General features: G+C 65.3%; 53 protein-coding genes (2 of these 53 cut by a window edge). 27 read left to right on the forward strand and 26 right to left on the reverse strand.

Annotated elements, in window-relative coordinates; genetic code table 11:
• On the reverse strand, positions 1-62 hold the start of the coding sequence (locus IC762_RS06085) for an HlyD family secretion protein (RefSeq protein ID WP_195787717.1). Its footprint begins 1,087 nt before the window's first position; the window shows 62 of its 1,149 coding nt (coding positions 1-62); it begins with the start codon at positions 60-62; the stop codon falls past the left edge of the window.
• Between the two features lie 159 nt (positions 63-221).
• Here IC762_RS06085 and IC762_RS06090 point away from each other — a divergent pair, with 159 nt between their 5' ends.
• On the forward strand, positions 222-1,133 hold the full coding sequence (locus IC762_RS06090) for a LysR family transcriptional regulator (protein WP_195787718.1): 912 nt from the start codon (positions 222-224) through the stop codon (positions 1,131-1,133).
• A 250-nt stretch (positions 1,134-1,383) separates the two neighbouring features.
• Here IC762_RS06090 and IC762_RS06095 read toward each other — a convergent pair whose 3' ends face one another.
• On the reverse strand, positions 1,384-2,454 hold the full coding sequence (locus IC762_RS06095) for a peptidyl-alpha-hydroxyglycine alpha-amidating lyase family protein (protein ID WP_195787719.1): 1,071 nt from the start codon (positions 2,452-2,454) through the stop codon (positions 1,384-1,386).
• A gap of 143 nt (positions 2,455-2,597) precedes the next feature.
• Here IC762_RS06095 and IC762_RS06100 point away from each other — a divergent pair, with 143 nt between their 5' ends.
• The 3 genes from IC762_RS06100 to mctP all read left to right on the forward strand — a co-directional run bounded on the left by IC762_RS06100 (position 2,598) and on the right by mctP (position 5,389).
• Complete coding sequence (locus IC762_RS06100; protein ID WP_195787720.1) at positions 2,598-3,566, forward strand: Bug family tripartite tricarboxylate transporter substrate binding protein; 969 nt, start codon at positions 2,598-2,600, stop codon at positions 3,564-3,566.
• A gap of 137 nt (positions 3,567-3,703) precedes the next feature.
• Complete coding sequence (locus IC762_RS06105) at positions 3,704-3,889, forward strand: DUF3311 domain-containing protein (protein WP_195787721.1); 186 nt, start codon at positions 3,704-3,706, stop codon at positions 3,887-3,889.
• Positions 3,890-3,898: 9 nt separating this feature from the next.
• Complete coding sequence (mctP, locus tag IC762_RS06110; protein ID WP_195787722.1) at positions 3,899-5,389, forward strand: monocarboxylate uptake permease MctP; 1,491 nt, start codon at positions 3,899-3,901, stop codon at positions 5,387-5,389.
• On the opposite strand, the gene IC762_RS06115 is transcribed toward mctP, so the two are convergent.
• The gene (locus tag IC762_RS06115; protein ID WP_195787723.1) at positions 5,360-8,836 is read right to left on the reverse strand and encodes an indolepyruvate ferredoxin oxidoreductase family protein; all 3,477 of its coding nucleotides are present in this window, start codon (positions 8,834-8,836) and stop codon (positions 5,360-5,362) included. The two genes, mctP and IC762_RS06115, sit on opposite strands and share 30 nt — an antisense overlap.
• 155 nt (positions 8,837-8,991) lie before the next feature.
• Between IC762_RS06115 and IC762_RS06120 the strand changes: the two genes are divergently transcribed.
• Positions 8,992-9,447, forward strand: coding sequence for an Lrp/AsnC family transcriptional regulator (locus IC762_RS06120; protein ID WP_195787724.1), 456 nt, complete (start codon positions 8,992-8,994; stop codon positions 9,445-9,447).
• A gap of 113 nt (positions 9,448-9,560) precedes the next feature.
• On the opposite strand, the gene IC762_RS06125 is transcribed toward IC762_RS06120, so the two are convergent.
• On the reverse strand, positions 9,561-10,067 hold the full coding sequence (locus IC762_RS06125) for a hypothetical protein (protein WP_195787725.1): 507 nt from the start codon (positions 10,065-10,067) through the stop codon (positions 9,561-9,563).
• A 20-nt stretch (positions 10,068-10,087) separates the two neighbouring features.
• Positions 10,088-10,531, reverse strand: a complete 444-nt coding sequence (locus IC762_RS06130; protein WP_246801449.1) for a hypothetical protein — start codon at positions 10,529-10,531, stop codon at positions 10,088-10,090.
• Positions 10,532-10,663: 132 nt separating this feature from the next.
• On the opposite strand from IC762_RS06130, the gene IC762_RS06135 reads away from it, so the two are divergent.
• Positions 10,664-11,584 (forward strand): LysR substrate-binding domain-containing protein, encoded by a 921-nt coding sequence (locus tag IC762_RS06135; protein ID WP_195787726.1) that lies wholly within the window; start codon positions 10,664-10,666, stop codon positions 11,582-11,584.
• A 170-nt stretch (positions 11,585-11,754) separates the two neighbouring features.
• Here the strand turns inward: IC762_RS06135 and IC762_RS06140 are convergent, their stop codons facing one another.
• From IC762_RS06140 to IC762_RS06150, 3 genes are read right to left on the reverse strand one after another with little or no spacing between them, the layout of a single operon-like run.
• Positions 11,755-12,540 (reverse strand): fumarylacetoacetate hydrolase family protein, encoded by a 786-nt coding sequence (locus tag IC762_RS06140; protein ID WP_195787727.1) that lies wholly within the window; start codon positions 12,538-12,540, stop codon positions 11,755-11,757.
• A gap of 12 nt (positions 12,541-12,552) precedes the next feature.
• Positions 12,553-13,920, reverse strand: coding sequence for an LLM class flavin-dependent oxidoreductase (locus tag IC762_RS06145; protein ID WP_195787728.1), 1,368 nt, complete (start codon positions 13,918-13,920; stop codon positions 12,553-12,555).
• A 14-nt stretch (positions 13,921-13,934) separates the two neighbouring features.
• Positions 13,935-14,981 carry an Ldh family oxidoreductase gene (locus IC762_RS06150; protein WP_195787729.1) on the reverse strand — a complete coding sequence of 349 codons (1,047 nt, stop codon included), beginning with the start codon at positions 14,979-14,981 and terminating at the stop codon, positions 13,935-13,937.
• 402 nt (positions 14,982-15,383) lie between these two features.
• On the opposite strand from IC762_RS06150, the gene IC762_RS06155 reads away from it, so the two are divergent.
• On the forward strand, positions 15,384-19,484 hold the full coding sequence (locus tag IC762_RS06155; RefSeq protein ID WP_195787730.1) for a bifunctional diguanylate cyclase/phosphodiesterase: 4,101 nt from the start codon (positions 15,384-15,386) through the stop codon (positions 19,482-19,484).
• Here the strand turns inward: IC762_RS06155 and IC762_RS06160 are convergent.
• The 3 genes from IC762_RS06160 to IC762_RS06170 all read right to left on the reverse strand — a co-directional run bounded on the left by IC762_RS06160 (position 19,458) and on the right by IC762_RS06170 (position 20,672).
• Positions 19,458-19,799 carry a hypothetical protein gene (locus IC762_RS06160; RefSeq protein WP_195787731.1) on the reverse strand — a complete coding sequence of 114 codons (342 nt, stop codon included), beginning with the start codon at positions 19,797-19,799 and terminating at the stop codon, positions 19,458-19,460. The two genes, IC762_RS06155 and IC762_RS06160, sit on opposite strands and share 27 nt — an antisense overlap.
• A 56-nt stretch (positions 19,800-19,855) precedes the next feature.
• Complete coding sequence (locus IC762_RS06165; protein ID WP_195787732.1) at positions 19,856-20,095, reverse strand: DUF2171 domain-containing protein; 240 nt, start codon at positions 20,093-20,095, stop codon at positions 19,856-19,858.
• A 106-nt stretch (positions 20,096-20,201) separates the two neighbouring features.
• The gene (locus IC762_RS06170) at positions 20,202-20,672 is read right to left on the reverse strand and encodes a cupin domain-containing protein (RefSeq protein ID WP_246801451.1); all 471 of its coding nucleotides are present in this window, start codon (positions 20,670-20,672) and stop codon (positions 20,202-20,204) included.
• Positions 20,673-20,892: 220 nt separating this feature from the next.
• Here IC762_RS06170 and IC762_RS06175 point away from each other — a divergent pair, with 220 nt between their 5' ends.
• Positions 20,893-21,489 (forward strand): 3-keto-disaccharide hydrolase, encoded by a 597-nt coding sequence (locus IC762_RS06175; RefSeq protein ID WP_195787733.1) that lies wholly within the window; start codon positions 20,893-20,895, stop codon positions 21,487-21,489.
• Here the strand turns inward: IC762_RS06175 and IC762_RS06180 are convergent.
• The 5 genes from IC762_RS06180 to IC762_RS06200 all read right to left on the reverse strand — a co-directional run bounded on the left by IC762_RS06180 (position 21,476) and on the right by IC762_RS06200 (position 27,888).
• The gene (locus IC762_RS06180) at positions 21,476-23,812 is read right to left on the reverse strand and encodes an exopolysaccharide transport family protein (RefSeq protein ID WP_195787735.1); all 2,337 of its coding nucleotides are present in this window, start codon (positions 23,810-23,812) and stop codon (positions 21,476-21,478) included. The genes IC762_RS06175 and IC762_RS06180 overlap by 14 nt on opposite strands.
• Before the next feature lie 150 nt (positions 23,813-23,962).
• Complete coding sequence (locus tag IC762_RS06185; RefSeq protein WP_195787737.1) at positions 23,963-24,715, reverse strand: polysaccharide deacetylase family protein; 753 nt, start codon at positions 24,713-24,715, stop codon at positions 23,963-23,965.
• Positions 24,715-25,521, reverse strand: coding sequence for a class I SAM-dependent methyltransferase (locus IC762_RS06190; RefSeq protein ID WP_195787739.1), 807 nt, complete (start codon positions 25,519-25,521; stop codon positions 24,715-24,717). The genes IC762_RS06185 and IC762_RS06190 overlap by 1 nt, the downstream gene beginning before the upstream one ends.
• Positions 25,522-25,525: 4 nt before the next feature.
• Positions 25,526-26,968 carry a lipopolysaccharide biosynthesis protein gene (locus tag IC762_RS06195; RefSeq protein ID WP_195787741.1) on the reverse strand — a complete coding sequence of 481 codons (1,443 nt, stop codon included), beginning with the start codon at positions 26,966-26,968 and terminating at the stop codon, positions 25,526-25,528.
• Complete coding sequence (locus IC762_RS06200) at positions 26,962-27,888, reverse strand: DUF6492 family protein (RefSeq protein WP_195787743.1); 927 nt, start codon at positions 27,886-27,888, stop codon at positions 26,962-26,964. The genes IC762_RS06195 and IC762_RS06200 overlap by 7 nt, the downstream gene beginning before the upstream one ends.
• A 432-nt stretch (positions 27,889-28,320) precedes the next feature.
• Here IC762_RS06200 and IC762_RS06205 point away from each other — a divergent pair, with 432 nt between their 5' ends.
• Together IC762_RS06205 and IC762_RS06210 are read left to right on the forward strand one after the other, a co-directional pair.
• Complete coding sequence (locus tag IC762_RS06205; RefSeq protein WP_195787745.1) at positions 28,321-30,213, forward strand: acyltransferase family protein; 1,893 nt, start codon at positions 28,321-28,323, stop codon at positions 30,211-30,213.
• On the forward strand, positions 30,203-31,171 hold the full coding sequence (locus tag IC762_RS06210; protein ID WP_195787746.1) for a glycosyl hydrolase: 969 nt from the start codon (positions 30,203-30,205) through the stop codon (positions 31,169-31,171). The genes IC762_RS06205 and IC762_RS06210 overlap by 11 nt, the downstream gene beginning before the upstream one ends.
• A gap of 76 nt (positions 31,172-31,247) precedes the next feature.
• On the opposite strand, the gene IC762_RS06215 is transcribed toward IC762_RS06210, so the two are convergent.
• A complete protein-coding gene (locus IC762_RS06215) occupies positions 31,248-32,336 on the reverse strand; it encodes a radical SAM protein (protein WP_195787747.1) in 1,089 nt (362 codons plus the stop codon).
• A 403-nt stretch (positions 32,337-32,739) separates the two neighbouring features.
• Here IC762_RS06215 and IC762_RS06220 point away from each other — a divergent pair, with 403 nt between their 5' ends.
• Together IC762_RS06220 and IC762_RS06225 are read left to right on the forward strand one after the other, a co-directional pair.
• A complete protein-coding gene (locus IC762_RS06220; protein WP_195787749.1) occupies positions 32,740-33,744 on the forward strand; it encodes a glycosyltransferase family 2 protein in 1,005 nt (334 codons plus the stop codon).
• Positions 33,741-35,066, forward strand: a complete 1,326-nt coding sequence (locus IC762_RS06225; protein ID WP_195787751.1) for an O-antigen ligase family protein — start codon at positions 33,741-33,743, stop codon at positions 35,064-35,066. Before IC762_RS06220 ends, IC762_RS06225 begins: the two co-directional genes overlap by 4 nt.
• On the opposite strand, the gene IC762_RS06230 is transcribed toward IC762_RS06225, so the two are convergent.
• Positions 35,063-36,154 (reverse strand): hypothetical protein, encoded by a 1,092-nt coding sequence (locus IC762_RS06230; protein WP_195787753.1) that lies wholly within the window; start codon positions 36,152-36,154, stop codon positions 35,063-35,065. The two genes, IC762_RS06225 and IC762_RS06230, sit on opposite strands and share 4 nt — an antisense overlap.
• Positions 36,155-36,347: 193 nt before the next feature.
• Between IC762_RS06230 and IC762_RS06235 the strand changes: the two genes are divergently transcribed.
• On the forward strand, positions 36,348-37,292 hold the full coding sequence (locus IC762_RS06235; RefSeq protein ID WP_195787755.1) for a cupin-like domain-containing protein: 945 nt from the start codon (positions 36,348-36,350) through the stop codon (positions 37,290-37,292).
• Between the two features lie 14 nt (positions 37,293-37,306).
• Positions 37,307-38,506 carry a GNAT family N-acetyltransferase gene (locus tag IC762_RS06240; RefSeq protein ID WP_195787757.1) on the forward strand — a complete coding sequence of 400 codons (1,200 nt, stop codon included), beginning with the start codon at positions 37,307-37,309 and terminating at the stop codon, positions 38,504-38,506.
• Between the two features lie 100 nt (positions 38,507-38,606).
• On the opposite strand, the gene wrbA is transcribed toward IC762_RS06240, so the two are convergent.
• The 3 genes from wrbA to IC762_RS06255 all read right to left on the reverse strand — a co-directional run bounded on the left by wrbA (position 38,607) and on the right by IC762_RS06255 (position 40,878).
• Entirely contained in the window at positions 38,607-39,206 is a 600-nt protein-coding gene (gene wrbA, locus IC762_RS06245) for an NAD(P)H:quinone oxidoreductase (RefSeq protein ID WP_195787758.1), read from the reverse strand.
• Between the two features lie 147 nt (positions 39,207-39,353).
• Complete coding sequence (locus tag IC762_RS06250; protein ID WP_195787759.1) at positions 39,354-40,052, reverse strand: pirin family protein; 699 nt, start codon at positions 40,050-40,052, stop codon at positions 39,354-39,356.
• A gap of 73 nt (positions 40,053-40,125) precedes the next feature.
• Complete coding sequence (locus IC762_RS06255) at positions 40,126-40,878, reverse strand: SDR family oxidoreductase (protein ID WP_195787761.1); 753 nt, start codon at positions 40,876-40,878, stop codon at positions 40,126-40,128.
• 116 nt (positions 40,879-40,994) lie between these two features.
• Here IC762_RS06255 and IC762_RS06260 point away from each other — a divergent pair, with 116 nt between their 5' ends.
• From IC762_RS06260 to IC762_RS06270, 3 genes are all read left to right on the forward strand, one after another.
• Positions 40,995-41,903: a LysR family transcriptional regulator gene (locus IC762_RS06260; RefSeq protein ID WP_195787763.1), complete on the forward strand. Its 909-nt coding sequence runs from the start codon at positions 40,995-40,997 to the stop codon at positions 41,901-41,903.
• 60 nt (positions 41,904-41,963) lie between these two features.
• Entirely contained in the window at positions 41,964-42,953 is a 990-nt protein-coding gene (locus IC762_RS06265; RefSeq protein WP_195787765.1) for a Bug family tripartite tricarboxylate transporter substrate binding protein, read from the forward strand.
• 123 nt (positions 42,954-43,076) lie between these two features.
• Positions 43,077-43,448 carry a hypothetical protein gene (locus IC762_RS06270; RefSeq protein WP_195787767.1) on the forward strand — a complete coding sequence of 124 codons (372 nt, stop codon included), beginning with the start codon at positions 43,077-43,079 and terminating at the stop codon, positions 43,446-43,448.
• On the opposite strand, the gene IC762_RS06275 is transcribed toward IC762_RS06270, so the two are convergent.
• The 3 genes from IC762_RS06275 to IC762_RS06285 form a co-directional block, all read right to left on the reverse strand.
• On the reverse strand, positions 43,445-43,918 hold the full coding sequence (locus IC762_RS06275; RefSeq protein ID WP_195787769.1) for a YbaK/EbsC family protein: 474 nt from the start codon (positions 43,916-43,918) through the stop codon (positions 43,445-43,447). The two genes, IC762_RS06270 and IC762_RS06275, sit on opposite strands and share 4 nt — an antisense overlap.
• Positions 43,919-43,940: 22 nt before the next feature.
• Positions 43,941-44,684, reverse strand: a complete 744-nt coding sequence (locus tag IC762_RS06280) for a haloacid dehalogenase type II (RefSeq protein ID WP_195787771.1) — start codon at positions 44,682-44,684, stop codon at positions 43,941-43,943.
• Positions 44,685-44,749: 65 nt separating this feature from the next.
• Entirely contained in the window at positions 44,750-45,634 is an 885-nt protein-coding gene (locus tag IC762_RS06285; protein ID WP_195787773.1) for an amidohydrolase family protein, read from the reverse strand.
• Between the two features lie 190 nt (positions 45,635-45,824).
• Here IC762_RS06285 and IC762_RS06290 point away from each other — a divergent pair, with 190 nt between their 5' ends.
• From IC762_RS06290 to IC762_RS06310, 5 genes are all read left to right on the forward strand, one after another.
• Positions 45,825-46,211, forward strand: coding sequence for a hypothetical protein (locus IC762_RS06290; RefSeq protein ID WP_195787775.1), 387 nt, complete (start codon positions 45,825-45,827; stop codon positions 46,209-46,211).
• Positions 46,212-46,334: 123 nt separating this feature from the next.
• Entirely contained in the window at positions 46,335-46,721 is a 387-nt protein-coding gene (locus tag IC762_RS06295) for a hypothetical protein (protein WP_195787777.1), read from the forward strand.
• A 314-nt stretch (positions 46,722-47,035) separates the two neighbouring features.
• Entirely contained in the window at positions 47,036-47,161 is a 126-nt protein-coding gene (ykgO, locus tag IC762_RS06300; RefSeq protein WP_002718645.1) for a type B 50S ribosomal protein L36, read from the forward strand.
• Between the two features lie 105 nt (positions 47,162-47,266).
• Positions 47,267-47,914, forward strand: a complete 648-nt coding sequence (locus IC762_RS06305; RefSeq protein ID WP_195787779.1) for a tetratricopeptide repeat protein — start codon at positions 47,267-47,269, stop codon at positions 47,912-47,914.
• 102 nt (positions 47,915-48,016) lie between these two features.
• A complete protein-coding gene (locus tag IC762_RS06310) occupies positions 48,017-48,283 on the forward strand; it encodes a hypothetical protein (protein WP_195787781.1) in 267 nt (88 codons plus the stop codon).
• Between the two features lie 15 nt (positions 48,284-48,298).
• Here the strand turns inward: IC762_RS06310 and IC762_RS06315 are convergent, their stop codons facing one another.
• On the reverse strand, positions 48,299-48,475 hold the full coding sequence (locus IC762_RS06315) for a hypothetical protein (RefSeq protein ID WP_195787783.1): 177 nt from the start codon (positions 48,473-48,475) through the stop codon (positions 48,299-48,301).
• A 346-nt stretch (positions 48,476-48,821) separates the two neighbouring features.
• Between IC762_RS06315 and IC762_RS06320 the strand changes: the two genes are divergently transcribed.
• From IC762_RS06320 to poxB, 3 genes are all read left to right on the forward strand, one after another.
• Positions 48,822-49,262, forward strand: a complete 441-nt coding sequence (locus IC762_RS06320) for a PEGA domain-containing protein (RefSeq protein ID WP_195787785.1) — start codon at positions 48,822-48,824, stop codon at positions 49,260-49,262.
• 88 nt (positions 49,263-49,350) lie between these two features.
• On the forward strand, positions 49,351-50,310 hold the full coding sequence (locus IC762_RS06325; protein WP_195787787.1) for an alpha/beta fold hydrolase: 960 nt from the start codon (positions 49,351-49,353) through the stop codon (positions 50,308-50,310).
• A gap of 101 nt (positions 50,311-50,411) precedes the next feature.
• Entirely contained in the window at positions 50,412-52,148 is a 1,737-nt protein-coding gene (poxB, locus tag IC762_RS06330; protein ID WP_195787789.1) for a ubiquinone-dependent pyruvate dehydrogenase, read from the forward strand.
• A 79-nt stretch (positions 52,149-52,227) separates the two neighbouring features.
• Here the strand turns inward: poxB and cycA are convergent, their stop codons facing one another.
• On the reverse strand, positions 52,228-52,623 hold the full coding sequence (gene cycA / locus IC762_RS06335; protein ID WP_195787791.1) for a cytochrome c-550 CycA: 396 nt from the start codon (positions 52,621-52,623) through the stop codon (positions 52,228-52,230).
• Between the two features lie 237 nt (positions 52,624-52,860).
• On the opposite strand from cycA, the gene IC762_RS06340 reads away from it, so the two are divergent.
• Together IC762_RS06340 and IC762_RS06345 are read left to right on the forward strand one after the other, a co-directional pair.
• The gene (locus tag IC762_RS06340; RefSeq protein WP_195787793.1) at positions 52,861-54,354 is read left to right on the forward strand and encodes an FAD-linked oxidase C-terminal domain-containing protein; all 1,494 of its coding nucleotides are present in this window, start codon (positions 52,861-52,863) and stop codon (positions 54,352-54,354) included.
• A gap of 257 nt (positions 54,355-54,611) precedes the next feature.
• Positions 54,612-55,739: the 5' portion of an acyltransferase family protein gene (locus IC762_RS06345; RefSeq protein ID WP_195787795.1), read on the forward strand. Its footprint extends 18 nt past the window's final position; 1,128 of the gene's 1,146 nt are visible here — the first part of the coding sequence; its start codon is at positions 54,612-54,614; its stop codon lies off the right edge, out of view.

The following is a 55,739-nucleotide window of genomic DNA, read 5'->3' on the forward strand; positions in this document are numbered from 1 at the left end:
CTGCGGGATGGGCGCAGGCTGGTTTTGGCAGTTTCCTCAGTGACATAGGTTGCCGTCGACATCGCATCCTCCTGGTCGAGCGCTTCGCGTCCTTCCAGAAAGGGCGCCAGTTACGGCCCCTTTGATGCAATATCCTCCCCGCTGTGATAATCCCGGAAAAACTGGAAGCATTATCAAGCCAGCGCCGATAATCCGGAACTTGCCGACCCAAGACTTGCCGCATGGATCGCCTGACCAGCCTGACCGCCTTTGTCCGCGTCGTGGACGCCGGAGGCTTTTCCGCGGCCGGCCGCAAGCTCAACATGTCGACCACCATGGTCAGCAACCATGTCCAGGCGCTGGAGGATCGGCTTGGCGTGCGGCTGCTCAACCGCACCACGCGCAAGGTCAGCCTGACCGAGGTCGGCCAGGTCTATTACGACCGCTCAGTCCAGATCCTGGCCGATATCGAGCAGGCCGACGACATCGCCGGCGCCCTGCAATCGGTGCCGCGCGGCACGCTGCGGATCTACACCAACACCCATATCGTCCAGTTCCTGTCGCCCGCGGTCGCCGAGTTCCTGGCGACCTATCCCGAGGTCAAGGTCGACCTCACCATCGGCGAGCGTAATGTCGATCTGATCGACGAGAATTACGATCTCGCGGTGCGGATGATCCCGCCGCCCGACTCCAGCCTGATCGTGCGCAACATCGCCACCTGGCGCCACGTGCTGTGCTGCTCGCACGGCTATATCGAACAGCACGGCAAACCCGAGCAACTCGCCGATCTGCAGGCGCGCAATTGCGTTCAGCACGTCAATTATCCCTTCCGCGACGAGTGGCGCTTCACCGACCGCAAGGGCATGCCGGCCTCGGTGCGGGTCTCCGGCAATCTGATCTCCAACAGCGGCGAGACGCTGCGGCTCGCAGCGCTGGCCGGCGTCGGTGTCTGGCTGGCCGCAGGGTTCCTCATCCGCGACGATCTGGAATCCGGCGCGCTGGTTCGCCTGCTGCCGGAATACCGGCCGGTCGAGTTGACGATGAACGCGGTCTATCCGCACCGCCATCATCTGTCGGCCAAGGTGCGCACCTTCATCGACCTCCTGGTGCGCCATGCGACCGAGCAGCAGAAGCTGATCAATCCGTATTCGTGATGATGGTTGAGAGAGCCGCGTGCTCAATCCATCACCGTCATCCTGAGGAGCCGCGCAGCGGCGTCTCGAAGGATCGACGGCCACCGCCCGGGCCGTGCATCCTTCGAGGCTCGCAAGAGCTCGCACCTCAGGATGACGGGATTGGCAGCAGCACTGCGTAGGGTGGGCAAAGCGAAGCGTGCCCACCGTCAAGTGACGTGCTCGGGAGGGTGGGCACGCTGCGCTTTGCCCACCCTACGAAGCTACAACATCACGGCTTCAGCAGCAGCTTCTGCACCCGCCAGTTCAAGAGCTCGGCGACGTACAGCACATTCTCCGACGGGCACGCCATCGCGTGGATCCAGCCGAATTGCTTCAACTGCTTGCCGGATTGCCCGAGCATGCCGAGCACCTTGCCGTCGAGCGACAGCTTGTAGATGCGGCCGGGCCAGGCGTCCGACGAGTATAGCACCTGGTGCGGCGGCGGGGTGATGCAGATCGCCCAGGGCGAGCCCGGATGGAAGGTGCCGCCGGCCATCATCGCCTCGTCGGGAATCTTGCCGATCGCGGGCCGGGCATCTGGCGGCACCGGCACGTCGATCGTGAACTGGCGCAGGAATTTGCCGTCCTTGTCGAACACCTGGATGCGGTGATTGCCACGGTCGGCGACATAGACATTGTCGTCGGCGTCGGTCGCGATCGAATGCGGCGTGTTGAACTGGCCGGGCTCCTTGCCGCGGTCGCCCCACGACTTCAGCCAGTTGCCGTCCTTGTCGACCTTGGCGACGCGCGAATTGATGTAGCCGTCGCTGATGAAGGTGTCGCCGGCCTTGTCGCAGGCGACATCGGTGACCTGGCGGAAGCGGCCGTCCTCGGCCGGCAGCGGCGGCTTCGGATGCTTCAGCGGCGCGGTGTCCTCGTCGGAGGCCTCCTGCTTGCGGCCGAACACCATCACGACGCGGCCCTCGGGATCGAACTTGATCACCATGCCCGAACCCTTGTCGGTGACCCAGATATTGTCCTGCGGATCGATCTTCACGGTGTGCCCGAACGACCAGGCATAGAGGTTCTTGCCGATCTCCCTGACATATTTGCCTTGGGCGTCGAACTCGAGCAGTTGCGTCGCCGCGGCGGCATAGGCCGGGCCATTGGTGTTGCCGCGCGACAGCACGAAGACGTGTCCCTTGGAATTGAGCGAGACGCCCGAGGCCTCGCCGAAATACATGTTGGTCGGCAGCTTGAGCGGATTGGGCACGGACTCGAAGGCGATGGTGGGAACCGCCTGCTGCGCGAACGCTTGTGGTGCGATCAGCAGCATCAATCCGGCGAGCCAGTGCCTCATACCATCCTCCCACATGATTTTCGGCGCGGATGCTAGTCGATGGCATCAGGCGGCACATGTCCGCGCCGCGTCATGCCACTCATCGTCCATTGCATGGCGCAGCCGTGTATGAAGGCTGCATCGCTCGCCGCCGGGGGCCTGCCATGCTGCTTCGTCTCGTCACGATGGTCTTCGCGATTGCAGCAAATGCGCTGCTGCACGCGCCGGCTTTTGCCGCCTATCCCGACCACGTCATCAAGATCGTGGTGCCGTTCGCGCCGGGCGGCGGCACCGACGTCGTCGCGCGCACGCTGGCGCAGGAGATGCAGAAGGACCTCGGCGCCACCGTCATCATCGAGAACAAGCCGGGCGCGGGCACCATCATCGGCACGCAGAGCGCTGCGACCAGCCCCGCGGACGGCTACACGCTGCTGATGGGCACGTTTGCCAACGCAGTGAATCCGAGCCTCTACAGTAAATTGCCCTATGACCCGCACAAGGATTTCGCGCCGGTGGCGCTGGTCGCGCGCTCCTTCAATGTCGTCGTGGTCAATCCGGCCTCGCCGATCAAGTCGATCGCCGACCTGACCGCGGCCGCGAAGGCTGATCCGGAGAAATTCTCCTACGGCACCTATGGCACCGGCACCTCGGCGCATCTGGCCGGCGAGCTCTACAAGCATTTGGCCGGCGTCAATCTGACGACCGTGCCCTACAAGGGCGCCGCGCCGGCGATCACCGATCTGCTCGGCGGCCAGATCCAGGTGATGTTCACGACGGTCGCAAGCTGCGCCTCGCTGGTCGCGAGTGGACAGTTGCGCGCGATCGCGGTGACCTCGGCCGAGCGTTCGGCGGCGTTTCCGCAATTGCCGACGGTGGCGGAGGCTGGCGTGCCGGGCTATCTCGCGGAATCCTGGTACGGCCTGTTCGCGCCTGCGAACACGCCGCCCGATGTCATCGACCGCCTCAACAAATCCGCCGCAAAAGCCGTGCAGTCGGACGCCTTCAGGCAGCTCGCAGTCAATGAGGGTCTCGTGATGGCCGCCGCTCCGCCGGCCGAGCTTGACCGCTACTTTGCCGGCGAGGAGGCGCGCTGGCGAAAGGTGGTCCAGGACGCCGGCATCAAGGCGGAGTAGGCACGATCACGTCTTTGTGCATCGCCCTGCCGTAACCGTGATTCTAGACGCAACCAACAAGTTCCCGGGTCGTTGATCCCTGGACAATGGAGAATGAACCGCCGGCTTGGATTGGGCCGTGGACGAAAGAATGGGTGATGTGGATTCTGTTGTTGCTGCCGTTCGTCGGCTTGCTGTGGGTGCCGTTCTATAATTTCGCCGAGCCGTCGCTGTTCGGCTTTCCCTTCTTCTACTGGTACCAGCTCGCCTGGGTGCCGATCTCCTCGCTGCTGATCTGGCTGGTCTATCGCGGCCGCAAGCCCGACGCCGACGAGACGCGGTGAGGGGCTGACATGACCGATCACGTCGCCTGGGTGGCGCTCTCCGTCTTCATCTTCTTCTTTGCCCTCGTCACCGTGATGGGCTTCTTCGCCGCGCGCTGGAAGTCCGGTCCGGTCGGCGAACATCTCGACGAATGGGGCCTCGGCGGCCGCCAGTTCGGCACCTGGATCACCTGGTTCTTAGTCGGTGGCGATTTCTACACCGCCTACACCGTGATTGCGGTGCCGGCGCTGGTCTATGCGGTTGGCGCCTACGGCTTCTTTGCGCTGCCCTACACCATCATCGTCTATCCCTTCGTGTTCGCGGTCATGCCGGTGCTGTGGAAGAAGGCGCACGCCGCAGGGCACGTCACCGCGGCCGACGTCGTGCACGCCGCCTACGGCTCGCGCGCGCTCGAGCTTGCGGTGGCGCTGACCGGCATCGTCGCCACCATGCCCTACATCGCGCTGCAATTGATCGGCATGGAGGTCGTGATCAAGGCGATGGGCTTGACCGGCGAGCTGCCGATCATCGCCGCCTTCGTGATCCTCGCGCTCTACACCTACAGCTCCGGCCTGCGCGCGCCGGCGCTGATCGCCTTCGTCAAGGACATCATGATCTACATCGTGGTGCTGACGGCGGTGGTCGTGGTGCCCGCCAAGCTCGGCGGCTATGCCGCGGTGTTTTCGGCAGCCGGCGATGCCTTTACCGCGAAGGGCGGTGCGACCGGCTTGACCTTGAAGCCGGCGCAGTACCTGCCCTATGCGACGCTGGCGCTCGGCTCGGCGCTCGCGGCCTTCATGTATCCGCATACGCTGACCGGCATCTTCGCCTCGAAGTCCGCGGATACCATCCGCAAGAACGCGATCCTGCTGCCGGCCTACACGCTGTTGCTCGGCCTGATCGCGCTGCTCGGCTACATGGCCTATGCCGCCGGGGTGAAGGTGACGTCGCCGAACGACGTGGTGCCGATGCTGTTCAAGACGCTGTTCCCGGAATGGTTCGCCGGCTTCGCGTTCTCCGCGATCGCGATCGGCGCGCTGGTGCCGGCGGCGGTGATGAGCATCGGCGCCGCCAATCTGTTCACCCGCAATGTCTGGAAGTCCTACGTCAATCCGGGCATCTCGCATGCCGGTGAAGCGTCGGTGGCCAAGATCACCTCGCTGGTGGTGAAGGTCGGCGCGCTGGCCTTCATCCTGTTCCTGCCGACGCAATATGCACTCGACCTGCAACTGCTCGGCGGCCTCTGGATCGTGCAGACCTTGCCGGCGCTGGTGTTCGGCCTGTTCACCGTCTGGTTCCGTGCCGAGGGCCTGCTGCTCGGCTGGGCCGTCGGCATCGGCTGGGGCACCTATACGGCGTGGAGCAACGGGCTGAAGCCGCTCGCCACCATCTCGTTCGGCGATAGCAGCTACGCCTTCTATGTCGGTCTTGGTGCGCTCCTGCTCAACATCGCGGTCGCCGTGCTCGCGACAACAGTGGTCGGCATGATCTCACCCGCCAAGCGCAGCGCGGCGGCCTGAGCCATCGCCTGTATCCGACGGGGCGGAGGTGAGTTGCGCGGTCAGCCGCGCCACCTCCGCCCTGGTCGTTACGATCGCCGCATCCTTCACCGGCCCGTAGCCGCGGATCTCCATCGGCGCCTTTGCAAGCGCGACGAGATCGGGCAGCCGCGCCGAATCGAGCTTGCCGAGCATGGTGTCGATCAGCGCCTCATACCAGCTGATCAGCTCACGCTCGGCGCGCCGTTCAGCGGTGTAGCCGAACACGTCGAACGCCGTGCCGCGCAGCCGCTTGAGCCGCGCCAGCAGCCGTAGCGGCGTCTGGATCCACTGCCCGAACGCCCGCTTGCGCGGCCGTCCGCGGGCATCCAGCCGCGAGGCGAGGAACGGCGGTGCCAGGTGGTACTGCACCGTGAAGTCGCCATCGAATTCGCGCTTCAGCTGGTCGAGGAATCCCGTCTGCATATGCAGCCGCGCCACCTCGTACTCGTCCTTGTAGGCCATCAGCTTGAACAGTGAGCGCGCGACGGCGTCGGTGAGGCTCTCGCTACCCAGTGCCGCCTCGGCGCGCCGCACGCGATCGACCGTCGCACGATAGCGCGCGGCATAGGCCTCATCCTGATAGTCACGGAGAAAATCGGCGCGCAGCGCAATGACCTGGTCCAGCGTCTCCGATGCCTTGGCATCAGCATCTTCGCCCTTCGGCAAAAACTCCGGATCGGCAAATGCGATCCGGCCCCAGGCCAGCGCCTGCTTGTTGCGCTCCACCGTCACGCCGTTCAGCTCGATCGCGCGCGTCAGCGCCTCGAGCGAGACCGGCACCAGCCCCTGCTGCCAGGCGAAGCCGAGCATCATGATATTGGCGTACACGCTGTCGCCGGTGAGTCGTTCGGCCAGCGCGTTGGCATCGATGGTGACGAGATTATCCGGGCCGATCACCCGTTCGATCGCCCGCAAGCGCACCGGCGAGGCGAGGTCGGCGTCGCGGAAGCGAACCACGTCGCCGGTCGGCATCTCCGCGATGTTGATCGCCGCGCGCATGCCCCGGCGATAGGTGCCGGACGCTTTTGCCGACGAGCTGACCACGAGGTCGCAGCCGATCAGCGCATTCGCCGCGCCCTGGTCGATCCGCACCTGATGCAACGCGTCAGGCGTTGCCGCCAGCCGCAGGAAACTCAGCACGGGTCCGAATTTCTGCGCAAAGCCGGTGAAGTCGAGCACGGAGGCGCCGCGGCCTTCGAGATGCGCGGCCATCGCGATCAGTGCGCCGACCGTGATCACGCCGGTGCCGCCGACGCCGGTGACGAGCAGGTCGTAGGGCCGCTCCAGCGCGAAAAACGCCGGCGCCGGCAGCGTTGCGGCACGCACGATCGGATCGATTGCGCTTGCCGCCTTCGCCCGCCGCTTGCCGCCCTCGATGGTGACAAAGCTCGGGCAGAAGCCGTTGAGGCAGGAAAAGTCCTTGTTGCAGGTCGAGAGGTTGATCTTGCGCTTGCGGCCGAACGGCGTCTCCTTCGGCTCGACGCTGAGGCAATTCGATTCCACCGAGCAGTCGCCGCAGCCTTCGCAGACGAGGTCATTGATCATGGCGAAGCGCGCCGGATCGGCCATCGTGCCGCGCTTGCGCCGCCGCCGCTTTTCGGTGGCGCAGGTCTGCTGATAGATCAGCACGGTGACGCCCTTGACCTCGCGCAGCTCGCGCTGCACGGCGTCCATCTCCTCGCGCGGATGGATAGTGACGCCTGCAGGCAGCTCCGCCGGCGAGACATGCGAAGGCTCATCCGACACCAGCGCGATCCGCGCCACGCCCTCGGCGCGGACGCTGTGCGCGATCGCCTGTACGCTGACGGGCCCATCGACCGGCTGGCCGCCGGTCATCGCCACCGCATCGTTGAACAGGATCTTGTAGGTGATGTTGGCTTGGGCCGCGATCGCCTGCCGGATCGCCATCGAGCCGGAATGATAGTAGGTGCCTTCGCCGAGATTCTGGAACACATGGCTGTTGCCGGTAAATTTCGATGATGCCGCCCAGTTGACGCCTTCGCCGCCCATCTGGATCAGCGACGAGGTCTCGCGGTCCATCCAGCTCGCCATGAAATGGCAGCCGATGCCGGCCAGCGCCTTGGAGCCTTCGGGCACCTTCGTGGATGTGTTGTGCGGGCAGCCCGAGCAGAAATACGGCGTGCGCGTCGCGCCCGGCACCGCGATGGTGCGATCCTGGTCCGGCGCCAGCGCAGCGACGCGTTGCGCCAATCGCAACTCCGGAAACATCGGATCGAGCCGCCGTGCCAGCACGTCGGCAAGCATCCGCGGCGACAATTCGCCGGTCCAGGATATCAGCCGCGCGCCCGTCTCGTCATGCTTGCCGACCATCCGCTCCGGCTTCGATCCGGGATAGTCGTAGAAATATTCCTTGAACTGGCTCTCGATGATGCCGCGCTTCTCCTCGACCACCAGAATCTCGCGCTTGCCCTTCACGAATTCCATCGCATCGTGCAGCGCGAGCGGCCACACCATGCCGACCTTGTAGATGTCGATGCCGTAGCGGCGGCAACTGGCTTCATCGAGCCCGACCAGCCGCAGCGCCTCCATCAGGTCGAGATGCGCCTTGCCCGTGGTGACGATGCCGTAGGTCGCATCCCTGACATCGTAGATGCGGCGGTCGATCGGATTGGCCTTTGCGAAGGCGTAGACCGCGTGCTTCTTCGCCTCCAGCCGCTCCTCGATCTGCGGCCCCGGCAGATCCGGCCAGCGATAGTGCAGGCCGCCCGGCGGCGGCGTGAACTCCGGCGTTGCGAACACGCGCGGCGCGCGGAGCTCCACCGATGCGCCGGATTCCACGATCTCCGAGATCGCCTTGAAGCCGACCCACATGCCGGAGAAGCGGCTCAGCGCGTAGCCGTATTCGCCGAAGGCGAGGTATTCGCCGACATCGGCCGGATGCAGCGTCGGCATGAACCAGCTCATGAAGGCCACGTCGGACTGGTGCGGCATCGACGACGACACGCAGCCATGATCGTCGCCGGCGACGACCAGCACGCCGCCATGCGGCGACGAGCCATAGGCGTTGCCGTGCTTGAGCGCATCGCCGGAGCGATCGACGCCGGGCCCTTTGCCGTACCACAGCCCGAACACGCCCTCGACCTCGCGATCCCGTTGCGTCTCCACCTGCTGCGAGCCGAGCACGGCAGTCGCCGCAAGGTCCTCGTTGACAGCGGGCAGGAATTCGATGCGGCTCTCCTTCAGTTCATCCTTGATCTTCCACAGTTCGAGATCGACGCCGCCGAGCGGCGAGCCGCGGTAGCCCGAGATGAAGCCGGCGGTGGAGAGCCCGGCCGCGCGATCGCGGCGCGCCTGGTCGAGCGCGATGCGGACGATCGCCTGCGTGCCGGTGAGGAAGACGCGGCCGCGCTCGCGGCTGTAGCGGTCGGAGAGTCGGTAAGCGTCGAGCTGCAGCATCTGGCCCATGAGGGACCCCTTGGGAATCGAGGTGATCTCTGGGGACAACGCTACGCCTGGGGATTTGGTAGGTCTTACCTATCTGTCCTAACGGAGGGCTATTTCGGTAGAAAATCGCTATACATAGCTAAATACGGTAGAGTTAACCAAAATGGAGCCTTCCCATGGTTGAAGAGCAGGACGAGAAGATTCTCGCCGAATTGCAGAAAGACGGCCGCGCCACCAACCAGCAGCTCGCGGATACCGTCGGCATGTCGACCTCGGCCTGCTGGCGTCGCGTTCGCGCATTGGAGGAGTCCGGAATCATCTCCGGCTATTCGGCGCTGGTCGCGCGGCAGCCGGCCGGCTTTGCCACTTCGGCGATCCTGCACGTCTCGCTGGAGCGCCACGACACCACCTTCGTCGACGAGTTCGTCGCGCGCGTGACGCAGCGCCGCGAGGTGCTGGAATGCTTCGCGACGACCGGCGATGCCGACTATCACCTCCGCGTCGTCGTGCGCGACATGGACGCCTACAACAAATTCCTCGATGACTTCATGTTCCGCATCCCCGGCATCCGCCACGTCCGCACCAACGTGATCCTGAAGGAAATCAAGACGGGCGTCGCGCTGCCGTTCTAGTCTAGCTCGTCATCCCGAGGCGCGCGAAGCTTCGTAGGATGGGTGGAGCGAAGCGATACCCATCGTTCGAGCCGCGGATATGGATTGATGGGTTTCGCTTCGCTCTACCCATCCTACGCCTCTGCTTGCGCATCCACTGTCGTTCGCCGCGTCAGGAGCATGAACATCAGCACGTGGCTGACCAGCAGCAGCGGCACGTACAGCGCCGGAATATAGATGGCGGCGCCGAACAGGCCGGGCTCTCCAATCTTCACGCCCCTATAGTAGGCATTCAGCAGGTCCAGCGTGCCCCAGACATTGAAGATCCAGACCGTCGGAATCGCGATCGGCCAACGCCAGGACAGCGCTGCCATGGAAACGAGCGCGAGAACGGCGGCGATGAAATCGCCCCAGCCGACCTGGGCGGCGAAATCCGGGCTCAGCTGCGCCGACACGAAGCCTGCGACCATGAAGTTCAACCCCTCGAACCTGAACGCATGGAAGGCCGCGAGCAGCCGCAAGGCGTCATGGCGCGGCATCGTGCGGATCGCCGGCCAGACATAGGTTGCGGCCACCACCGCGCTGGCCACGAAGGCACCGGCGACGCTGAGGACGAATGGAAGATTGAAGCCGGGTGGCATGATCGGATGTCCTTGTCGGTCTAGTGTGACGCCGGCGCGCGTTCAGGGGGGGCGAGAAGCAGGCGGAGCGGCAGCAGCGGGCCGACCGGGATGTAGTCGTGGTCCATCAGGTTCTGCTTGCCGAGCGGCAGGCCCGCCATGATCGCGTCGGCCTCGGCGGCGTCCTTGACGTTGAGCAGGAAGACGACCCCGCGCCCGTCGGACCGCGAATACCACTCTCGGACCTTGCCGCTGAGATAGAGCTGCACGGTCTGCCGGATTTCATCGGGCATCACAGCCATCACCTGGTCGCGCGTGACGCCGGCCTTGACGGTCAGGAGGACCATGACGCCGGTGGTGGGTGAGGCAGCTTGCGTCTGTGCTTGGGTCTGGGTTTGGGCTTGGACGGGGGATGAAGCGGTCATGGACGTGGTGCCTGTCAGAGTGAGGGTAAACGCCAGGATGGCGTGGCGGATTGCTTTCATCGGTCTCGTTCTCCGGTCACGACGGCTGCCGTGATGTCGCTGATCTCAGCGCACGGGGCAGCGCCGCTGATCTGCCAACCGGATGTAGGACCGCTTCCCGTGAGCCACTATTGGCGATAATGTTGACAGGCTATGAAGCAGAACTTCACAGTCCGGCATGGCGCGCTCGACGGCGTCGAGGCGTTCCTGAGTGTCGCCCAGCACCGCAGCTTTCGGCGCGCGGCTGCCGAACTCGGGGTCACGCCGTCGGCCATCAGCCAGGCGGTGCGTGCCCTGGAGGCGCGCGTCGGCGCCGTGCTCTTCATCCGCACCACCCGCAGCGTCGGCCTGACCGAAGCCGGCGAGCGCTTTCTCGCGCGCGCCAGGCCCGCCTTCGAGGAGCTGGTCGCCGCGAGCGGGGCGGCGCGCGAACTCGGGCAGCGGCCGGCCGGGCTGTTGCGCCTCACCGTGCCGCGCTCGGTGGTGCCGCTCCTGCTCGAACGGCTGGTCGCCTCGTTTTGCGCAGCATATCCCGAGATCGAGGTCGAGCTGGCCGCAAGCGAGAAACAGGTCGATCTTGCGGCCGAAGGCTTCGATGCCGGCATCAGGCTGGGCCAGTTCATCGCGCCCGACATGATCGCCGTGCGCCTGACCAAGCCACTGCCTCTCGTCATCGTCGCCAGCCCGGATTATCTCGCGCGCCGTGGCCGGCCCAGGCGGCCGGACGATCTGCGCCAGCACGCATGCTTGCGGATGCGACGATCGAACGGCGGCGTGGCGGCGTGGCCGCTCAACGACAAGGGGCGCGCGATCGAGCTCGCCGTGTCGGGGCCGTTCATCGCCTACGACTTTCCGGCGGTGCTCGGCGCGGCGACCGAGGGCATGGGGCTCGCGCAGGTGCCGGCCCCGCTCGCCGCCGGCGCCGTCAAGGAGGGACGACTGGTTCGCGTGCTGGAGCCATTCGCGCCGATGACGCCAGGCGTGTTCCTCTACTATCCCGGCAACCGGCAAATCATGCCGAAGCTGCGCGCCTTCATCGATCACGTGAAGGGCCGGATCGACGGCGCGCGCTGAGCCGGGTCATGTCGCGAGAACAAATTGAGTGTCGTCCCGGCGAAGGCCGGGACCCATAACCACAAATGGCTATTGTTCCGCGCCGCTGGAATGACGAGTCCCGCCCACGACCTGCGCTGCGGAGTATGGGTCCCGGCCTTCGCCGGGACGACGATGGCGTGGTGAATACCTCACGCCTTCTCGCGCACGAATCTGTTGCGCAATGTCCCGATGCCGGTGACGTCGATCTCAACCACGTCGCCGTGCTTCAAATCAGGCGAGGCGCCGTCGGTGCCCATCCAGATCACGTCGCCGGGCCACAGCGTGAAGTACTTCGTCAGCTCGACGAGGAAGGGGACGATGCCGAAGATCATGTCGTTGGTGCGGAAGCGGCCGGTTTCCTTGCCGTTGACGCGGATCGCGGTCTCCATGCGCTCGAGGTCGACATCGGTCTCGATCCACGGTCCCATCGGCTTGAAGGTGTCGGCGTTCTTGGATCGCCACAGGCCACGATCGGCCTTCTGCCAGGTGCGTTCGGAGACGTCGTTGCCGATCGTATAGCCGAACACGCAATCCATCGCATTGGCTTCGCTGAGGTGCTTGACCTTCTTGCCGATCACGACGGCGAGCTCGCCCTCGTAGTGCACCTTCTCGGTCGCATGCGCGGGAATCACGACGTCCTCGTCGTGCGCGATCAGCGCGTTTTGGGCGCGGTAGCCGATCTCGGGTCGGTCGGGAATGTTCGGCACGGTGCCGGCCTTGTCGGCGGCTTCCTTGAGATGCTTCAGGTAGTTCAGCCCGACGCAATAGAAGGTGCGCGGGACCAGCGGCAGCTCGATCTTGACCTCACCGAGCGCATGCGTTTGCGAGGTTTTGCTCCATTCACCGAACGGATCGCCGCTGACCGTCGTGACCGTGTCGCCCTCGACGAGGCCCCAGGATGTCTTGCCTGCGGCGGTGAATTTCAGCCAGCGCATGATGAGGTCCTTCTATTCGGCGGCAGCTTGCACGCGCGTCTTCCACGCGCCGGCAGCCGGGCGCTTCAACCCGAGATTCTCGCGCAGCGTGGTGCCGGCATAGTCTTTGTGGAACAGGCCGCGCTTCTGCAATTCGGGTACGATGTGGTTGACGAAGTCGGCATAGGAGCCCGGCACGTAGCTCGCGGCGACCACAAAGCCGTCGCAGCCGCGGCCGACGAACATCTCCTCCAGCCGGTCCGCGATCTCCTTGGGGCCGCCGACGATCGCATCCTGCACCTGGGCGCGGCCGGAGAAGGTGATGAAGTCGCGGGTCGAGGGATTGCTCTTGCCGGACGCGCGCAGCACGCCGTCGCGCATGCCGATCATGCCCTGCATGCCCTGTAGCTCCTCGGTGGTCAAAGGCTCGTCGATCGGCTTGGCGCCGAAATCGAAATTGAGCGCCTCGGCGAGCAGCGACAATGCGTCGATCTCGAGCGGCAGCTTCTGGATCACAGCCATGCGATCCTCGGCCTCCGCCTTGGTGGCGCCGGCGACCGGCGTGATCAGGTTGCACAGGAACATCTGGTCGGGATCGCGGCCGGCCTTGGCCGCCTCACCGCGGATCGCGTCATAGCCCTGCTTGGCGTGGGCGAGATTGCGCGCGGCGGTGAAGATCACCTCGCCCCAGCGGCCGGCAAAGCGCTGGCCGCGGCCGCTTGCGCCGGCCTGCACCACGACGGGATGGCCCTGCGGCGAGCGCGGCACGGTGAACGGCCCGCGCGAGTTGAAGAACGCGCCCTTGTGATCGAGCCGCTTCACCTTGGTCGGATCGGCGAAGCGGCCGCTCGTCTTGTCGATGACGAGCGAGCCGTCCTCCCAGGAATCCCAGTGGCCGAGCACGACTTCCATGAACTCGTCGGCGCGGTCGTAGCGGGGATCGTGGTCGAGGTGCTGCGCCTTGCCCATGTTGAGGGCTTCGCCGTCGTTCACCGACGTCACCACGTTCCAGGCGGCGCGGCCGTTGGTCATCAGGTCGAGCGTCGCAAACCGGCGCGCGACGTCGAACGGCTCGAAATAGGTGGTCGATGCGGTCGAGGCGAGGCCGAGCCTGGTCGTCACCATGCCCATCGTGGTCAGCACCACGATCGGGTCCATCTTCACGCAGCGGATGCCGTATTCGACGGTGTGGGCGTGGTCGTTGTTGTAACGATCCGGCATCGCCAGCCGGTCATCGAAGAACGCCATGTGGAACTTGCCGCGCTCCAGGATGCGGGCGATCTCCTGATAGTAATCCGCCGACATCGAATCATCGCGCGATTCCGGGTGACGCCATGAGCCCGGCAAATTGGTGCAGTTCTGCGCCTGCAAAAAGCCAACCAGCGCCATTTGCCGTGTCATGTGGTGCTCCCGTCTCAGCGGAGGTCGAGGTCGAGTCTGTAGTCGGTTGCGAGCGCTTTCAGCTTCTCCCAGGTGGCATCCTCGATCTCGATGCCGTTCTTGCGCCGCTCCTGCTCGCGCAGGAATTCGACCTCGCCCGGATAGAACACGCCGCGGCTGCCTTCCGAGGGCGGCGTCGATTTCAGATAGCGGGCGAAATCGGCGACCTCCTGCTTGAACTGCTGCAGCGGGCGGAATGCGGCGACGTTGAACACCGCCATGAAGCAGCCGTCATTGTGCCGGCCGGTCGGCTCGACGCCAAAGCCGAGGCCGGTGAGCAGGCCGCACAGCACCTCGACCATCGCGGCGAGGCCCGAACCCTTGTAGCCCTCGGTGCCGCCGAGCGGCAGCAGCGCGCCGCCCTTGCGGTAGTCCTTCGGATCGGTGCTGTCGCGGCCGTCGGCGTCGATGATCCAGCCCTTCGGAATGGATTCGCCGCGCGCCACCGCGAGCTGGATCTTGCCGGCCGCGACCGCCGAGGTCGCCATATCCAGGTAGAACGGCGCCTCGAGATCGGATGGCACCGCGATCGAGAGCGGGTTGGTGCCGAGCCGCGCCTCGCGGCCGCCGAATGGCGCGACATGCTTCGGCGAGCGGCCGGAATCGGCCGCGGCGATCCCGATCATGCCTTCGCGCATCGCCATCAGCGGGTAATGCGCGAGCCGACCGACATGGCTCTGGCGGAACACGGTGCAAGCCGCGACATTGGCGGTCTTCGCCTTGTTGATGGTCATCTCCATCGCCTTGGCGTTGACGTGGAAGCCGAACCCCCAATGGCCGTCGATCACGGTCGTGGTCGGCGTCTCCTGGACGATGGTCCATTTGGCGCCGGGCACGATGTGGCCAGCCTTGATCCGGTCGATATAGGTCGGGATCGCGATGATGCCGTGGGAGTCGTGGCCGGCGAGGTTGGCGTTGACGCAGCCGGAGGCGACGGCGCTGGCCTCCTCATCCGATGCGCCGGCGGCCTTCAGCAGCGCCGCGCCGATCTGGGTGAGACGGTCGGCCTGGACGATCGGCATCGGGTTTCCTCGCGGTCGGCCCGCGCGACAGGCGGGTCTTGCTTTGCTGATATTGACGTCATGCTCTCAAAGCGCCGGGACGCGAGCAAGGCCAGAAAATCCGGTCCGCCATACCGGGAGCAGGGTGCTCCTCGCCGCGATTTCACCGCGTGGAACGGGCGCGGTCGCGGCGTGGAATTTGGCCGGCGTGCCGATGCGAGGTTGGCGGGCGCGCCGGAGCGCGGCTTCGGCGCGTCAGCCTGGCACACAAGCACCCGTAATACCCCGGAAAATCGCGGCTTTCGTTCGTCATGCGTTTACTTTGACTTGCAACTTGCCGGATACGCTAACCCTCACTTAGGCCTCTCGCGGGCATTGTCCGGCCTGATGGGGGGGATGGGCAGCCCGGGGGCCTTGAGGATCGTGCAGTCGAGTATCGGACGTACATTTGCGGCGTTGAATGCCACCAACGAAGCGATCCTGTACGCGAAATCGCCGGAGGAACTGTACGGCAAGGTCTGCGAGGCCGCCTTCTCCAACGGAGGCTTCCTCGCCGCGACCGTGTTTCTGCTGGAGCCGGATACCGGCCTGCTGAAATTCGCGGCCGGTTGCGGTGACGATGTCACGCGGCTGCGCAGCATCACGATTTCCGCCCTCGCCAACACGCCCGAAGGCGAAGGCGTCGCCGGCCGGGCGTTCCGCGATGGGCGCGCCTTCGTCAGCAATGATTACATCAACGACGCCTGCTCGGCGGCCTGGCGCAGCGGCGCCGCCGCGGCCGGCCTCGGTGCCGCGGCAGCGATGCCGCTGGTTTGCAACGGGCGCAGCATCGGCGTCTTCATGGTGACGCGGCGTGAAGCCAACTCGCTCAGCGAGGAGACCGTGGCGCTGCTGGAGCGCATGGCGGCGAACGTCTCCTATGCGCTCGACAATTTCGACCATGAAGCCCAGCGCAAGAGCGGCGAGCGGGCGATGCGCCGGCTCAACCGCATGTTCGGCGCCATCAGCGCCACCAACGAGGCGATCCTTCGCGCCAAGACCGAGCACGATCTCTATCAGCGGGTCTGCGACGCCGCGGTGTTCAGCGGCAAATCCTTCGCCACCGTGGTGCTGCTGGCCGAACCCGACAGCCACTGGCTCGAGCCTGTCGCCGGCACCGGCGAAGCGCTCGATCTGATCACGCAGACGCGCTTCTCGACCGACCCCGGCAATGTCTACGGCAAGGGCATCTGCGGCGAGGCGTTCCGGAGCCAGCGGCCCTGCATCGAGCACGACATCCCCAAATCGGCGATCTCGGCTCAGGCGCAAACCCGCGGCGGCGCCATGATGGCCTGCGTCGCGCTGCCGCTGACGCGTTTCGGCAGCAGCGCCGGCGTTCTGATCTTCTTCATCGGCAATTCCTGGGCTGCGGATCAGGAGATCATCGCGCTGCTCGCCGGCATCGCCGAGAACGTCTCGGTCGCGCTCGACACGTTCGGCCGTGCCACCGAGAAGGCCAAGGCCGACGCCGAACGGGAGCGCCTGGCGCGGATGTTCGCCGCGCTGAGCGCGACCAATGAGGCGATCATGCGCGCGAGGTCGCGGCTCGAGATGTTCGAGCTGGTCTGCGCGGCGGCAGCCCATGGTGGCGGCTTCAACTCGACCAGCATCCTGATGGCGAAGCCGGGCGACGATTTTTTCGAGATGATGGCGGTCGCCGGACCGACGGAGGAGAATGCGCGCCGCCTCAACGTCTCGCGCAACGAGGCGCGGCCCGAGGGGCGCGGCGTCTGTGGCCGGGCGTTCCGCTCGCGCCAGGCCTGCATCAACAATGACTTTCTGAACGACGTCGCCAACAATGCATTCCGCGACGTCATCGAGCGCGAGGAGGCGCGATCTGGCGCGGCGTTTCCGTTGATCGTCGGCGACCAGCCGGTCGGCGTGATGCTGTTCATTTCGGCCAAGCGCAACACCTTCTCGTCCGAATTCGCCGAGCTGCTGCAGCGGCTCGCCGACAACGTATCCTATGCAATCGGGAGCTTCGACCGCGCCGACGAGAAAGCACGGACCGAGGAGCAGAAGGAGCGGCTGACGCGGATGTTCGCCGCGTTGAGTGCCACCAACGAGGCGATCATGCGGGCGAAGTCCCGCGCCGAGATGTTCGACCTGGTGTGCGATGCAGCGGCCGTCGGTGGCCAGTTCATCTCCGCTACCATCCGCCTGGTGCGGCCGGGCCAGGTATTCCTGGAGAACATCGCGGTCTCGGGCCCCGACCGGGTACGAGCCCGCGAGGTGCTGTTGTCGACCGATGCGTCGCGTCCCGAAGGCCAGACCTTGACCGGCATCGCGATCCGCACCCGCAGGCCCTGCATCAGCAACGACTATCTCAGCGATTTCGGGCCGGAGACCCACGTCCATCAGGTGGTCCGCGACAGCGGCGGCAAGTCCGGCGCGGCGCTGCCGCTGCTGAAGAACGGCGAGGCGATCGGCGCGCTGGTGTTCGTGTCCGGCGAGTTCGGAACGTTCAGTCCGGAGATGATGGCGCTGTTGCAGCGGCTTTCCGAGAACGTCTCCTTTGCGCTGGCCAATTTCGACCGCGCCGACGAGAAGGCCCGCGCCGACGAGCAAAAGGACCGGCTGTCGCGGATGTTCGCGGCGCTGAGCGCGACCAACGAGGCGATGATGCGGGCGAAATCCCGCGGCGAGCTCTATCAGCTGGTCTGCGAGGCGGCGGCGACCGGCGGCAAGTTCACCTCCACCACCATCGCGCTGCGGCAACCCGACAGCGACTATCTCGAGATCGTCGCAATCGCAGGACCGGCCGCGGAGGGTGCGCGTCAGGTGACGCTGTCGATCAACGCGGCGCATCCGGAAGGCCGCGGCGCCTGCGGCCGGGCGTTCCGTTCGGGCAAGGCCTGCATCATCAACGACTATTTCGCCGATCCCGAGACCGCCGCGTTCCACGAGCGCGCTCGCCTCGACGGCACCAGTTCCGGCGCCTCGTTTCCGCTTGTCGTCAGCGGCCAGGTGGTCGGCGTCATGATCTTCGTCGCGATCGAGAAGGACACCTTCACGCCCGAGTTCGCCGAGCTGCTGCAGCGGCTCGCCGACAATCTGGCGTTCGCGCTCGAGAGCTTCGACCGCACCGACGCGAAGAACAAGGCCGACGAGCGCATCGAGTATCTCGCCTCGCATGACAGCCTGACCAATCTGCCCAATCGCGAGACCTTCAACGAGCTGCTGCATCATGCGATCGAGATGGCGGACCGGCACCGACAGCAGCTTGCGGTGCTGTTCATCGACCTCGACCGCTTCAAGGTCATCAACGACTCGCTCGGCCATGACGCCGGCGACATGCTGCTGGTGACGATCGCCGAACGGCTGCGCGCTTCGCTGCGCGCGAGCGATGTGGTGGCGCGGCTCGGCGGCGACGAGTTCGTCGTCATCCTGGAGGAGGCAGCCGCGCGCGACGACGTCGAGCGGGTCGCCGGCGAGCTGCTGGCCGCGCTCAGCCAGCCGCTGCAGCTCAGCGGGCATGAGTGCCACACCACGGCCTCGATCGGGATCGCGATGTATCCCGCCGACGGCTCCGACGTGCAGACGCTGACCAAGAACGCCGACATGGCGATGTATCTCGCCAAGGAGGACGGCAAGAACGGCTTCCGCTTCTTCTCCAGCGAGATCAAGGCGCAGTCGATCGAGCGCCTGACCATGGAGAGCGCGCTGCGGCGCGCGCTCGAGCGCAACCAGTTCTCGCTCCACTACCAGCCCAAGGTCGACATGACGAGCGGCCAGATCTCCGGCGTCGAGGCGCTGCTGCGCTGGAGCCATCCCGAGCTCGGTCAGGTCTCGCCGGGCCAGTTCATTCCGCTTGCGGAGGAAGTCGGCCTGATCGTGCCGATCGGGCGCTGGGTGCTGAAGGAGGCCTGCGCGCAGAACATGGCGTGGCAGCGTCGCGGCCTCAAGCCGGTCGCTATGGCGGTCAATCTGTCGCCGCGGCAGTTTGCCGATCCGCATCTGCTCGACGACGTCGACGCGGCGCTGCTGGCGAGCGGCATGTCACCGGAACTGCTGCAGCTCGAGATCACCGAGAGCATGGTGATGCGCAACGTCACGCGCGCCGTCCGCGTGCTCGACGCGATCCAGAGCCGCGGCATTCGGCTGGCGATCGACGATTTCGGCACCGGCTATTCGTCGATGTCGCTGATGAAGCAGCTCCCGATCGACACCATCAAGATCGACCGCTCCTTCGTGCGCGATTTGCCCGACGATTCCGAAGACGTCGCGATCGCGCAGGCCATCATCAGCATGGGCAAGGCGCTCGGCATGACCATCGTCGCCGAGGGCGTCGAGACCTCCGAGCAGCAGGAATTCCTGCGCGCGCATGCCTGCGATGAGATGCAGGGCTTCCTGTTCTCCCGGCCGCTGCCGCCGCGCGATCTCGCCGAGCTGCTGCGGGTCGCGCCGGTGCTGGCGTCGCCGCCGCTGCAGCCGGCGGAGGATCAGGAACTGGAAGGATTAGGGCGGAAACGCGCTGTCGTCTGACGGCTGCACGTGCAAGTCGCGGACGTCGGAATCGGTCGATGCGACCTTGCGTGAGAAATCATACGGCCAAGGGAGCGCGGTCTGGTCGGCCAGCGTTCCCCGCAGCGCCGCCGCCGCGTCGGCAAAGCTCGCGCCGCCCGGCAGGTGGAGCCGGCGGCACCACAGGGCAGGCAACACCTCGGCGGCATCGCGCAGCTCGAACGCAGGTCCCCACCACCATGCGGGCGCCGGCGGCCGTTCCGGCTCGGGAATGGCGCGCCAGCGCACGCACTCGTCGACAATGCGGGCAAACTGCAGTCTTGCGGCGGGATGCATCGGACGCTGTTCCTATGGTCGCGATGATATCATGCGCGGCATCCCGCGCAACGCGGCTACTGCCGGCCGTGCTGCCAATGCGCCGTCACGTCGGCGCCGGACTTGTTGAGGTGGACGTGCTGATCGACATGGTCGACCCAGGCCAGCGGGATGAAGTGATGGTGCTGGCCGTCGGGCGAGCTCTGCTTGGTCAGCTTGATCTTGTCGGCGCCCTCCATGTGGTCGACCTTACCGACAGTCTTCTTGTCCGACGAGATTACATCCATATGCTCGCGAATATCCGCAGCGTTCGCCATTCGTCGTCTCCTCGTCATGATGAGAGGCTGAAACGCCGCGCGGCGACAAAGGTTGCTAATCCGGCACCGACCGCCAAAACGCAGCCGGCCGGGAGCCGGGCGACGGCTATTTCTGTTCGACCTCGGTCGCGGTCGCAGGTCCTTCGCCCATGATCAAGAGCACCGCGTCCTCGTCCTTGGCGCCGTCCCAATGCACCTGCTTGCCGTAATGGGTGACGAAGCTGCCGGCCGGCATCGCCACGGTGCCGTGCTCGGGATCGAATTTTGGGCCCGAGCCCACCCACCAGGTGCCCTTCAGCACGACGATGTAGCGGTCGTTGGGATGGAAATGCGGGTGGCTGAAGTGATTGCCCTTGGTCCATTTGGTGTAGACCATATAGAAGCCGGGCTTCGAGGGATCGCCGACCACCACCGCGTTCTGCGCGCCGCGCGCGTCGACCGGGCTCCAGGGGATCTGGTCCGGCAGCTTGTAGGTGACGGCGGCGGGATTGAGCTCCGCCGCGGAGCTGACGCTCAGCGTCCCGGCCAGCGCCAGCGGCATCATCAGGTATCGCCACGACCGGTTCGACGTTGTCATCGCATCCTCCCACGCACTCTGTCGGGCAACTGTCGTGCCCGTATCTTCGGCGAGGCTAACCGTTCTCGCTTCCGCCCGGCAAGACATCCGCACGCATGTCTGATCTCAAGTTTGCGACAACGCGCCGTGAGGCAACGCAGCTGCAACATGAAAAACGGGATTGTCGCCGCTGCAGACGATGCTAGGTTGCGCGCCAACCAAAAACGGGAGGACCACCTTCATGAAGCATCTGTCGACAGTCGCGGCCGGTCTGTTGATCGGCGCAGCCGCACTGCAATTTTCCACCGCCGCCTCGGGCGCCGATGGTTGGGTCACTCTGCTCGACAGTACCATGAAGGGCGACTGGGACGAGGTTGGCAAGGCCAACTGGACCATGAAGAACGGCGAGCTGATGGCGGACAAGCTCGATGGCAAGGACCTCGCCTATCTCGTCAGCAAGACGCCCTACAAGGACTTCCAGATCCGGGCCGAGTTCTGGGTCGACGAGGAAGCCAACAGCGGCATCTTCATCCGTTGCGAAAGCAACAAAGTGGTCGACGGCAAGACCTGCTACGAGGTCAACATCTTCGACAAGCGGCCGGATCCGACCTACGGCACCGGCGCCATCGTCGACGTCGCCAAGGTCGATCCGATGCCGAAGGCGGCCGGCAAGTGGAACACCTATGAGATCACCGCGCAGGGTCCGCACTTCGTCGTGACCTTGAACGGCCAGAAGACCGTCGACGCGCAGGACTCCAAGCACGCCAGCGGCTACGTCGCGCTGCAATACGGCTCGGGCGTGGTCAAATTCCGCAAGGTGCAGATCAAGCCGCTTTGATCGCAGCGGCGTTGAGCTCGTTGAGGACCACCCCGGCGAGTTTGCGCTCGGTACCGCCGAGCGCGGTGATGATGTCTTCCATCGCCTCGTTGATGTCGCGATCCGCCGGCAGCGCTGCGATGAGCGCGTCGGCGAGGTCGAGCAGCGTGCGTTCCGCCGGATCGCACGGCATCGCAGGGCCGTCCAGGATCACGAGATCATGGCCGCCGGTGGCGCGCGCCTGGGCGATCGCCTTCCGGATCGCATCGCTCGCTTTGGCGCGGCTGCCGTTGATCGCGGGCAGGATCGCGATGCCGTTCACCGTATTGATGGCGCGGGCGGCCTTGCTGCCGATGGTGAGCCAGTCGAGCCGGCTCGGCTTGCTGGTGCCGGACTGTCCGACCTTGTTGGTCAACGCGTGGGTCTCAGCGTCGGCATCGATCAGCAACACCCGGACGCCGTCGCGCGCGGCGGCGAGTGCGACGTTCAGCGCCACCATGCTGCGATCGCGATCATTCGCGGTGCCGATGACGGCCAGCACAGGCACGCTGCCCGGCGCAGTCCGGTTGGCGAGCGCGGCGTAGACGTCGCGCATCGTGTTCGAGAACGGCGCCAGCACCGCACTGGTACGCAGCGTCGGCCAGCCGAACCGCGTGACGTCGGCGGCATTGCTACCGGTCAGGATTCCGCCAAGCGTGCGCATGACGTCGGATTCCTGCAACTGCGCGATCAGCGGCTTCTCGATCAACGGCTTGTCGATCGGCGGCCCCTCGATCGGGCCGACGGCACGTGGCGGCGCGGGCCGTGCCGCCTTTGCGGCCTGCCTGACCGCCGCTGCGAGGGTCGGCCGCTCCGGGGCTGCGTCCTGCTTCGGCTGGAGCTTGGGCTCGAACTTCGGCTGAACCTTGGGCCGTACCGGATCGGCGCCGGGCGCGAGCTGGCTCGCGGCCACGACCCAGGCTGCGGCGGCGAGCGCGCCGGCCATGAAGCCGAGCATCGCCAGCAGCATCATCGCCGGCGGGAAGGTGCGCGTCTGCGGGATCGTGGCATCGCCGATCACGCGTGCGCTCGAGGTGTTGAGGCTCTCCTGCTCCTCGGTCTCGCGCGAACGCTTGAGGAAGGCCTGATAGACGTCGCGGCTGGCATCGACCTCGCGCTCGAGTTCGCGCAGCCGCACCGAGGCCTGGCTCATCTGCACGCTCTGGTGCTTCTGCACGTCGAGCGCCTTGTTCAGCGATGCCTCGTAGTCGCGTGCCCGCGTCAGATCGTTCTTCGCGGATTGCGCGTAGCGGTCGATCTCTTCCTTGATGGTGCGCTTGAGGTCCTCGACCTGCTGATCGACTTGGCGCAGCGCGGGGTGGCGCGGTCCGAGCTCGCCCTGCAATTCGGCCTGCCGCTTCTTCGCGTCGGCATATTGCGCGCGCAGATTGGCGATGGTCGGCGATTGCAGTGCCTCGGGGATGGCGCCCGGATCGGTTGTGCCGCGGCGGCTGGTCTCGATCTGGTCATACTTCGCCTGGGCATCGAGCGTCAGCGCCCGCGCTGCGGACAGCCGCTGGTTACCGGCGGAGAGCTGCTGGTCGGTGATCAGATTGTCCTGCGAGCCGACGAAATTGTTCTGTGCCTTGTAGGTCGCAAGCGTCTCTTCGGCGTTGCGCAGTCGCGCCTGCAGCTCCTTCAGCCGGCCGGAGAGATCCCGCGTGGCGCGCCGGGCCGCATCGGCCTGCGACCGCTTGGACTCGGTGAGATAGGCCTTGGCGATCGCGTTGGCGAGCATCGCCGCCTTCGCCGGCTCGCGCGACCAGACGTCGATGTCGACGATGAAGGTGCGATCGGTCTTCTTGACGTTGATATGGCGATTGAGCGCGTCGAGCAGGGTCATCTCGACTTGCTGCTGATCCGCGGCCGGCTTCGGCTCGATGCCGAACAAGCCGAGCAGCGAAGCAAGCAGGCCTTTGCCGGCGGGGCCGCCGAACTCCGGGTCGTTGACGAGATCGGTGTCGCGGATCACCTGCAGCAGCACGTTGTTGGAGGTGATCAGGCGCGACTGGCTTTCGACCACCATCGAGAGGCCGGACAGGTCCTGGGCGCGCGGGGTCAGCTCGCGATCGACCAGTTGCAGCTCGCGCGGGTCGACATAGAGCTGGGCGCTCGCGGTGTATTTCGGCGTCAGGCTCTTGCCGATCGCAACCGCGATACAGGCGCAGATCAGCGCGGCCGATATGATGGCGACCTTGCGCGCCCACAACAGCTTGATCAGGTCGAGCACGTTGAAGCCGACAGGCGCCGCCGCCTGGCGCGGCTCCGGCTTGGCTCGCTCTATCGGCTGGTCATAGTTGAGCATCGACCCCAGCTTCCATTTCAACGCCCGCACGCATCGGCTGGGGAGCACTCATTCGGGTCACGCCATGCGCACCAGACGCGGTAAAAACGCAACACGGAAAATTAACCATACCGATTGGGGGACTATTCACCAGAAAGGCAAACAAAGCGTTTAAGCGCGGGCGCATCGGAACGCCTCCGCCATCGTCAACGCCGGGATGTTGCGCCGTGCCGCGGCTTCCAGTGCCGATGTCATGAGATCGGGTGAGCAGCCATAGAGGCTCGGCCGCTCGGCGACGTCGTGGCTGTAGAAAATTAACCAGCCGTTAGTGTATGAGGCCTCGCTGAACGCCTGCTCGATGCGATCGCGTGAGGTCTGGCGGTCGATCAGCGGGATCGCGCGCAGGAACTGGAGGTCGACCTCGCCGCTGTTCACGCCCGGCACGATGCTGCGACAGGTGAGGAATTCGGACTTCAACTGGTGCTTCCGCGCATAGGAGCCGTAGCCGAACGGATAGGCGAAGGTCTCGACCGGCATGGTCGGATCGAGCGAATGGAAGTAGGTGCGGTTGCGCGCGATCTCCTCGGCGAGCGTGGTCTCGTCGAGGTCGCAGGCGCGGCGGTGCGAGAAGGTGTGGCAGCCGATCTCATGACCCCGGCGGTGCAGCGAGACGACATCGTCGGAGCTGCCCGTCGCCCAATCCGGCGCGTCCATTCCGACCAGGCCGCCGGACACATAGAACGTGCCGCGCGCGCCGTAGGATTCCAGGATGTCGGCGCCGAGCGTCGCCGCGCTCCTCGGCAGATCGTCAAAGGTGAAGGTCACCATCGGCGTGGCATTGCGCAGGCGAAAACGCTCGACCTGCACATGCATCGCCAGCCGGTGGCTGACCTTGACCCTGGCCTCGGACCACAATGCGTTCATTACCCAAGCTTCCGAAGGATCACATGATAGTCGCCGTGCCGGACGTCGGTCTTGCCGGGCAGCAGCGCGTTCATCGTCTTCGCGGCGGCGTCGATCAGCGCGGCCAGCAACGGCTTGCGCCGGCGCATCTCCGGATAGCGCGGGCTCTCGTACTTCCTGCGGTAGATCGCCTGCAGGCCGTGGCGGGCCGCGAATGCTTCGAGATTGCCGAGCGTGACCAGCGGATGGAAATGGGTCGGGAACGGCGCCTCGCCCGGCAGGCCGGCCTTCTTCTCGCCGCGCACATAACGATAGAACCAGACGTGGAACCAGTGCGGGGAATATTTCGTGACGACGCCGGACAGCGACTTCGGGTTCGGTGCGCCGATCAGGAGCAGGCCGTTCGGCTTCAACGCCTCACAGAAGCCGGTCAGCACGGCCTCGACGTCGGGCACGTGCTCGATGACGTTGTAGCAGATGATCAGGTCGAACCGCTTTGGCGGGAAACGATAGGTCTGGAGGTCGCCGAGGATCGCCTCCTGCGCGTAGGTGTTGTTGCGGATCTGGTCCTCGTCGATATCAACGACGGTGACATGGCCGCGGCCGATCACGCCGAGCGGCAAATAGCTGGTCGAGCCGCCGCCGGCCTCGTAGATCGCAAGCGGCCCGGGCGGCAATCGCGCTTCGAGTATGCTGTGCACCGTCAGCAGGCTGTGCTTGGCCTCGCCGGGTGGCAGCGCCAGCAGCGACTCCGGGTGGATCGGCGCCGGCAGCGGCAGGTCGGTCATTTCGGCATTCGATGTGTCGAGCGCAAGCATCTTGTTCATCGGCTCATCCAACGTTGCTGTTTGCGAATTTGGTGCGGAATATGGCGAAGCCCTGCTTCAGCCGGCCGCGCAGGCGAGCGATGTCGAACAGCCAGCACAGTGCGGCGTAGACGATGATTCCGGCGCCGGCCAGCACGAGACAGGCGGGGAGGTCGGTGATGTGCAGCGTGCGATCCAGCGCGCCGACGGTGAGCACCATCGCGAGCGCGGCGATCACGATCAAAGCGAGGCGGCCGAGCGGGATCGGGATCGGGAAAGCGAAGCGGCACAGGATCAGCGCGCAAGCAAAGCCGGTGGCGTCGGCGCCGAGCCGCGCCCAGGCCGCGCCGATCGTGCCGTAATGGCTGACCAGGACGTAGGACAGGATCACGTTGGCGGCGATGATCGAGGCGGTGTTGATCAAATAGAAGGAATTGCGCCCCGACAGCAGAAAGCTCGCATGCAGATATTGCTGCGTCAGCACCTGGAACAGGACGGCGAGTGCGACGACCGGCATGATCTCGCCGGCGAGCGCGCGGAAGTCGGCACCGAGGATGATGTTGGCGATTTGCGGCGCGATCACCGCAAAGCCGAGACAGGCCGGCAAGGTGACGCCGGCGAGCAGCTCGAGGCATTCGGCGAGATGGCTCCTGACCGCGCCGTCGCCCTGTTTGGCGTGGATCTGCACGGCCATCGGGAAGAAGGCGGCGGCCATGCTCATCGCCGGCATCATCAGGGTCTGGCGGACCAGGTCGAGCGCCGCGACATATTTGCCGGCGTCGGCCGCGCCGATCAGATTGGCGATCATGAAGCGGTCGGTCACGCTCGAGATCGCGAGCAGCGTGAGCGACAGAGTGAGCGGCAGGCCGGTGCGGGCCAATGTCGAGAGGTCGGCGCGGTCGAACGTGATCGTCGTGCCGCGCCAGGCACTGCGCGACTGTACCAGCACCGCGACGAGATAGGCTCCAGTGGCTGCAAGCAGCAGCAGGAATCCGACCGGGCTGGTCAGTGCGACGACGACGCCGAAGCCGAGCAGCGCGCCGGCGCGCACCAGCGTCGCTTTCATCACCGACAGCGCCTTCAGCCGCGCGCGCAGCAGATCCTGCGTCAGTTCGAACAGGCCGATCGCAACCGCAAGCGCGACGGCGGCAAGCGCCGCGGTCGGATCGAGCCCGACCAGGCGCGCCAGCAGATAGGCGGGCGGCGCAGTCAGGCAGCAGATCAGATAGCCGGATGCGACCAGGCCGCGGATGTCGGTGCCGTCATTGCGGGCGTGCCCGCTCAGGATCAAATTGCGGAACCAGCCCACCAGGAAGACCGAGATCACGGAGGCGAAGCCGACGCCGAGCAGATAGACGCCGTAGTCGTGCGGCGCGAACAGCCGCGTGAAGATGAACACGCTGAAGAGGCCGAGCAGCGCCGAGAGCACGTTGGCCGTCAGGTTGATGCTGGCCTGTCCGATCAGCATGACGAGGCAAGCCTCATGGGCTCGGCGGCCAGCGATGGCGCCAGGATGGCGTCGCTCTCGGCCACGACCTCACGGATGGTCGCGACCGGCGTTCCGGAGAAGGACGCGATCGAGAACGCGACGTCATCCTTGTTGGCGCGCATCAGCAGCCGGGTCAGCTCATCCTTGCTCAGCGTCGGGTCGTCCCAGTAGCTGATGCATTGCGTCTTCGGCACCACCGTGTGGCGCAGCGCCGCGTCCGCGTCGTTCTCGACCAGGAAGCCGTACAGCAGGTATTCGGAGAATTCGCGGGTTTTGCACAGCGCCTCGATCCAGCTCAAGCCGCTCGCCGCCTCGATGCGCTCGGCGAGCACGCGCGTCGTCTCCTTGTCCCAGAAGATGATGTGTCCGATGAAGTCGGGCGCCGGGAACGGCGGCGTCGGCAGGCCGAGCAATTGGTGGCTGGTCTCCAGCCAGCGCGAATGGCGCGGCTGGTCGGCGGTGACTTCGTCGGCCATCTTCAGGAGCGGGATCCGGTTCGGGTATTCGAAGCGCGCCAGGTCGAAGTCGCGGAAGAACACGATGTCGGAATCCAGGATGCAGAACCGCTCATAGGGCAGCGAGATGCAGGCTGCGATCTTCAGGATCTGCTGGACATGCCAACCGTTCACCGGCTTGGCGCGCAGCGACCACCAGAACTGGCGCCGCTTGCGCTGGATCATGCGCGGCAGCGGGCGCAGCCAGTCCGGCAGGAAGGAGGAGGCAGGGATGATGATGCGGCGTTCGCTCGCCAGCGGCGCGAACAGCGACAGGTCGCAATCCGGCACGAGCAGATAGTGCTTGGAAAACGAGGTGACGTGGCGATCCACGCTCTCGCATAGCAAGGTGCAGATTTCCAGATCGCGCCCGTAGGTCGGGGTCAGCAACGCGACAGGGTTCATCTCGTGGCTCTCTCCGGCAACGCCGTCTCGGGGCGGTCCATGGCCGCCGGCAGAATCTCGTTGGCTCCCAGTTCAGCAAGATCGGTGCCGGAGCATTTCGCGGCGTGTCTGCGCGGCGCGCGATGGTTAAGCATTGGTAAACGGCCGCGCTGCGCATCGGTTAACGCGCCGTGAACCAGCCGATTGCGCCGACAATTTCGCGGCAAAAGCCCTGTTGCCCGGATATTGCAGTGCTCGCGCCTGCATTGCCGAAGTGGTCCGCTGCAGGTGAGGACGGATGAGAGTTGATTGGCTTTTCCCGCGCATTCGAGCGGCCGCCAGGCGTGCGGCCGTGCCGTCTGTCCGTTTCGAAACACCGTCCCTGTCAGCAGTGTCCGCATTTGGTACAGCGGCCTGTGCCGGGTGGGGCCGGTCGCGTCCCGGCGCCGCGCTGTGAAATACCGCTCCGACATCGACGGGCTGCGGGCGCTCGCCGTGATCCCGGTGCTGCTGTATCACGTCGGCGTGCCCGGATTCGTAGGCGGCTTCGTCGGCGTCGACATCTTCTTCGTCATCTCCGGCTATCTGATCTGCGGCATGACCGATGCGGACATCCGCGACGGATCATTCTCGCTCCGCAATTTCTACAAACGGCGCATCCTGCGCATCCTGCCGGCGCTATCGGTCATGCTGCTGGTCACGGGCGCGCTGGCCTACAGCTACTTCCTGCCGGTCGAGCTCGAGGATTTTGCCAAGAGCCTGGCCAGCGCCGTCGGCTCGATCTCGAACGTCTATTTCGCGATGACGGCCGGCTATTTCGAGGCGCCCGCCGAAACCAAGCCGCTGCTGCACACCTGGTCGCTCGGCGTCGAGGAGCAGTTCTATCTCGTCGTTCCCGTGGTGATGCTGATCGCCTACCGCTTCGCGCCGAAGCGGGCGCGGCTGCTGCTCGCGATCGCGACCGCGCTGTCGTATGTGTCCGCGGTCGCGATCAGCTATCGCAACGAGACCTTCGCCTTCTATCTGACGCCGTTCCGGGCCTGGGAGCTCGCACTCGGCGCGCTGCTTGCGATCGGCTTCATTCCTGCACCGCCGCGCGGGATCTGGAGCGATCTCTGCGGTCTCACCGGGCTCGCGCTGCTGCTCGGCGTCATCCTCGTCGGCTCGTCGTCGGCGCCACTGCTGTTGATGACGTCGCTGGCCGGACTCGGCGCGACGATGGTGATTGCGTCGAGCGAACGCGGCCCCTCGCTGGCCGGCCGGTTGCTATCGCTACCGCCGCTGGTGTTCGTCGGCCTGATCTCCTATTCGCTCTATCTCTGGCATTGGCCGCTGATCGTGTTCCAGCGCACCGACGCGCTGCTGAAGACCGGCTCGCCGGTCAGCACCAAGCTGATGCTGATCGTGATCTCGGTCAGCATGGCCTATCTGTCCTGGAAGCTGATCGAGCTGCCGTTCCGAAATCTCGGCCGCAGCGTGTCCCGGATGAAGGTCTTCACCGTCGCGTCCGGCGCGATGGCATCGGTGGTCGCGGCCTGTGGCCTGATCCTGCTCGCCGGTGGCGCGCCGTTCCGCTTTCCGGCCCGCGTGCTGCAGATCAGCTCCTACCTCGCTTATGATTCCTCGGCGGCGTTTCGCACCGGCCGCTGCTTCCTGCTCAACAACCGCCAGCTACTCGATACCGGAACCTGCATGACGCCGGATCCGACGCGACCGAACTATTTGCTGGTCGGCGACAGCCATGCGGCACATCTCTGGCTCGGGCTTTCTTCGGCGATGACAGGCGTCAATGTCATGCAGGCGACCGCCAGCCTGTGCCGTCCCGCCGTGCAGGGCGGCTCGCGCTACGACACGCCGGTCTGCCGGCGCATGATGGACTACGTCTTCAACGATTTCCTCGCAAACAACCGGATCGACCGGATCCTGCTGGCCGCGTCCTGGAAGGACGAGGACCTGCCGATGCTGGCGACATCGCTCGATCTCCTGAAGGCGAGGGGGCTTCGCGTCACGGTGCTCGGACCGATTGTCGAGTACGATGCGGCGTTGCCACGCCTGCTGGTCGATGAAATCGTGCGCGACGATCCGGCAGCGGCGAGCGCCATGCGCCGGCCCGGCGTGCAGGACCGCGACCGGGCGATGTCGCGGCTCGCCGCCGATCACGGCGCCGCTTACGTTTCACTCTATGAGGCGATCTGCCATGACGGCCGCTGCGACGAATATGTCGAGGCTGCCGTGCCGATGCAATTCGATGAAGGCCATCTGACGTCGCAGGGTTCGATCGAGCTTGGCCGCCGGCTGGCGCCGTTTCTTGCACCGAAGCTTGTTGGAGCGCGCGATGCGAACTGATGGACATGGAATCTCGCGGCGGACGGCGCTTGGCCTCGCGGCGCTGACCTTGAGCGGACTGTCGGCGAAGGCCGCGCCATCGCGCGTCTCGCAGCTCGGCCCCGATACGGCGCGGTTCGCCGGCGCTTTCGTCAATTGGGGCGACACCGGCCGCGAGCACATGCTGCAGGCCTGGGAGAAATGGCTGAACCAGCGTCCTTCATCGGTGCTCGGCGTCGACTTCTACGGCCAGAACGATTGGGAGGACTTTCACAAATTCGATTGGGTCCCTGGGCTCTGGAAGAAGCTCAATCCGGCGCGCAACGTCGTCTGGTCGGTGCCGCTCACCATCACGGGCACGCCGCTCGCCGATGTCGCCGGCGGCCTGCACGATGCCGACTTCGAGGCTGCGGCCCGCGCGATCGCGCAGGCGCATCCGAGGGCGATCATCCGCCTCGGCTGGGAGATGAACATCTCCAACATGGGCTGGTGCGCCAAGGGACAGGAGGACGACTACATCCAGTCGTTCCGCCGCGTGGTCGCAATCTTCCGCCGGCAATCCAATGGCTTCAAGTTCGACTGGTGCCCGGGCTGGGGCGCCCAGGACACGCCTGCCGACATGGCCTACCCCGGCAATGATTTCGTCGATTACGTTGGGCTCGATGTCTACGATTTCACCGCGGAAGGCACTGCGGCGGAACGCTGGACCAACCGCTATCTCAAGGCGCCGTTCGGCCTGGAATGGCAGCGCGAGTTCGCCGCCGCGCGTGGCAAGCAGATGAGCTATCCCGAATGGGGCGTCGGCCAGTCCGGCGACAACGCGTACTTCGTGCAGCAGATGCATGACTGGTTCGCCGCCAATAAGGCCGCGATAGCCTATGCCGCCTATTTCGACGTCGACGGCCTGTGGCCGACGCAGATCGACAATGGGAAGTTTCCGAAGTCGGCGAGCCTGTTCCGAACGCTGTTCGCAGGGTAGTTGACCGGTCTAGCAGCCAAGCAAAGGCCCGACCGGTCCGCGACCACTCGGGCTTCTTTGCTGTGCGGCCGTTGGATCAGGCCGCCTTGGTGTTCGTCAGCAGCGTCAGACCCATCTTCAGCTTGTCCTGAAGTGTGCGCTGCGCGAGGCAGGTGAACAGGCAGAGCTTGTCGCAAGCGACGGTTTCCTTGCGCCGCGTGCGGGCCTCCTCGCTGTACCAGATCTCGCGCGCGGTCTGGGTGCGGACGTTGCCGATCGGCTTGAAGAACCAGCACACCTCGAGACGGCCGTCCGAACGGATGAAGTAATTGCGCATGCCGACCCGGCACGGCATCACCTCTGGCGGCGCCTTCTCGCGGCGGAAATGGTTCGGCCAGGCGTTCAGTACGGCCTCGCCATTGAGGATCGGCGCGCCCGCGCGCTTCAGCCGCAGCAGCTCGTCACGCACCTTGATGAGATCGTCCATCTCATTTTCGCCGATCCATAGCTCGTCCTCGACTTCCTGCGTGCCCTGCTCGACCGGCTGGAAGCTCAGTGCCGTGGCGCCGATCTCCTGGATCCAGTCGACCATCTCGGGCAAGCGGCGGAAGTTGAGCTTGTGCACGACCGGCTTGATGATGATCGGGAAGTCCAGGCCCTCTGCGCGGCGCATCTCCGACACGTTGCGGATGCCCTGCACGATGTCATTGAGCGAGTTCTCGACGCCGCGCGAGTAATTGTGAATCTCGGGATCGGTCGAATCGATCGAGATGTTGATGTTGAAGGGGCGCGCCTCGACGGTCTGGGCGACGATCTTCTTGTTGAGATAGGCGCCGCCATTGGTGGTGACGCCCCAGTGGATGTCGTTGTCGCGGCAGAATCGCACCAGGTCGAGAAAGCCCTTCTTGATGTAAGGCTCGCCGCCGGCGAACTCGACGTGATAGGCGCCGATGAACTCCTTGAGACTCGACAGCGCGCGCTGCCACTCCTCGATCGACATCTCGTCGCGATAGTTCGGGCGCCGCCAGTAGTCGCAGTAGCGGCATTTGTAGTTGCAGCGTTCGACCACCTCCGCGAAGATCGAAGCCGGGCGCGTGACGTCGCGGCCGGTGCGCAGATAGAGCTCTTCGGAGAGGGCGTTGCGGACGTGCTTGCTGCCGAGCGAGACGAGGTCGAGCGCTTTCAAGGTGAACCTCTGGCGGTTTTCGTGTTGTTGCGATCGGGATCAATTCGCTGAATTATGGAGGGATCAGCAAATTGGATGCCAGCCGGAACCGGAAGCGCAGCTGGCTCGCATGCCGCGGCTCTTAACCCTAAGAACTTCTTACTTGCGCAGCGTGGAAGCGCGTCCACTTGAGCGCGGCCGCGATCCCCGGCGGCAAATCGCATCGTTAGACTTCAAATTAACCTTGCGGCGAACTCGCGCCGACCGCGGGACGCACTGGAGCGGATTTTGCCATGAGGTCGCCGTAACGTTTGAACCGCGTCCGCATCCGAGCGCGTGTCTGCCATCCTGGGACGACCCTGTTCCATAGTGATGCGCCGATCTGTGCCGATGCGATCAGCCTATCCGGGATTGCCAGAAGGCCATGAACGAGATGTCGACCGAGTTTCCCGCCGCCGACCGCGCCTGGGTGACTGCCTCGCCCGCGCTCGACTGTTCCATCGAGACCGTCATCTGCATTCCGAGCTTCCGCCGGCCGAAGCATCTCCGGCTGACCCTGGACTCGCTGGTGGCGCAGCGCACCGCGCGTCGCTTTGCAGTGGTCGTGGTCGAGAACGACGCGTCCCGCTGCGAGAGCGCGCCGGTCGCGGCCGAATTCCTCAACGCCGACCGGCTTCACGGCCTCTGCATCGTCGAGCCGCGGCAAGGCAATTGCCAGGCGATCAATGCCGCATTCGAGACCGCGCTCGAGACGTTTCCGCGCGCACAAAATTTCCTGATGATCGATGATGACGAAGTGGCTTCGCCGGACTGGCTGGAGCGGATGGTGCAGGCCGCCGAGACCAGCGGCGCTGCGATCATCGGCGGGCCGGTGTGGCCGAATTTCGATGCCGAGCACAAGGGCGGGCTGAAGCGCCATCCGGCGTTCGCGCCGGCCTATCACGCGAGCGGTCCGGTCCCGGTGATCTATGGCTGCGGCAACTGCCTGATCCGGCGTGCGGTGTTCGAGCGGCTCGGGCAGCCGGCCTTCGACCTGCGCTTCAACTTCCTCGGCGGCGGCGACCACGATTTCTTCGCGCGGGCGCGCCGCGCGGGCTTCGGCTTCTTCTGGGTGACCGAGGCGGCGATCAGCGAGACGGTGCCTGAGAGCCGCACCCATCTCGGCTGGATCGTGCGGCGCGGCCTGCGGATCGGGGCGATCAACTATCACATCGAGAGCAAGGCGGCGCAGTCGACGTGGTCGCGCGCGGCCGTGAAAGCCAAGATGTTCGGCCTGGTGCCGTTCTCGTTCTACCGCTTCGCCCGCATCGTGCTGCGCGAGCATCAGGCCGTCATCGCGATGCACCCGATGGTGGTCGCGATCGGCAGCGCGCTTGCGGTGCTCGGCATCGAACCGCAGCCCTACGCAGCCTCGAAGATCACCTCGTGAGCGATTTCTCCATCACGACCGAAAGCCGGGCGCTGATCGCCGACATCTCGCGTCGGCCGGTGATGGATTATGTGCGCGGCGCTGCGTTCGTCGGCATCCTTTTGCTGGTCTGGGTCTCGCTGCATCCGTTCGAGGATCTGAGCGGCTTCTATGTCGGCGAGGTGACCAACGGCCGCGAAGCGTTCCTTTACGGTCTGTTCGGCGTGCTAATGGTGGGGATGCTCGCGCTGACCATGCGCGACAACATGCCGGCGCTGAAATCGCTGCTGACGCCGGCCTTCCTGCTGTTCGCCGCCTGGATTTGCATCAGCGTGGTGCTGTCGTTCGATCCGGCGACGTCGCTGCGCCGGCTGGCGCTCTCGGTATTCGTCATCGTGACGATGGCGACGTGCGTGCTGCTGCCGAAGTCGCAGGCCGAATTGATGCGCTGGTTCGGCATCGCTGCGCTGGTGCTGCTGGCGACCTGCTATCTCGGCGTCCTGCTGGCGCCGCATCTGTCGATCCACCAGGCCACCGACCCGCAGGAACCGGCGCTCGCCGGCAATTGGCGTGGTGCATTCGGCCACAAGAACATCGCGGCCGCGATGATGACGATGCTGATCTTCATCGGCATCTATTTGTTCAAGGCCGGCAGCCGCCTGTCTGGCATCGCGGTGACCGGGCTCGCGCTGGTGTTTTTGGTCTTCACCGCCGGCAAGAGCTCGATGGCGCTGTGCATTGCCGTGCTGGGCCTGAGCGCGCTGACGGCGCTGATCCGCTCGTTCTGGGGACGCGTGCTGCTGCTGTTGATGCCGCTCGTGCTGCTTAATCTGTTCAGCGTCGGCACCGTAATGAGCGACACGCTGGCATCGATCGCCGACCTGTTGCCGCTCGACACGTCCTTCACTGGTCGCGCCGACATCTGGGCCTTTGCGCTGGACTCGCTGCACCAGCGGCTATGGACCGGATACGGTTTCGAGGCATTCTGGGGAGGCGATGCGATCCAGAATTTGAAGGAAGGCAAGGAGTGGGCGGGCTACGCTTCGCATAGCCACAACGGCTATCTCGACACCACGCTCGGCACCGGCCTGCCCGGCCTGGTGCTGCTGATCGCGGCGTTCGTCGTCAAGCCGTTGCGCGATTTCCAGGCCGCGGACGAGGGCGGCAATGACAGTCCGCTGACGATGCTGTTCCTGCGGATCTGGCTGTTCGGCCTCTATCTATCGTCGATGGAGAGCTTCTTCCTCGACCGCGCCGATACGATCTGGGGCACGTTCCTCATCGGGCTGTTCGGGCTGCATTATCTCGCCCGTTTCCGGATGCGCGCCGAAACTGCCGCTTAGAACTGCGCGCGGATGGCGTTGGCGACGTCCGTCCACCAGCCGTCGAAATCGAAGGGCACGTGGACCGTCGGCCGCTTCACCGCTGCAACGATCGTATCGGCATAGATAGCGCTCTCCGCGTTGCGCGGCACCAGCAGGATGGCGCCGCGATCGATCAGCTCCTTGAAGCGCGGATGGTGGTCGAATTCGTCCGGCAGCGCCGCGCCGGTGACGATCAGCGGCCGGCCGGATTGCACGCAGGCCAGCACGCTGGAGCGCCGCGCGGTGAGCCCTTCGTCCAGCGGATAACAGAACGCGTCGACCTCGGCGAGCAGGCCGAACACCTCGTGGTCGGAGGCGACGTAGCCCGAGACGATTACGTCGCCCTTGAGCCCGAGCTTGGTCAGGCGCGCCTCGAACTCCGCCTCGACGTTCTGGACGCCGCGGATGAAGGAGCCGACATAGACGATCAGCGGACTGAGCCCGCGCTCTTTCAGGATTGCGCCGATCGCAAGCAGCGCATTCGGCTGCTTGCCCGGATAGAGCGAGCCGAAATGGCCGATGATGAGACGGCCGTCGCCGCGCGCGGCGACCAGCCGGCGCCGCAGCGGCGAATCCTCGATGCCGGCGGGGGCTGCGATGTTCGGCGGCAGCGGCGCGAGGGCGCATTTCCGCACCATGCCGCGCATCAGCGGATCGTCGGCAAGCTCCTTGCGCACCAGCGGCGAGAACATCACGATGGTATCGGCCAGCCACAGCGCCGGGATATAGGTGCGCCGGCGCATCCCGTTGAGGCCGGCCCATTCGTGCTGAATCAGGACAACTTTGCGGCGCCGCAGCTTCGCAAACAGCAGCGCGAGCAGCGGCCGGACGATCAGGCGCTTCCAGGCCACGATCGGGAAGTTGCAGACCACGCTGTCGGCGTCGCCGACCGCGCGCCAGATCTCGCGCAGCGTCCCGTCGGTCTGCGTCAGGGTTAACGTCGTGCTAGCGCCGGGTGCCAGCTTTTCGATGGTTTCCTGGAGCAGGCGCGTGAATTGCCCGACGCCGCACTGCATCTGCTGGCCTGCGCCGAGAAACAGCGCACGATATCGGGGCTTTTCACTCATCGTGATTGCGTCGGATTCCGGCGATCGGTCGGTGGCGTCGCGGTTAGCCATAGCGGCGAGACATTAGCTTCGGGTAAGCGGCCGCGCATACGCGACGGCATCGTTCTTGCCAATCCCATCCAAACAGCCAGTCGCTCGTCCCGGAACGGGACATCGGCTGAAACGAAATGGCGCAGCGCGTGGGAGCGCGACGATGACGACAGGTATCTTCACGAATTGGGACGACAGCCACACCGCGCGCTGGAGCCGGCAGCCGGTGCAACTGGGGCACACCATGCACCAGCAGCCGGCGTTCTCGATGGATGACCTCGCTCGCCTGATCGAGACCTATCCGCGCGAGCATTACAGCCTGATCAAGACTGGCGCGCAGGGATCGAGCCGGGTCTGGCGCGAGGGCGAGATCGGCCGGCTCAGCGGCCATCAGGTGATCGAGGCGATCTCGCGCGGCGGCCTCTGGCTGAACCTGCGCAACGTCACCGCCGTCGATCGCCGCGTCCGCGACATGGTCGATCGGATGTTCGCCGAGGTCGCGGCCAAGGTGCCCGGCTTCGACGCGCCGACGCATCAGGCCGGCATCCTGATCTCCTCGCCCGACGCGCAGGTCTACTATCACGCCGACCTGCCGGGGCAGGGCCTGGTGCAGATCGCTGGCCGCAAGCGTGTCTACATCTATCCGAACTCCGCGCCGTTCATCCGGCCCGAGCATCTGGAGAACATCGCGCTGTTCGACGTCGAGGTCGATATCCCCTATGAACCCTGGTACGACCGTCACGCCAAGATCATCGACCTCGAGCCCGGCCAGATGCTGAACTGGCCGCTCAACGCGCCGCACCGGGTCGAGAATCTCGGCACGGTCAATATCTCGATGACGATTTCCTATGTGAACGAGGAGATCCGCCGCGCCCAGATCCTGCATCTCGCCAACGGCATGCTGCGTCATCGCTTCGGCTACGCGCCGCGCAGCCGCAGCATCCGCGGCCCGTCCTTCTTCATCAAGCAGGTGATGCAGAAGCTGCTGCGCGACGGCAAATGGGTGAAGCGCGAGCGCGCGGCGCGCCGGCCGATCGACTTCCGTCTCGACGAGGCCGATCTCGGCAAGATCGTCGATCTGCCGAAGGTCGCCCTGGCGGCGGCATAGGATCGGGCGGTGGCATGACCGTGCTGACCACATCGGCGGGAGAGCTCGCGTTGCGCGCGACGCCGCGCGTGGCCGGCTTCAAGGTCGAACTGCTGTCGGACTGGACGCAGGCGGCGGTGCGCTGGGGCAGCTTCGATCCGGCGACCGCGTTCCAGCATCCGCAATGGATTGCGTCCTGGTATCGTGCCTTCGCGGCCACGGCCGGTGTCGATCCCCTCATCGCCGTCATCACCGACGCCGTGAGCGGCGAGCGTGCCGCGCTGCTGCCCCTGATCCGGCGCCGGCAGGGGTACGTCCGCATTGTCGAATTCGCCGATCTCGAACTGACGGATTACAACGCGCCGCTGCTTGGGCCAGCCGCGCCGCGCGATGCGGCCGCGGCGCAGCGGCTGTGGCGCGCGTTGCGTTCGGCGCTGCGGAGCGAGGGGGATTTCATTCGCCTGCGCAAGATGCCGGCCGTACTCGACGGCAGGCCGAACCCGCTGGCGTTGCTCGACGGCGTGGCGGCCTGCCCGGTCAACGGCAACCCGGTGTTCACCGGCGATGATTACGACGCCTGGCGCTACACGCTGGAAAAGACCGTGCGCAAGGAGCTGGAGCGGAGCTGGCGGGTCTTTGCGCGCGATCCGTCGGCCGCCTTCAGGATTGCCGCGAATGCCGACGAAGCGCTGAAGATCCTCGCGGCCACCGAGCGGCAGCAGGGCTCGCGGATGCAGGGCCTCGGCGTCGACTTCTTCCTCAATGACGAGAATAGCGCCGCGTTCTATCACGACCTGGTGCGTGAAGGCGTCGGCAGCGGCTACGTGCTGGTGACGGCGCTGACGGCTGGCCCGGAGATCGTCGCGACGCTGCTCGGCATCCGCACCGGCCCGCGCTATGTGATGATCCGGATCAGCAATGCCGGCGACAAATGGTCGAACTGCTCGCCGGGCCGGCTGATTATCGAGCGCACCATGGCCGCCTTGCACAGGGACGGGGTCCGCGAGTTCGACTTCTCGGTCGGCAACTACGCCTACAAGCGCCGCTTCGGACCGACGAAAATGCCGCTGGTCGATCTCGGCGCATCGCTCGGCTGGCGCGGCCTGCCGCATGCGCTGCGCGACCGCGCCGTGCTGGCGTTGCGCCGTTACCCGAACCTGACCGCGCGGTTGAAGCAAGCGCTTGGGAAGTCGAAGCCGTTCGCGCGACGAGGGTTGAACGGCCCCGATCCGTAGATCCGTAGGGTGGGCAAAGCGAAGCGTGCCCACCATCACCAGCGTGCTCCCGAAAGTGGGCACGTCGCTTCGCGCCTTTGCCCACCCTACGGCTATTGCGTCAGCCGTGCAGCTTCTTTGCCGTCTCCGCGATGGCGCGGCCCTGGTAGCGAGCGCCGGCGAGTTCGTTCTCGCTCGGCTGGCGGCTGCCGTCGCCGCCGGTGATGGTGGTGGCGCCGTAGGGCGCGCCGCCGGTGACCTCGTCGAGTTTCATCTGACCGGCGAAGCCGTAGTTGAGGCCGACCACCGTCATGCCGAAATGCAGCAGGTTGGTGATGATCGAGAACAGCGTCGTCTCCTGGCCGCCATGCTGGGTCGCGCTCGAGGTGAAGGCGCCGCCGACCTTGCCGTTCAGCGCGCCCTTGGCCCAGAGGCCGCCGGCCTGGTCGAGGAAATTCGCCATCTGCGAGGCCATGCGGCCAAAGCGGGTGCCGGTGCCGACAATGATCGCGTCGTAATTGGCGAGGTCGTTGATCTCGGCGATCGGCGCGGCCTGGTCGACCTTGTAGTACGACGCTTTCGCGACCTCGGCCGGCACCAGTTCGGGCACGCGCTTGATATCGACGGTGGCGCCGGCTTCGCGCGCGCCTTCCGCGACGGCATTCGCCATCGCCTCGATGTGACCGTAGGCGGAATAATAGAGGACGAGAACCTTGGCCATGATGGCCTCCTGTTGGGTTTGCAGAGGGTGGAAGTTGGAGGGAGGTGTCATTGCCGGGCTTGACCCGCAATCCATCGACCTTGAAAGACGCTTCCGAAGCGAGATGGATGGCCGGGTCGAGCCCGGCCATGACGAGTTGGAAGTTGATTACGCGGCGTCGACCAGCACGATCTCGGCATCCTCGAGCGCGGTGATCTTGAGCCGGGCTTCATCGCGGATCGCGGCACCGTCGCGCGTATTGACGCGGACGCCGTTGACCTCGACGCTGCCGGCCGCCGGCACCAGATAGAGGTGACGGGCCTGGTCAGGGGCGTATTCCGCGCTCTCGCCGGCCTTCAGCGTGGTGGCGAGCACCCGCGCCTTGGCGCGGATCGGCAGCGCGTCCGCGTCGGCCTCGAAGCCCGAGGCGATGGTCACGAGCTTGCCGGAACGGTTGGCCTTCGGGAACGGTTTTGAACCCCAGGTCGGATGGCCGCCCTTCGTCGTCGGCTCGATCCAGATCTGGAAAATCTTGGTCTTCGACGGCTCCAGATTGTACTCGGAGTGGCGGATGCCGCTGCCCGCGCTCATCACCTGGACGTCGCCGGCCTCGGTGCGTCCCTTGTTGCCGAGCGAATCCTGATGCGTGATCGCACCTTCGCGGACATAGGTGATGATCTCCATGTTGGCATGGGGATGCGCGGGAAAGCCGGTGTTGGGCGCGATCTCGTCATCGTTCCACACCCGCAGCGTGCCATGGCTGACATTGTCCGGGTCGTAGTAGCTCGCGAACGAGAAATGGTGCTTGGCGTTGAGCCAACCGTGGTCGGCGCCGCCGAGCTTTGCGAATGGTCTGAGTTCGATCATGTGAATTCCCCTTGAGTTTGCTGTCGGGGAGGGCCAGGCGATTGCCGCCCGGCGTCTCCGTAAAATGTTGCGATCAGGCGCCGAAGCCGCCGTCGACGTTGAGCACGGTGCCGGTCACGAACGAGGCTTCCGGGCTCGCCAGGAACAGCACGCCGGCTGCGACTTCCTCCGGACGGCCGAAGCGCTGCAGCGCATGCTGCAAACGTTGTGTCTCGGCGAACGCACCGCCGTCCTTCGGGTTCATGTCGGTGTCGATCGATCCGGGCTGCACCACGTTGACGGTGATGCCGCGCGGTCCGAGGTCGCGCGCCGCGCCCTTGGTGTAGCCGACCACGGCCGCCTTGGTGGCGACGTAGTCGGCAAGGCCGGGGAACGAGGCGCGGTCGGCCAGCATCGAGCCGACGGTGACAATGCGGCCGCCTTCGCCCATCAGCTTCGAGGCGGCGCGGATCGCGGTGATCACGCCATCGATGTTCACCGCCTCCAGACGCGCGAGCGCAGCGACATCGGCCTTCGGATCGTCGACCGCACCACCCGTCGCGACACCGGCGTTGTTGACGAGGATGTCGAGCCGGCCAAAATCCTTGGCGACGGTCTTGACGAGCTGGTCGACATCGGACGATGACGCCTGGTCGGCCTTGTAGGCGCGGGCGTCGACGCCGTTGGCCTTCAGTTCGGAAACGACGGCATCGGCCTTCTCGGGAGAGGCGACGTAGCTGATCGCGACGCTGGCGCCTTCGGCGGCGAGGGCGCGGGCCGATGCCGCGCCGATGCCACGCGAACCGCCGGTGACGAGGGCAACCTTGCCTGAGAGCTTCTTGGTCATGGGATTTCTCCATGGGTTGAGTTTCATTGGCTCTTGGATATGCCTCCCGCTGTGGTATAGAAATAGAAACTATCGAAACTCATTGTTTCCAATTTCGAGCAAGCGGGATCCTGCCCATGTCGAAACTGCCGGACTTCGAGGCGCTCGCGATCTTCGCAAAAGTCGTGGAGTTACGGTCGTTTGCGGCGGCCGCCAGCGAACTGTCGCTGTCCAAGGCCACGGTCTCCAAGGCGGTGAGCCGGCTGGAGGAGCGGCTCGGGGCGCGGTTGTTCAACCGCACCTCGCGCCGGCTGGCGCTGACCGATGCCGGCCAGAAATTGTCGGAGCGCGCCGCAAGGCTGCTCGCCGATGGCGAGGCCGCCGAGAACGAGACGCTGGCGCAATCGACCACGCCGCGCGGGCTGGTGCGGCTCGCAGTGCCGATGAGTTTTGGCATCAAGACGGTGGCGCCGCTGCTGCCGGAATTTCTGGAGGCCTATCCCGAGGTCTCGATCGACCTGCATCTGAGCGACGCCACCGTGGACCTGATCGGCGAGGGCTTTGATGCCGGCCTGCGCATTGCGCGGCTGCCGGATTCCTCGCTGATCGCGCGGCGGCTGTGCGGCATGCCGCGCTACACGGTGGCTGCGCCGTCCTATCTGAAGCGCCATGGCCGACCGACCCATCCGATGCATCTCGCCGAGCACAAATGCTTCGGCTACGCCTATCTCTCCACCCAGGGCGTCTGGCACTACACCAACGCGTCGGGCGAGCAGGCCAATGTGCGTCCCGCCGGCCAGCTCCGGGTCAACAATGGCGAGGCCGTGATGCCCGCGCTCATCGCCGGCCTCGGCATCGCCGACCTGCCGGACTTCATCGTCGGCGAGGCGATCGCGCGTGGCGAGGTCGAGGTGATCCTGAAGGACTGGAAGCAGCCCGAGGCCGCCGTGCATCTCGTCACCCCGCCCGGCGGCCCGCGCCCCGCCCGCGTCGAAGTGCTGGCGGAGTTCTTGGCGAAGCACTTTGCCAAGGGAAAGAAACGGTGACGACGGTGGCCGTCACGGCTACCCTGCGGGACAACGACAAAAGCCGCTGGGGAGCAACTGATGAACCGCCGCGACCTTCTGCGCGTCGCCGCCGCATGGCCGCTCGCGCACACCGCGCTTGCAAATCCGGCCTTCGCGCAAAGCGCCTATCCCACCCGCAACATCACGATGATCGTGCCGTTCCCGGCCGGCGGCCAGGCCGATCTTGCGGCGCGGCCGGTGGCGGCGGCGCTGGAGCGCGTGCTTGGCAAGCCCGTGATCGTCGACAACCGCGCCGGCGGGGCGGGCGGCTCGATCGGCAATGCGCAGGCGGCGCGCGCCGAGCCTGACGGCTACACGCTGCTGATGACGCTGTCCTCGCTCGCGGTGCTGCCGGAGGCCGACCGGCTGTTCGATCGCTCCGTCGCCTACGAGGTGTCGCAGTTCGCGCCGGTCGCGCGCGTGCTCGCCGATCCGACATTGCTTGCGGTGCCGGCCTCGGCGCCATGGATGTCGCTGCAGGATTTCGTCGACGATGCGAAGAGGCGTCCGGGGCAAATCCCCTACGGCTCGTCCGGCCCGTATGGCACGCTGCATGTCGCGATGGAGATGTTCGCCGCGAGCGCGGGCATCAAATTGCTGCACGTGCCGTTCCGCGGCGCGGGGCCGGCGCTCACCGCGCTGCTGTCGGGCACGGTGCAGGCGCTGGCGTCGGCGCCGGGCACGCTGAAGCAGCAGGTCGAAGACGGCAAGATGCGCGTGCTCGCCAACTGGGGCGCCGAACGCATCGCGAGCTTCCCCGATCTGCCGACCTTCAAGGAGCTCGGTTACAAGGATGTCGAGTTCTACATCTGGGCCGGCTTGTTCGCGCAGTCCGCGTTGCCGGCGCCGATCATGACGCGGCTGCGCGCGGCGATGGCAGATGCCGTGAAGGCGCCCGAGGTGATCAAGACCTTCGAGACCGCGGGCAGCCCGGTCGCCTATCTGGACGCGCCGGAGTTTTCGAAGTTCGTCGCTGAGGACAGCGCGCGGCTGATCGCGGCGGTGAAGAAGATCGGCAAGGTCGAGTAGGGAACTCGTCTTCACATTTAGTTGTGCTCGCGAACGATCCTCGGCCGCATTCATTTGCCATTTTGCAGCAAATGATCGCGCGGGAACTGCCGCGCGTGTAAAGGAATCGAAGAGGGCACGGGCATGCAGATGCAGCGGATTGTCCTGAGCGTGGCAATTGCGATCGGCGGCGTGGCCGCGGCGATGCCGGCATCGTCGCAAGAGTATCGCGGAACCTGGGAACAGCAGATGGCCTGCACACCCGATGTGATGCGGCTGTGCAGCGACCAGATCCCGGACACCAACCGCATCGTCGCCTGCCTGCGGCAGAATACGGCGCTGCTTGGCCATGCCTGCCGGGCGGTGTTCGAGTCGAATGCCAGCGCGCAACAACCGCAGATGCAGGGACGCGCGCCGCAGCCGCCGATGCAACAGCGGCCGCGCGCAAACCAGCCAATTCAGCCGGCCCCGGTCGCGCCACCGCGTCCGTCGGTGGACGATGACGACGATAATTAATCCGCGGACCTGATCTCGCAGACATCGACCCATTCGGCCGCGGTCAATTCCGCCATCCGATCCGGCGTGATGCGCACGGCGCTGTGGGTCGAGCCTGCGGCCGGCACCACGACATCGAACGCCTTCAGCGACACGTCGCAATAGATCGGCAGCGGCGATTTCAGGCCGAATGGGCAGACGCCGCCGACCTCATGGCCGGTGATCTCGGCGACCTCGTCGAGGCCGAGCATCTTCGGCTTGCCTCCGAATTGCGCCTTCACCTTCTTGTTGTCCATCCGCGCGGTACCGCTGGCGACGATCAGCACGACGCGGTCGCCGACCCGCAGGCTCAGCGTCTTGGCGATCCGCGCCGGCTCGACGCCGTAAGCCTCGGCCGCCAGCACGACGGTCGCGGAGCTCGTTGTGGATTCGATCACGGAAATATCGGGCGCCTTCTCGGCGAAGAAGGCGCGGACGGACTCAAGACTCATATCGTTCAGGACCCCTTGGGATTCAGGATCTGGTGGACACCAAAGCGGGAAGCTCGGAGAGGCCGTGGATGCGGTGATCGGGCACGACGCCGAGCTCGTCCATCTGGGTACGCAACGCCCAAAACATCGTCAATGGGGCGACCGTCTCGCTCTCGACGCAGGCCAGCGCCATCGCCTCCGGCGTCACCCGCTCGATCCAGGCGACGTTGAGGCCGAACGCCTTGGCGCCGCAGGCATCCCACGGATTGGAGGAGATGAACAGCACGTCGGCGGGTGGCACTTTCAGCTCCTCTTCGATCAGCGTGTAGGCCTCGGGCGCCGGCTTGAACACCTTGTGGGCATCGACGCTGATGGTCGCATCGAGCAGCTGGTCGAGCCCGGAATTGCGCACCAGCGCGTTGAGCATGTCCGGGCTGCCGTTGGAGAGGATCGCGAGCTTCTTGTCCTTCATCGCCTCGAGTGCTGCGACCGCATCCGGATAGAGGTCGAGGTGCTGATATTTGTCGATGATGCGCGCGAACGTCACCTCATCATATTGCAGGCCGAGGCTGCGCAGCGTGTAGGCGAGCGAGTCCCGGGTCGCGATGGAAAAATCCTGATAGCGCCGCATCAGCGTGCGCAGCCAGGAATATTCCAGCTGCTTGAGCCGCCAGATCTGGGTGATGATGTCGCCATAGCCCGGGAAGGCGTCCTCGGTGACGTCAGCCACCGACTGGACGTCGTAGAGCGTGCCATAGGCGTCGAAGACAATTGCTTTGATGGTCACTGTCGTTCCCTCTCGTCCCGACCGCCGCGCGATCGAGACGCCGAGGGCGCAGGGCGGGGACCGCCCTATATACCCAAAATCCTGCGGGCGTTGGCCTTCAACACTTTGGGACGGATCTCCTCGCGGATCTCAAGCTTGGCGAAATCTGCGAGCCAGCGGTCCGGCGTGATCACCGGCCAGTCGGAACCGAACAGCATCTTGTCCTGCAAAATCGAGTTGATGTAGCGCACCAGGATCGGTGGGAAGTATTTCGGCGACCAGCCGGAGAGGTCGATATAGACGTTCGGCTTGTGGGTCGCGACCGACAGCGCCTCTTCCTGCCAGGGGAAGGAGGGGTGCGCGAGGATGATCTTGAGGTCGGGGAAATCAGCCGCGACGTCGTCCATGTACATCGGGTTGGAATATTTCAGTCGCATTCCCATGCCGCCCGGCATGCCCGAGCCGACGCCGGTCTGGCCGGTGTGGAACAGCGCGATCGCGCCGCCGTCGTTGATGGCCTCATAGAGCGGATAGGCCATGCGGTCGTTGGCATAGAAGCCCTGCATGGTCGGGTGGAATTTGAAGCCGCGGACGCCGTACTCCTCGATCAGCTTCTTCGCCTCCCGCACGCCGAGCTTGCCCTTGTGCGGGTCGATCGACACGAACGGGATCAGGACGTCGAGATGGTCGGAGGCAACCTCCAGCATTTCGAGATTGTTGTAGCGGCGGAAGCCGGTCTCGCGCTCGGCGTCGACCGGGAAGATCACCGCGGCGATGTTCTTGGCGCGGTAATAGGCTGCGGTCTCCGGCACGGTCGGCGGATGCTTGTGCGGCGACTTGAAATAGTCGGCCATCTGCGCCTGGAAGTCGTCATAGCCGTCATCGCCATGCATGCCGCAGGGCTCCTCGGCATGGGTGTGGATGTCGATCGCTGTGACCTTCTCGATATCGGGCAGTTTGAGCTTGGGCATGCGGTTTCCCCGGCGGCAACTTACTGGTTTCGCATAATGATTATACTATATAATGATTTGCGCAAGTGCCGCACGCGGCGAGGCCGGCCGGCATCGTTTCCTGTGAACCGGTTCATACGCACGCCATAGTTCGCGAGCGATAGTGCAACCTGAAATTGATCGTAACGCTGCATTTTTGAGAGGTTGCACCATGGCCAATTCCCAGCCCAATTTCTACGAGCTTTCCGGCGACGGCATTCAGATCACGTATTCGACGACGAGCATCACGGGACAACCGGTCCTCAGCTATCACGACGCCGCCCAGGCCAAGACCTTCACCGGTGACGCGATCAAGGTCGAAGAGACGGCGATCGGGACGTCGGTGACGGTGTCTCTGACGCTGATCCTCGACGGGCCGTCGACATCGTTCACGCTGCTGCTGCCGCATGTGCGCCTGGCCGGGCCCGAGGTGGCCAACATCGCAACCGACGGCATCACGACCCTGCACAAGTCCTCGATCGCGGGTCCGGCGCTTGGGCAGATCGAGCTCTACACCTTTCACGCCCTGACCGGCACGGCGCGGTTCGTCGTGTTCTAGCGTTTCCGAGCAAAGCCGCTCGGCCTCGCATCCTGTGAGGCAGTTCATAGCGGTGGGCTCAAGATCGCAATAGAATGCAACCTGTAATTGTTGGAAATTCCTTCAGCCAGAAAGGTTTGCAACATGGCTACCCAGCCCAATCACTACGACCTGTCAGGTCACGGCATCCATGTGACCTATTCGACGACGAGCTTCAGCGGCAAGCCGCTGTTCACCTACCATGATGCTTTCCAGACCAAGAACTTCATGGGCGACGAGATCAAGACCGAGAGCTCCACGATCGGCACGCTGGTCAGCGTGTTCATCATGCATACGATCGACGGGCCGCAGACCTCGTTCACGGTGTTGATCCCAAACGTACGGATGACCGATGCGACCCAGGTCATCCATATCTCGACCCAGGGCGTCACGACGCTGCACAAATTCGGCGTCCCTCCGCCGCCCCCAGGTCAGACCGAGCTCTACACCATGCATTCGCTGCAGGGGACGGCGCGGGTCGTCGTATCCTAGAGGCTTCCGCCGTGGCGTGACGCCGGGAACCCTCGTCCCCGGCGCATGGCGGGCTTCGGCGGCCGCGGTGGTTGAGCTGGTCAGCCACCCGGCCGCCTATTTTCCAAGCGATTTCAACGGTACAACCGACCGCTTGAGCGGCGTCAGGGCCGAAAATCAGCCCGTTTCGGTTGACATTTGCCGGTTCGATGGCTTAGAAACCGCCCCGTCCCGGGCGGCAGGGCCGCTATCGGGGTAATCCCATTTTGCCATTTCTTCGGCATTGATCAGGTACGGCCTCCAACACGGGCCTTTCGAAGCAACAGGATTGTCCCATGAAGGTCCGTAACTCGCTGAAGTCGCTGCGCGGCCGCCATCGCAACAACCGTCTGGTCCGCCGCAAGGGCCGGGTCTACGTCATCAACAAGGTCCAGCGCCGCTTCAAGGCGCGCCAGGGTTGATTTCGGACGGGATCGGCCATGTCCGGTCCCGCAAGCGCCGTCCTTTCACAGGTCTTTGACGCCGCGCTGCTTTGCAGCGCGGTTTTGTGCGTCTAGACTTCGGTCATGAGATCAAGACCGCTCGGGCGTTCCACCCCTTGGCTCGCGATACTGTTCGCCGCGGCTCTCGCCACGCCCGTCGCGGCGATCGCGCAGGGCGATGCGCCGGCGCCCAAAGCGCAGAAGAAGCTGCCCGAAGCGCCGAGCAAGCTGCCAAAAGTTCCGGCCGACCGCACCCGTGGGCTGGATTTCCTGTTCGGCGCGCTGAAGGCCGCGCCCGATGAAGCCAGCGCACGCCATGTCGAGGCGCGGATCTGGGCGCTCTGGCTGCAGTCTCCGAGCGACACCGCAGCCCTGCTGATGGTCCGCGCCAAGGCGGCGATCGACGCCCAGAACATGGACGTCGCGATGAAGTTGCTGGATTCGGTGATCAAGCTCAGGCCTGACTACACCGAGGCCTGGAACCGGCGCGCGACGCTTTATTACCTGAAGAACGACTACGTCCGGTCGCTGGAGGATTTGCAGCAAGTCCTGATCCGCGAGCCCCGCCATTTCGGTGCGCTCGCCGGCATCGGCATGATCATGCAGGACATGGGCGACGAGAAGCGGGCACTGGACGCCTTCCGCAAGGCGTTGGCCGTCGACCCCTATCTGGAAAAGGTGCCGGAGATGGTCAAGCAGCTCTCCGAAAAGGTCGAAGGCCGCGATATCTGATCGCGCGCGGTTAACCACGATCGCGTGTCCGGCTGAGATCAACGGGAACGTGACTCGCGGGCGGGCTTACCCCCCATAGATTCCGGGGTGAGGAGCAAAGCCATGAAATCATTGCTGCTGGCCGGCGCGATGCTGCTCGCGACCGCAACCACAGGCGTGGCCGACGGCCTTTATTGGGTGGTCGGAAATCGTGCCACGGGCCGCTGTCCGATCGTCAGGACCAATCCGGTCATTGACGGTGACACCTGGTTCGGCGACGGGCCCTACAAATCGATGGCTGATGCGAAACTCGCCCGCTCGACGATCGGCGTATGCCCGAAGGACGATCCCTCAGACGCTGAAGTCGAGAATAGCGGCGATGCGCAGTAAGATGCGCGTCGATCGCTAGTGCAGGAACTTGCCGCGGATTGCGCTGTCCTGGGCTACGGCAGCGTAGAATTGCTGCAGCTCTGCTTCCAGGTGCTCGTTGACGAGCAACAACGCCTTCAAGGCTCCGCGCAGGTCGCCATTGCAGCTTTCGACGATCTGATCGATGGCCGCATCGCTAGGGTCGGAAATCATGTTACTCCTCCGATTGTTCCCGTTGAACTCGTCGTGATGGAATTCGGTTCCTGTGAATAGCGTGGACGAGCCAGGGACCGTTCCGGTTTCGATGAAGCATCGCGCCTCATGGCGAAATTGGCACCGGCAATCTATGAAATTGCTAATGACGCTGGTATGAACCCGCTATCCACAGGCTGGGCGCAATGTGGACAAGTCGGACAGGCCCGGCGCTGGACGCGCCTGCCGGCGGCTGAATGGGGAAGCTAAGCCGCTGAAACTCCGTATGATCGCGGATTAGGCTAAAGATCGATTGCCCTCTCCCAGAAGTTGCGGCAAAGCCTGCTGCGGCTGGGGGACTTACTTTATGAATCGCGTTTTTGCTGCGGCGTTTTGCGTCGCATTGGGCGGCTGCGCCTCGGTGACACGGGGCACCACGGAAACCATCTCCATCGCGTCGACACCATCAGGAGCGACGGCGGATATTGCCGGGCTGGAAATCCCGACCGCCTGTGTCACGCCCTGCGCCATCCAGGCCAAACGCAACGCCGACATCGTCGTCACCGTCAGCAAGGAAGGCTACGACCCGCAGATCATCCCCCTGACCAAGGATATTAGCGGATCCGGCGGTGCCGGCTTCGCCGGAAATCTCCTGCTCGGGGGCGTGGTCGGCATGGGGGTCGATGCGGCGACCGGCGCAGCGCTCGATCACAAGCCCAATCCGGTGATCGTCACGTTGCAACCGAGCGCGCCTCCGCCGCCCCCGCGGCCGCGGCCGCCAAAGCGGCGCGAGAAGCCGGTCTCGTAGGCCGCGGACTTGCCGTAGCGTCGCCGCGCCAATAGCATCGGGCGATCGTCCTCATTGCTCGGTGCCCTGGATCGTCCGGATCGTCTTGATGCTCATTGCGATCGTCTTGCTCGCGGCAGCCGGGCTGGCTCTGGCGACGCAAGTCGGCGTGGCCCTGATCGAGCGCGCCTTTCCGGCTCGGGGCCGCATGATCGATGTTGCCGGCGCGCGGCTGCACGTGGTCGAGCTCGGTCCGCCCGACGCGGCAGGACCGCCGGTCGTGATCCTGCATGGCGCAAGCTCCAACCTGCGCGCGATGCGCCCGCTCGGCGAGATGATCGCCAAGACCCGGCGCGTGATCCTGGTCGACCGGCCCGGCCATGGCTGGAGCACGCGCGAGCGCGTCGCGGATTCGACGCCGGCGATCCAGGGCCGCATGATCGTGGAGGCGCTCGGCAGGCTCGGCGTCAATGAGGCGATCGTGCTGGCGCATTCCTGGGCCGGCGCGCTCGCGCTTCGAATGGCACTGGATTATCCCGATTGCGTTGCCGGCCTCGTGCTGCTTGCGCCCGTCGCCTATCCCTGGCGCGGCGGCGTCGGGCGATACAACAATCTGATCTCAACGCCCGTGATCGGGCCACTGCTCGCCTACACGATCACGTTGCCGTTCGGCTGGCTCGTCGCCGATGCGGGCGCGCGCGGCGCGTTTGCGCCGCAAGAGATGCCCACCGATTTCGTCCGCGACAGCGCGACGCTGCTGCTGTTGCGCCCGCGCGAGTTCATCGCCAATGCGCGCGACCTCGTGACCTTGAAGGCTGCCGTCGTGGCGCAGGCGCCACGCTATGCCGAGATCAAGGTGCCGGTCAGCATCATCGCCGGCGATGACGCCGACAAGACCGTCTTCTCCGATATCCACGCGCGCCCGCTCGCGGCAACGTTGCCGGACGCCAGACTGACCGTGCTGCCCGGCGTCGGCCACATCGTGCAGTACGCGGCCCCCGATCTCGTCAAGTCCGAGGTCGACACGATGGTCGCCCGGTTGGCGCGCAAGACCGCCACGGTGGAATAGACCGCCCCCCGCGAATCTGTGATCCGGCGAGGCTTGCGCGGTTCCATGATGCCGAACATCATGGCTTGCGCGGTTTCGGCTCTCATCGAAGGACAGGCATCATGCGGATCGACAATGTCGCAGACCTCATCGCAGAAACCCTTGCCCAAGCCGGCGTGAAGCGCATCTACGGCATCGTCGGCGACAGCCTCAACGGGCTGACCGAGGCGCTGCGCAAGCGCGGCACGATCGGCTGGCTCCATGTCCGGCACGAGGAGGTCGCAGCCTTCGCCGCATCCGCCGAAGCCCAGATCACCGGCGAGCTCGCGGTCTGTGCCGGCTCGTGCGGCCCGGGCAATCTCCATCTCATCAACGGCCTGTTCGACGCGCATCGTAGCCGCACCCCGGTGCTGGCGCTGGCGGCGCAGATCCCGTCCGCCGAGATCGGCGGCGGCTATTTCCAGGAGACCCATCCGCAGGACCTGTTCCGCGAATGCAGCCATTATTGCGAACTAGTGTCCGATGCCTCGCAATTGCCCTACATGCTGGAGAACGCGATCCGGGCCGCGGTCGGCAAGCGTGGCGTCGCGGTGCTGGTGCTGCCGGGTGACGTCGCGTTCAAGCCCGCGCCGAAGCGCAGCGTCTCGCCCAATCCCGGCCTGCTGCCGCCGGCGCCCGTGGTGCGCCCGGCCGACGCCGAATTGACGGCGCTCGCCAATCTGCTCAATGGCGCCAAGCGCGTGACGCTGTTCTGCGGCCGCGGCTGCGCCGGCGCGCATGACAATCTGATGAAGCTTGCGGAGGCGCTGAAGAGCCCGATCGTGCACGCGCTCGGCGGCAAGGAATATGTCGAATACGACAATCCCTACGACGTCGGCATGACCGGCTTCATCGGCTTCTCCTCCGGCTATGCTGCGATGCATGCCTGCGACGTGCTGCTGATGCTGGGTACTGACTTTCCCTACAAGCAGTTTTTCCCGACCGATGTCAGCGTCGCACAGGTCGATATCCGCCCCGAGCAGCTCGGCCGCCGCTGCAAGCTCGATCTCGGCATCGTCGGCGACGTCAACGAAACCATCGCCGCGCTGCTGCCCAAGCTGACCGCGAAGACGGACCGCAAGCATCTCGATGCCGCAATGGCCCACTACAAGGACGTCCGCGCCGGCCTCGACGATCTCGCTCGTGGCAAGCCAGGCCAGAAGCCGATCCATCCGCAATATCTGGCCCGTCTGCTCAGCGAGCACGCCACTGAAGATGCCGTGTTCACCGCCGACGTCGGCACGCCGACGATCTGGTCGGCGCGCTATCTCAAGATGAACGGCAAGCGCCGCCTGATCGGCTCGCTGGTGCACGGCTCGATGGCCAATGCGATGGCGCAGGCGATCGGCGTGCAGGCGACGCAGCCGAAGCGCCAGGTGGTGTCGATGTCCGGCGACGGCGGCTTTGCCATGCTGATGGGAGACCTGATCACGCTGACGCAGGCCAAGCTGCCGGTGAAGGTCGTGATCTTCAACAACAGCGTGCTCGGCTTCGTTGCGCTGGAGATGAAGGCGGCCGGCTTCATCGAGACCGGCGTCGACCTGAAGAATCCCGATTTCGCGGCGATGGCCCGCGCGATGGGCATTCACGGCATCCGGGTGGAGGACCCCGGCGAGCTCGAGGCCGCGGTCCGCGACGTGTTGGCGCATGACGGCCCGGCCGTGCTCGATGTCGTGACCGCGACCCAGGAATTGTCGATGCCGCCGACCATCACGCTGGAGCAGGTCAAGGGCTTCAGCCTGTGGGTGCTGCGCGCCGTGATGAGCGGTCGCGGCGACGAGGTCGTCGATCTCGCCAAGACCAATCTGCTGCCGCGCTGATCAAGCGAAAACGTCCGCCCTGGCATCTCCCGGGGCGGACGTTGGACGTTGAGGCGGACGTCGGGATCGATGCCGTCGATTACTGCTTTTGCTTGCCGTCCTTGTCGAACGACGAAATGTAGGCCCAGATGTTGTTGGCCTCGGTCTCGTTCTTGATGCCGGCGAACGCCATCTTGGTGCCGGGGATCTTGCCCTTCGGGTCCTTGATGTATTCGAGGAACTGCTCCTTGTTCCAGGTGATCCCGGAATTCTTGTTGGCATCCGAATAATTGTAGTCGGGTGCGGAGCCGGAATGGCGGCCGTCGAGGCCGTTGAGCTCGGGCCCGACCTTGTTCTTGGCGCCTTCGCCGATGGCATGGCAGGCCAGGCATTTGTTGAACGAGGTCTTGCCGGCGGCAGCATCCTGCGCCAGCGCGGAGGATGCGGAAGCCAGCGATGTGACGACCGCCAGCGCGCTCAAGGTCTTCAGGTTCATGGGGTTCTCTTCGTTTCGTCCCGGGGGCTAGTAGAATCGTTTGTGGCATGTCCGACTTGCACAGGACAAGCCACGAAACCTTGACAGGTTTCATGGCAGGTCGCTTGCCCGAGAGCGAACTCGCCATCGCGGGCGAGCGCAATCCGACCTTCGGCCGGCTGGCGCAAAACAGATGCGGACCCGATTGATTTGTCGTAACAAATCGGCGAGGGGGCAGGGACCTCCGAGGAAACAGCGATGTCCATCATGATGCCGGCGGCCGACCAGGCCGTGCTCGCGCGCCGCGCCGAGATCGTCGCCGCCCTGCGCGCCATCGTCCCGGGCGAAGGCGTGATCGACAGTGCCGCCGAGATGCTGGCCTATGAATCCGATGGCCTGACCGCCTACCGGCAGCCGCCGATGGTCGTGGTGTTGCCCGATACCACCGAGCAGGTCTCACGGGTCCTGAAATATTGCCAGGCGCAGGGCATCAAGGTGGTGCCGCGCGGCTCCGGCACCTCGCTGTCCGGCGGCGCGCTGCCGCTCGCCGATGGCGTGCTGCTGGGTCTCGGCAAATTCAAGCGCATCCGCGAGATCGATTTCGACAACCGCGTCGTCGTCACCGAGCCCGGCGTCACCAATCTGGCGATCAGCCAGGCGGTGGCCCATGCCGGCTTCTATTACGCGCCCGACCCGTCGTCGCAGATCGCCTGCTCGATCGGCGGCAATGTCGCGGAAAATTCCGGCGGCGTGCACTGCCTGAAATACGGAATGACCACCAACAACGTGCTCGGCTGCGAGATCGTGCTGATGAACGGCGAGATCCTGCGCGTCGGCGGCAAGTCGGCGGAGAATTGCGGCTACGACCTGATGGGCATCATCACCGGCTCGGAAGGGCTGCTCGGCGTCATCACCGAGATCACGGTCCGCATCCTGCAGAAGCCGGAGACGGCGCGCGCGCTGATGGTCGGCTTTGCGCAAGTCGAAGCCGCCGGCGAATGCGTTGCCGCCATCATCGGCGCCGGCATCATCCCGGGCGGCATGGAGATGATGGACAAGCCCGCGATTCACGCCGCCGAGGCCTTCGTCCATGCCGGCTATCCGCTCGATGTCGAGGCGCTGCTGATCATCGAGCTCGACGGCCCCTCGGTCGAGGTCGATGAATTGATCAAGCGGGTCGAGGCGATCGCGCAAGGCTGCGGCTCGACCTCCTGCCAGATCTCAACCTCGGAGGCCGAGCGCAACCTGTTCTGGGCCGGCCGCAAGGCGGCCTTCCCCGCGGTCGGGCGGATCTCGCCGGACTATCTCTGCATGGACGGCACGATCCCGCGCGGCGCGCTGCCAAAGGCGCTGGCGCGGATCCGCGAGTTGTCGGAAAAATACGGCCTCGGCGTCGCCAACGTGTTCCACGCCGGCGACGGCAATCTGCATCCGCTGATCCTCTATGACGCCAACAAGCCCGGCGAGATCGAGAAGGCCGAAGCGTTCGGCGCCGATATCCTGCGCTGCTGTGTCGAGCTCGGCGGCGTGCTCACCGGCGAGCACGGCGTCGGCATCGAGAAGCGCGATCTGATGGGCGAGATGTTCACCGAGATCGACCTCAACCAGCAGCAGCGCCTGAAATGCGCCTTCGACGCGAAGGGCCTGCTCAATCCCGGCAAGGTGTTTCCGACCCTGCACCGCTGCGCCGAGCTCGGCCGCGTGCACGTGCATGCCGGCAGGCTGGCGTTTCCGGAGATCCCGCGGTTCTAGAGCATTTCGGTTCTGATTGAATCAGAACCGAAGCTCTAGCTTTTTGTTTTGACGCGTTTTCTTCACGCGAACCGGTATCCACTTCGCTCGAAAACGCTCTAACGAACCGCTAAAATTCGACCGAAGACCGAAGCCCGCGGATAACCTTAACCGGCGCTTACCTGTGGCCGCCGGCGCGTCGCCATGCACCGTTTACACGCCCTTAGCGCCTTCTTCCGTATTTTCCGGCGATGCAGGCGTCACCCCGACCTTCACCCATGTTCAGCCTGGCCGACCAGCTGGCGCTGTCGCGCAATCGGCCGGCGGGGTTCGACTACATGCGGATCGCGCTCGCGGCGGCGATCGTCTGCCTGCACAGCCTCAACGTCACGGTCGGCTTCACCCGGACGCTGGAGATCCTGAGCTCGGCGCGCATCGGCGTCGCCATGATCCTGGCGCTGTTCTTCGCGCTGAGCGGCTTTCTGGTGACGGGCAGCCTCTTGCGGTGCAGGAGCCTGATCTCGTTCCTCGGCTTGCGCCTGCTGCGCATCGGGCCGGCGCTTGCGGTGGAGACGACGCTGTCCGCCATCGTCATCGGCCCGCTGTTCACCGAATTGCCGCTGGCGCAATACTTTGCGGACCCGAAATTCGCGCACTACTTTCGCAATATCGTCGGCGACATCCACTATCAGCTGCCCGGCGTCTTCCTGCACAATCCGATGGCCGACGTCGTGAATGCCCAGCTCTGGACGGTGCCGTATGAGCTGTGGTGCTACATCATCCTGGCGGCTCTTGCCGCCGCCACCATCTGCTTCAGCAGGGCTCTGTATCTCGCCTTCCTGGGCTGCGCGCAGGTCGGGCTCGTCGCTTACGCGCTTCTTTATCCCAGCGAGCCCTCGATCCAGCTCGCGCCGCATTTGCTGGTGTTCTGCTTCCTCGCCGGCGTCGGCTTCCATCTCTGGCGCGACAAGACGCCGTTCAACCGCACCACATTCCTGTTTGCGCTGGTGGTTTGCGCCGCCTGCCTGACGATGCGGTCCATCGAGGTGCTGGCTCCGGTGCCGGCCGCCTATGTCGCGTGCTATCTCGGCGCGCTGAACCCGCGGCGGAGCTGGATCGTGTCGTCCGGCGACTACTCCTACGGCATCTTCCTCTATGGCTTCGCGATCCAGCAATGCGTCGCCGCGTTCGGCACGCCGGTTCGGCACTGGTATCTGAACATCCTGATCAGCCTGCCGATCTGCTTCTGCGTCGCCTTCGCATCCTGGCACCTGGTCGAGAAGCATGCGCTGCGGCTCAAGAGCCGGATCAACCGGTTCGAATCCGCGGTGCTGGCACGGATCTCGATCATAGGCTTCTGGCGCAGGTCGCATGACGCGATCGAACTCGGCGTCACGCTCGGCAAC

It is taken from the genome of Bradyrhizobium genosp. L, from assembly GCF_015624485.1.
Lineage (GTDB): Bacteria > Pseudomonadota > Alphaproteobacteria > Rhizobiales > Xanthobacteraceae > Bradyrhizobium.

What these genes read in the sequence shown, in the direction of transcription:
- poxB (WP_195787789.1), top strand. Translation starts at nt 50,412, where the DNA reads ATGCGGATCGACAATGTCGCAGACCTCATCGCAGAAACCCTTGCCCAA.
- IC762_RS06285 (WP_195787773.1), bottom strand. Translation starts at nt 45,634, where the DNA reads ATGCCCAAGCTCAAACTGCCCGATATCGAGAAGGTCACAGCGATCGAC.
- IC762_RS06165 (WP_195787732.1), bottom strand. Translation starts at nt 20,095, where the DNA reads ATGGCGAACGCTGCGGATATTCGCGAGCATATGGATGTAATCTCGTCG.
- IC762_RS06150 (WP_195787729.1), bottom strand. Translation starts at nt 14,981, where the DNA reads ATGCCGATCGTCCAGGCCGACCGTCTCACCCAGATCGGCGCGGCGCTG.
- IC762_RS06235 (WP_195787755.1), top strand. Translation starts at nt 36,348, where the DNA reads ATGACGACAGGTATCTTCACGAATTGGGACGACAGCCACACCGCGCGC.
- IC762_RS06115 (WP_195787723.1), bottom strand. Translation starts at nt 8,836, where the DNA reads ATGGGCCAGATGCTGCAGCTCGACGCTTACCGACTCTCCGACCGCTAC.
- IC762_RS06130 (WP_246801449.1), bottom strand. Translation starts at nt 10,531, where the DNA reads ATGAAAGCAATCCGCCACGCCATCCTGGCGTTTACCCTCACTCTGACA.
- IC762_RS06320 (WP_195787785.1), top strand. Translation starts at nt 48,822, where the DNA reads ATGAATCGCGTTTTTGCTGCGGCGTTTTGCGTCGCATTGGGCGGCTGC.
- IC762_RS06305 (WP_195787779.1), top strand. Translation starts at nt 47,267, where the DNA reads ATGAGATCAAGACCGCTCGGGCGTTCCACCCCTTGGCTCGCGATACTG.
- IC762_RS06090 (WP_195787718.1), top strand. Translation starts at nt 222, where the DNA reads ATGGATCGCCTGACCAGCCTGACCGCCTTTGTCCGCGTCGTGGACGCC.
- ykgO (WP_002718645.1), top strand. Translation starts at nt 47,036, where the DNA reads ATGAAGGTCCGTAACTCGCTGAAGTCGCTGCGCGGCCGCCATCGCAAC.
- cycA (WP_195787791.1), bottom strand. Translation starts at nt 52,623, where the DNA reads ATGAACCTGAAGACCTTGAGCGCGCTGGCGGTCGTCACATCGCTGGCT.
- wrbA (WP_195787758.1), bottom strand. Translation starts at nt 39,206, where the DNA reads ATGGCCAAGGTTCTCGTCCTCTATTATTCCGCCTACGGTCACATCGAG.
- IC762_RS06195 (WP_195787741.1), bottom strand. Translation starts at nt 26,968, where the DNA reads ATGCTGATCGGACAGGCCAGCATCAACCTGACGGCCAACGTGCTCTCG.
- IC762_RS06255 (WP_195787761.1), bottom strand. Translation starts at nt 40,878, where the DNA reads ATGACCAAGAAGCTCTCAGGCAAGGTTGCCCTCGTCACCGGCGGTTCG.
- IC762_RS06140 (WP_195787727.1), bottom strand. Translation starts at nt 12,540, where the DNA reads ATGCGCTGGCTGAAATTCACCGCCGCAGGCAAGACATCCTGGGGCCTC.
- IC762_RS06160 (WP_195787731.1), bottom strand. Translation starts at nt 19,799, where the DNA reads ATGCATCCCGCCGCAAGACTGCAGTTTGCCCGCATTGTCGACGAGTGC.
- IC762_RS06315 (WP_195787783.1), bottom strand. Translation starts at nt 48,475, where the DNA reads ATGATTTCCGACCCTAGCGATGCGGCCATCGATCAGATCGTCGAAAGC.
- IC762_RS06270 (WP_195787767.1), top strand. Translation starts at nt 43,077, where the DNA reads ATGCAGATGCAGCGGATTGTCCTGAGCGTGGCAATTGCGATCGGCGGC.
- IC762_RS06310 (WP_195787781.1), top strand. Translation starts at nt 48,017, where the DNA reads ATGAAATCATTGCTGCTGGCCGGCGCGATGCTGCTCGCGACCGCAACC.
- IC762_RS06125 (WP_195787725.1), bottom strand. Translation starts at nt 10,067, where the DNA reads ATGCCACCCGGCTTCAATCTTCCATTCGTCCTCAGCGTCGCCGGTGCC.
- IC762_RS06135 (WP_195787726.1), top strand. Translation starts at nt 10,664, where the DNA reads ATGAAGCAGAACTTCACAGTCCGGCATGGCGCGCTCGACGGCGTCGAG.
- IC762_RS06325 (WP_195787787.1), top strand. Translation starts at nt 49,351, where the DNA reads ATGCTCATTGCGATCGTCTTGCTCGCGGCAGCCGGGCTGGCTCTGGCG.
- IC762_RS06105 (WP_195787721.1), top strand. Translation starts at nt 3,704, where the DNA reads ATGTGGATTCTGTTGTTGCTGCCGTTCGTCGGCTTGCTGTGGGTGCCG.
- IC762_RS06175 (WP_195787733.1), top strand. Translation starts at nt 20,893, where the DNA reads ATGAAGCATCTGTCGACAGTCGCGGCCGGTCTGTTGATCGGCGCAGCC.
- IC762_RS06095 (WP_195787719.1), bottom strand. Translation starts at nt 2,454, where the DNA reads ATGAGGCACTGGCTCGCCGGATTGATGCTGCTGATCGCACCACAAGCG.
- IC762_RS06240 (WP_195787757.1), top strand. Translation starts at nt 37,307, where the DNA reads ATGACCGTGCTGACCACATCGGCGGGAGAGCTCGCGTTGCGCGCGACG.
- IC762_RS06185 (WP_195787737.1), bottom strand. Translation starts at nt 24,715, where the DNA reads ATGAACGCATTGTGGTCCGAGGCCAGGGTCAAGGTCAGCCACCGGCTG.
- IC762_RS06265 (WP_195787765.1), top strand. Translation starts at nt 41,964, where the DNA reads ATGAACCGCCGCGACCTTCTGCGCGTCGCCGCCGCATGGCCGCTCGCG.
- IC762_RS06200 (WP_195787743.1), bottom strand. Translation starts at nt 27,888, where the DNA reads ATGAACCCTGTCGCGTTGCTGACCCCGACCTACGGGCGCGATCTGGAA.
- IC762_RS06295 (WP_195787777.1), top strand. Translation starts at nt 46,335, where the DNA reads ATGGCTACCCAGCCCAATCACTACGACCTGTCAGGTCACGGCATCCAT.
- IC762_RS06210 (WP_195787746.1), top strand. Translation starts at nt 30,203, where the DNA reads ATGCGAACTGATGGACATGGAATCTCGCGGCGGACGGCGCTTGGCCTC.
- IC762_RS06180 (WP_195787735.1), bottom strand. Translation starts at nt 23,812, where the DNA reads ATGCTCAACTATGACCAGCCGATAGAGCGAGCCAAGCCGGAGCCGCGC.
- IC762_RS06170 (WP_246801451.1), bottom strand. Translation starts at nt 20,672, where the DNA reads ATGACAACGTCGAACCGGTCGTGGCGATACCTGATGATGCCGCTGGCG.
- IC762_RS06220 (WP_195787749.1), top strand. Translation starts at nt 32,740, where the DNA reads ATGAACGAGATGTCGACCGAGTTTCCCGCCGCCGACCGCGCCTGGGTG.
- IC762_RS06145 (WP_195787728.1), bottom strand. Translation starts at nt 13,920, where the DNA reads ATGACACGGCAAATGGCGCTGGTTGGCTTTTTGCAGGCGCAGAACTGC.
- IC762_RS06260 (WP_195787763.1), top strand. Translation starts at nt 40,995, where the DNA reads ATGTCGAAACTGCCGGACTTCGAGGCGCTCGCGATCTTCGCAAAAGTC.
- IC762_RS06290 (WP_195787775.1), top strand. Translation starts at nt 45,825, where the DNA reads ATGGCCAATTCCCAGCCCAATTTCTACGAGCTTTCCGGCGACGGCATT.
- IC762_RS06100 (WP_195787720.1), top strand. Translation starts at nt 2,598, where the DNA reads ATGCTGCTTCGTCTCGTCACGATGGTCTTCGCGATTGCAGCAAATGCG.
- IC762_RS06120 (WP_195787724.1), top strand. Translation starts at nt 8,992, where the DNA reads ATGGTTGAAGAGCAGGACGAGAAGATTCTCGCCGAATTGCAGAAAGAC.
- IC762_RS06250 (WP_195787759.1), bottom strand. Translation starts at nt 40,052, where the DNA reads ATGATCGAACTCAGACCATTCGCAAAGCTCGGCGGCGCCGACCACGGT.
- IC762_RS06275 (WP_195787769.1), bottom strand. Translation starts at nt 43,918, where the DNA reads ATGAGTCTTGAGTCCGTCCGCGCCTTCTTCGCCGAGAAGGCGCCCGAT.
- IC762_RS06190 (WP_195787739.1), bottom strand. Translation starts at nt 25,521, where the DNA reads ATGAACAAGATGCTTGCGCTCGACACATCGAATGCCGAAATGACCGAC.
- IC762_RS06340 (WP_195787793.1), top strand. Translation starts at nt 52,861, where the DNA reads ATGTCCATCATGATGCCGGCGGCCGACCAGGCCGTGCTCGCGCGCCGC.
- IC762_RS06230 (WP_195787753.1), bottom strand. Translation starts at nt 36,154, where the DNA reads ATGAGTGAAAAGCCCCGATATCGTGCGCTGTTTCTCGGCGCAGGCCAG.
- mctP (WP_195787722.1), top strand. Translation starts at nt 3,899, where the DNA reads ATGACCGATCACGTCGCCTGGGTGGCGCTCTCCGTCTTCATCTTCTTC.